The 57,671-nt window shown below is 73.9% G+C and carries 47 protein-coding genes and 2 pseudogenes (1 of these 49 cut by a window edge); 27 read left to right on the top strand and 22 right to left on the bottom strand.

Annotated features, from left to right (window positions below; all coding sequences use genetic code 11):
- The first annotated feature begins 17 nt into the window (after positions 1-17).
- Positions 18-347: a DUF6204 family protein gene (locus ABD223_RS16755; RefSeq protein ID WP_344037168.1), complete on the top strand. Its 330-nt coding sequence runs from the start codon at positions 18-20 to the stop codon at positions 345-347.
- Positions 348-626: 279 nt separating this feature from the next.
- On the top strand, positions 627-2,153 hold the full coding sequence (locus ABD223_RS16750; protein ID WP_344037167.1) for a non-reducing end alpha-L-arabinofuranosidase family hydrolase: 1,527 nt from the start codon (positions 627-629) through the stop codon (positions 2,151-2,153).
- A 44-nt stretch (positions 2,154-2,197) separates the two neighbouring features.
- Here ABD223_RS16750 and ABD223_RS16745 read toward each other — a convergent pair whose 3' ends face one another.
- Both ABD223_RS16745 and ABD223_RS43540 read right to left on the bottom strand, forming a co-directional pair.
- Positions 2,198-2,404, bottom strand: a complete 207-nt coding sequence (locus tag ABD223_RS16745) for a hypothetical protein (protein ID WP_344037166.1) — start codon at positions 2,402-2,404, stop codon at positions 2,198-2,200.
- Between the two features lie 28 nt (positions 2,405-2,432).
- Positions 2,433-2,591: pseudogene (locus tag ABD223_RS43540) on the bottom strand (zinc-binding dehydrogenase); the annotation flags it as partial.
- A 258-nt stretch (positions 2,592-2,849) separates the two neighbouring features.
- Here ABD223_RS43540 and ABD223_RS16735 point away from each other — a divergent pair.
- Positions 2,850-3,047 (top strand): annotated as a pseudogene (locus ABD223_RS16735) (response regulator transcription factor); the annotation flags it as partial.
- 39 nt (positions 3,048-3,086) lie between these two features.
- Here ABD223_RS16735 and ABD223_RS16730 read toward each other — a convergent pair.
- Complete coding sequence (locus ABD223_RS16730) at positions 3,087-4,397, bottom strand: serine hydrolase domain-containing protein (RefSeq protein WP_344037165.1); 1,311 nt, start codon at positions 4,395-4,397, stop codon at positions 3,087-3,089.
- A gap of 191 nt (positions 4,398-4,588) precedes the next feature.
- Here ABD223_RS16730 and ABD223_RS16725 point away from each other — a divergent pair, with 191 nt between their 5' ends.
- The 3 genes from ABD223_RS16725 (at position 4,589) to ABD223_RS16715 (ending at position 9,366) form a co-directional block, all read left to right on the top strand.
- A complete protein-coding gene (locus ABD223_RS16725; protein ID WP_344037164.1) occupies positions 4,589-5,758 on the top strand; it encodes a cellulose-binding domain-containing protein in 1,170 nt (389 codons plus the stop codon).
- A 215-nt stretch (positions 5,759-5,973) separates the two neighbouring features.
- The gene (locus ABD223_RS16720; protein ID WP_344037163.1) at positions 5,974-8,697 is read left to right on the top strand and encodes an AfsR/SARP family transcriptional regulator; all 2,724 of its coding nucleotides are present in this window, start codon (positions 5,974-5,976) and stop codon (positions 8,695-8,697) included.
- A 63-nt stretch (positions 8,698-8,760) separates the two neighbouring features.
- A complete protein-coding gene (locus ABD223_RS16715; RefSeq protein ID WP_344037162.1) occupies positions 8,761-9,366 on the top strand; it encodes a sigma-70 family RNA polymerase sigma factor in 606 nt (201 codons plus the stop codon).
- Here the strand turns inward: ABD223_RS16715 and ABD223_RS16710 are convergent.
- Positions 9,353-11,290 (bottom strand): S8 family peptidase, encoded by a 1,938-nt coding sequence (locus ABD223_RS16710; protein WP_344037161.1) that lies wholly within the window; start codon positions 11,288-11,290, stop codon positions 9,353-9,355. The two genes, ABD223_RS16715 and ABD223_RS16710, sit on opposite strands and share 14 nt — an antisense overlap.
- Before the next feature lie 507 nt (positions 11,291-11,797).
- Here ABD223_RS16710 and ABD223_RS16705 point away from each other — a divergent pair.
- Positions 11,798-12,652, top strand: a complete 855-nt coding sequence (locus ABD223_RS16705) for a lamin tail domain-containing protein (protein ID WP_344037160.1) — start codon at positions 11,798-11,800, stop codon at positions 12,650-12,652.
- Positions 12,653-12,800: 148 nt separating this feature from the next.
- Here ABD223_RS16705 and ABD223_RS16700 read toward each other — a convergent pair whose 3' ends face one another.
- Complete coding sequence (locus ABD223_RS16700) at positions 12,801-15,062, bottom strand: ATP-binding cassette domain-containing protein (protein ID WP_344037159.1); 2,262 nt, start codon at positions 15,060-15,062, stop codon at positions 12,801-12,803.
- 89 nt (positions 15,063-15,151) lie between these two features.
- Here ABD223_RS16700 and ABD223_RS16695 point away from each other — a divergent pair, with 89 nt between their 5' ends.
- From ABD223_RS16695 to ABD223_RS16685, 3 genes are read left to right on the top strand one after another with little or no spacing between them, the layout of a single operon-like run.
- Positions 15,152-15,964: a TetR/AcrR family transcriptional regulator gene (locus ABD223_RS16695; RefSeq protein ID WP_344037158.1), complete on the top strand. Its 813-nt coding sequence runs from the start codon at positions 15,152-15,154 to the stop codon at positions 15,962-15,964.
- 10 nt (positions 15,965-15,974) lie between these two features.
- Positions 15,975-16,754 (top strand): putative protein N(5)-glutamine methyltransferase, encoded by a 780-nt coding sequence (locus ABD223_RS16690; RefSeq protein ID WP_344037157.1) that lies wholly within the window; start codon positions 15,975-15,977, stop codon positions 16,752-16,754.
- A 57-nt stretch (positions 16,755-16,811) separates the two neighbouring features.
- Positions 16,812-19,055 (top strand): tetratricopeptide repeat protein, encoded by a 2,244-nt coding sequence (locus ABD223_RS16685; protein ID WP_344037156.1) that lies wholly within the window; start codon positions 16,812-16,814, stop codon positions 19,053-19,055.
- Between the two features lie 28 nt (positions 19,056-19,083).
- Here the strand turns inward: ABD223_RS16685 and ABD223_RS16680 are convergent, their stop codons facing one another.
- The gene (locus tag ABD223_RS16680) at positions 19,084-20,052 is read right to left on the bottom strand and encodes a GNAT family N-acetyltransferase (RefSeq protein WP_344037155.1); all 969 of its coding nucleotides are present in this window, start codon (positions 20,050-20,052) and stop codon (positions 19,084-19,086) included.
- A 68-nt stretch (positions 20,053-20,120) separates the two neighbouring features.
- On the opposite strand from ABD223_RS16680, the gene ABD223_RS16675 reads away from it, so the two are divergent.
- The 5 genes from ABD223_RS16675 (at position 20,121) to ABD223_RS16655 (ending at position 27,399) form a co-directional block, all read left to right on the top strand.
- Positions 20,121-20,729 (top strand): PadR family transcriptional regulator, encoded by a 609-nt coding sequence (locus ABD223_RS16675; protein ID WP_344037154.1) that lies wholly within the window; start codon positions 20,121-20,123, stop codon positions 20,727-20,729.
- 8 nt (positions 20,730-20,737) lie between these two features.
- Entirely contained in the window at positions 20,738-23,560 is a 2,823-nt protein-coding gene (locus ABD223_RS16670; protein WP_380647616.1) for a DEAD/DEAH box helicase, read from the top strand.
- A complete protein-coding gene (locus ABD223_RS16665; RefSeq protein ID WP_344037153.1) occupies positions 23,557-24,666 on the top strand; it encodes an SWIM zinc finger family protein in 1,110 nt (369 codons plus the stop codon). Before ABD223_RS16670 ends, ABD223_RS16665 begins: the two co-directional genes overlap by 4 nt.
- Before the next feature lie 373 nt (positions 24,667-25,039).
- The gene (locus ABD223_RS16660; protein ID WP_344037152.1) at positions 25,040-25,438 is read left to right on the top strand and encodes a hypothetical protein; all 399 of its coding nucleotides are present in this window, start codon (positions 25,040-25,042) and stop codon (positions 25,436-25,438) included.
- A gap of 506 nt (positions 25,439-25,944) precedes the next feature.
- A complete protein-coding gene (locus tag ABD223_RS16655) occupies positions 25,945-27,399 on the top strand; it encodes a TetR/AcrR family transcriptional regulator (RefSeq protein ID WP_344037151.1) in 1,455 nt (484 codons plus the stop codon).
- Here ABD223_RS16655 and ABD223_RS16650 read toward each other — a convergent pair.
- Positions 27,392-27,604: a DUF5703 family protein gene (locus tag ABD223_RS16650; protein WP_344037276.1), complete on the bottom strand. Its 213-nt coding sequence runs from the start codon at positions 27,602-27,604 to the stop codon at positions 27,392-27,394. The two genes, ABD223_RS16655 and ABD223_RS16650, sit on opposite strands and share 8 nt — an antisense overlap.
- Positions 27,604-28,593, bottom strand: a complete 990-nt coding sequence (locus tag ABD223_RS16645; protein WP_344037150.1) for a YncE family protein — start codon at positions 28,591-28,593, stop codon at positions 27,604-27,606. The genes ABD223_RS16650 and ABD223_RS16645 overlap by 1 nt, the downstream gene beginning before the upstream one ends.
- A 179-nt stretch (positions 28,594-28,772) precedes the next feature.
- Between ABD223_RS16645 and ABD223_RS16640 the strand changes: the two genes are divergently transcribed.
- Positions 28,773-29,840, top strand: coding sequence for a M48 family metalloprotease (locus ABD223_RS16640; protein ID WP_344037149.1), 1,068 nt, complete (start codon positions 28,773-28,775; stop codon positions 29,838-29,840).
- 23 nt (positions 29,841-29,863) lie between these two features.
- Here the strand turns inward: ABD223_RS16640 and ABD223_RS16635 are convergent, their stop codons facing one another.
- Positions 29,864-30,829, bottom strand: a complete 966-nt coding sequence (locus ABD223_RS16635; RefSeq protein ID WP_344037148.1) for an aldo/keto reductase — start codon at positions 30,827-30,829, stop codon at positions 29,864-29,866.
- Between the two features lie 117 nt (positions 30,830-30,946).
- Here ABD223_RS16635 and ABD223_RS16630 point away from each other — a divergent pair, with 117 nt between their 5' ends.
- The 4 genes from ABD223_RS16630 to ABD223_RS16615 all read left to right on the top strand — a co-directional run bounded on the left by ABD223_RS16630 (position 30,947) and on the right by ABD223_RS16615 (position 34,347).
- The gene (locus ABD223_RS16630; RefSeq protein ID WP_344037147.1) at positions 30,947-31,996 is read left to right on the top strand and encodes an LLM class F420-dependent oxidoreductase; all 1,050 of its coding nucleotides are present in this window, start codon (positions 30,947-30,949) and stop codon (positions 31,994-31,996) included.
- Positions 31,993-32,817 carry an undecaprenyl-diphosphate phosphatase gene (locus tag ABD223_RS16625; RefSeq protein WP_344037146.1) on the top strand — a complete coding sequence of 275 codons (825 nt, stop codon included), beginning with the start codon at positions 31,993-31,995 and terminating at the stop codon, positions 32,815-32,817. The genes ABD223_RS16630 and ABD223_RS16625 overlap by 4 nt, the downstream gene beginning before the upstream one ends.
- 9 nt (positions 32,818-32,826) lie before the next feature.
- The gene (locus ABD223_RS16620; protein ID WP_344037145.1) at positions 32,827-33,522 is read left to right on the top strand and encodes a histidine phosphatase family protein; all 696 of its coding nucleotides are present in this window, start codon (positions 32,827-32,829) and stop codon (positions 33,520-33,522) included.
- A gap of 483 nt (positions 33,523-34,005) precedes the next feature.
- Entirely contained in the window at positions 34,006-34,347 is a 342-nt protein-coding gene (locus tag ABD223_RS16615) for an ArsR/SmtB family transcription factor (RefSeq protein WP_344037144.1), read from the top strand.
- Between the two features lie 55 nt (positions 34,348-34,402).
- Here ABD223_RS16615 and ABD223_RS16610 read toward each other — a convergent pair whose 3' ends face one another.
- Both ABD223_RS16610 and ABD223_RS16605 read right to left on the bottom strand, forming a co-directional pair.
- Positions 34,403-35,119, bottom strand: coding sequence for an MBL fold metallo-hydrolase (locus ABD223_RS16610; RefSeq protein WP_344037143.1), 717 nt, complete (start codon positions 35,117-35,119; stop codon positions 34,403-34,405).
- Positions 35,116-36,090 (bottom strand): hypothetical protein, encoded by a 975-nt coding sequence (locus ABD223_RS16605; RefSeq protein WP_344037142.1) that lies wholly within the window; start codon positions 36,088-36,090, stop codon positions 35,116-35,118. The genes ABD223_RS16610 and ABD223_RS16605 overlap by 4 nt, the downstream gene beginning before the upstream one ends.
- A gap of 159 nt (positions 36,091-36,249) precedes the next feature.
- Here ABD223_RS16605 and ABD223_RS16600 point away from each other — a divergent pair, with 159 nt between their 5' ends.
- From ABD223_RS16600 to ABD223_RS16580, 5 genes are all read left to right on the top strand, one after another.
- Positions 36,250-36,666 (top strand): VOC family protein, encoded by a 417-nt coding sequence (locus tag ABD223_RS16600; protein WP_344037141.1) that lies wholly within the window; start codon positions 36,250-36,252, stop codon positions 36,664-36,666.
- 137 nt (positions 36,667-36,803) lie between these two features.
- Positions 36,804-37,562: an isocitrate lyase/PEP mutase family protein gene (locus ABD223_RS16595; RefSeq protein ID WP_344037140.1), complete on the top strand. Its 759-nt coding sequence runs from the start codon at positions 36,804-36,806 to the stop codon at positions 37,560-37,562.
- A gap of 63 nt (positions 37,563-37,625) precedes the next feature.
- Positions 37,626-41,528: an ATP-dependent RNA helicase HrpA gene (gene hrpA / locus ABD223_RS16590; RefSeq protein WP_344037139.1), complete on the top strand. Its 3,903-nt coding sequence runs from the start codon at positions 37,626-37,628 to the stop codon at positions 41,526-41,528.
- A 128-nt stretch (positions 41,529-41,656) separates the two neighbouring features.
- Positions 41,657-43,909, top strand: coding sequence for an ATP-binding protein (locus ABD223_RS16585; RefSeq protein ID WP_344037138.1), 2,253 nt, complete (start codon positions 41,657-41,659; stop codon positions 43,907-43,909).
- A gap of 266 nt (positions 43,910-44,175) precedes the next feature.
- Complete coding sequence (locus ABD223_RS16580) at positions 44,176-45,516, top strand: glycosyltransferase 87 family protein (RefSeq protein ID WP_344037137.1); 1,341 nt, start codon at positions 44,176-44,178, stop codon at positions 45,514-45,516.
- 22 nt (positions 45,517-45,538) lie between these two features.
- Here ABD223_RS16580 and ABD223_RS16575 read toward each other — a convergent pair whose 3' ends face one another.
- Together ABD223_RS16575 and ABD223_RS16570 are read right to left on the bottom strand one after the other, a co-directional pair.
- Positions 45,539-46,024 (bottom strand): MarR family winged helix-turn-helix transcriptional regulator, encoded by a 486-nt coding sequence (locus ABD223_RS16575; protein WP_344037136.1) that lies wholly within the window; start codon positions 46,022-46,024, stop codon positions 45,539-45,541.
- Between the two features lie 37 nt (positions 46,025-46,061).
- Entirely contained in the window at positions 46,062-46,877 is an 816-nt protein-coding gene (locus tag ABD223_RS16570; protein ID WP_344037135.1) for a CPBP family intramembrane glutamic endopeptidase, read from the bottom strand.
- A 212-nt stretch (positions 46,878-47,089) separates the two neighbouring features.
- Between ABD223_RS16570 and ABD223_RS16565 the strand changes: the two genes are divergently transcribed.
- Positions 47,090-47,401: a hypothetical protein gene (locus tag ABD223_RS16565; protein ID WP_344037134.1), complete on the top strand. Its 312-nt coding sequence runs from the start codon at positions 47,090-47,092 to the stop codon at positions 47,399-47,401.
- A 151-nt stretch (positions 47,402-47,552) separates the two neighbouring features.
- Here the strand turns inward: ABD223_RS16565 and ABD223_RS16560 are convergent, their stop codons facing one another.
- The 4 genes from ABD223_RS16560 to ABD223_RS16545 form a co-directional block, all read right to left on the bottom strand.
- The gene (locus ABD223_RS16560) at positions 47,553-48,536 is read right to left on the bottom strand and encodes a protein phosphatase 2C domain-containing protein (protein ID WP_344037133.1); all 984 of its coding nucleotides are present in this window, start codon (positions 48,534-48,536) and stop codon (positions 47,553-47,555) included.
- A gap of 91 nt (positions 48,537-48,627) precedes the next feature.
- Complete coding sequence (locus ABD223_RS16555) at positions 48,628-51,015, bottom strand: serine/threonine-protein kinase (RefSeq protein ID WP_344037132.1); 2,388 nt, start codon at positions 51,013-51,015, stop codon at positions 48,628-48,630.
- A gap of 1 nt (position 51,016) precedes the next feature.
- Entirely contained in the window at positions 51,017-51,979 is a 963-nt protein-coding gene (locus tag ABD223_RS16550; protein WP_344037131.1) for a transporter substrate-binding domain-containing protein, read from the bottom strand.
- Positions 51,976-53,259, bottom strand: a complete 1,284-nt coding sequence (locus ABD223_RS16545; protein WP_344037130.1) for a hypothetical protein — start codon at positions 53,257-53,259, stop codon at positions 51,976-51,978. The genes ABD223_RS16550 and ABD223_RS16545 overlap by 4 nt, the downstream gene beginning before the upstream one ends.
- 217 nt (positions 53,260-53,476) lie before the next feature.
- On the opposite strand from ABD223_RS16545, the gene ABD223_RS16540 reads away from it, so the two are divergent.
- Positions 53,477-54,403, top strand: a complete 927-nt coding sequence (locus tag ABD223_RS16540; RefSeq protein ID WP_344037275.1) for an NADP-dependent oxidoreductase — start codon at positions 53,477-53,479, stop codon at positions 54,401-54,403.
- 7 nt (positions 54,404-54,410) lie between these two features.
- Here the strand turns inward: ABD223_RS16540 and ybiA are convergent, their stop codons facing one another.
- The 5 genes from ybiA to ABD223_RS16515 form a co-directional block, all read right to left on the bottom strand.
- Entirely contained in the window at positions 54,411-54,914 is a 504-nt protein-coding gene (ybiA, locus tag ABD223_RS16535; RefSeq protein WP_344037129.1) for a riboflavin biosynthesis intermediates N-glycosidase, read from the bottom strand.
- A 69-nt stretch (positions 54,915-54,983) separates the two neighbouring features.
- A complete protein-coding gene (locus ABD223_RS16530) occupies positions 54,984-55,955 on the bottom strand; it encodes an NAD(P)-dependent alcohol dehydrogenase (protein WP_344037128.1) in 972 nt (323 codons plus the stop codon).
- Between the two features lie 15 nt (positions 55,956-55,970).
- The gene (locus ABD223_RS16525; protein WP_344037127.1) at positions 55,971-56,918 is read right to left on the bottom strand and encodes a permease prefix domain 1-containing protein; all 948 of its coding nucleotides are present in this window, start codon (positions 56,916-56,918) and stop codon (positions 55,971-55,973) included.
- Positions 56,915-57,250, bottom strand: a complete 336-nt coding sequence (locus ABD223_RS16520; RefSeq protein WP_344037126.1) for a PadR family transcriptional regulator — start codon at positions 57,248-57,250, stop codon at positions 56,915-56,917. The genes ABD223_RS16525 and ABD223_RS16520 overlap by 4 nt, the downstream gene beginning before the upstream one ends.
- A gap of 93 nt (positions 57,251-57,343) precedes the next feature.
- Positions 57,344-57,671 carry the 3' portion of a hypothetical protein gene (locus tag ABD223_RS16515; protein ID WP_344037125.1) on the bottom strand. It continues 314 nt past the right edge of the window, so the window shows 328 of its 642 coding nt (coding positions 315-642); its start codon lies beyond the right edge, outside the window; its stop codon occupies positions 57,344-57,346.

Genomic DNA, 57,671 nt, shown 5'->3' with positions numbered 1-57,671 from the left:
CGAGCGAGGGGCGGCACGTGGTGGAGCACACCTACCGGGTCATGGTGCGCGGCAGGTTCACCGACCTCGACGACGCCGGGCGCGGCCGGCTGCTGGCCGAGGTCGAGCGGCACGGGCTGCTCACCAACGGCTTCTCCGAGCGGGGCGCGCTGTCCTACGACAGGTCGCTGGACTTCTTCAGCTTCCGCGTGCAGCTGCGCGCGGAGGTGGAGGAGACCGACCGGGCCGTGTGCGATCGCGCGCTGGCGCTGGCGTCCCGCGCGGTCGAGGAGTTCGGCGTGGACTTCCGCGACATGCGCGCCTCCGCCACGGACATGGACCTGGTCAAGGTCCGCCGGGCTCGGTAATCGCCGTCGAACGGCCGCATTCGCGTCCGAGCTAAAGAATTCGCGCCCCTTTTTAGCAATCCACAATGCGCGCGCTCGACCACCCGCGCACCCGTGCGAAACTTTTTCGTCACGTCTTGACCGCCCAGGCGTCATCGGTCACAGTCAGGTGGACGCGGCAAGCGTCGCAGCGGCAATGCCGCGCCCCAATGCACCTCATTTGCCCGCGGTAACGGCAAGCGTGAATTGTTAGCGCTAACATAAAAATCGGATCATCACCTCGACGAAGAGGAGACGCCCATGGCCGGGTCTGGCCACCACCCGCCCACCGCCGTCCCACGAGCCCGCGGTCGCCGCGTGGCCGCTGTCATCGCTGCCGTCACCACGCTGCTCGCCGGGCTGGTGGTGGCGCTCGGCGCGGCGCCCGCGTCGGCGGCGACGGTCGACACGAACGCGTGGTACGTGCTGGTCAACCGCAACAGCGGCAAGGCCTTGGACGTCTACAACCTCGCCACCAACGACGGCGCCCGCATCACCCAGTGGGCCCGCAACGACGGCAACCAGCAGCAGTGGCAGTTCGTCGACTCCGGCGGCGGCTACTACCGGCTCAAGTCGCGCCACTCCGGCAAGGTCCTCGACGTCCACAACCTCTCCACCGCCGACGGCGGCGCGATCGTCCAGTGGACCGACAACAACACCACCAACCAGCAGTTCCGCCTCGCCGACTCCGACGGCGGCCACGTGCGGCTGATCAACCGCAACAGCAACAAGGCCGTCGAGGTCCAGGGCGCGTCCACCGCCGACGGCGGCAACGTCGTGCAGTACAGCGACTGGGGCGGCGCCAACCAGCAGTGGCAGCTCGTCCGCATCGGCGGCGGCAACCCCACCACCACGACGACGACCACCTCGCAGGGCGGCGGGTGCTCGCTCCCGTCGACGTACCGCTGGTCCTCGACGGGCTCGCTGGCGAACCCGAGGTCGGGGTGGGTGTCGCTCAAGGACTTCACCCACGTCATGCACAACGGCAGGCACCTGGTCTACGCCACCACGCACGACACGGGCACGTCCTGGGGCTCGATGAACTTCGGGCTCTTCACCAACTGGTCCGACATGGCCTCGGCGCCCCAGCAGGCCATGAACTCCGGCACCGTCGCACCCACGCTGCTCTACTTCGCCCCGAAGAACATCTGGGTGCTCGCCTACCAGTGGGGCGGGACCGCGTTCACCTACCGGACGTCGAGCGACCCCACCAACCCGAACGGGTGGTCGTCGCCGCAGGTGCTCTCCACGGCGAGCATCACCGGCTCCGGCACGGGACCCATCGACCAGACGCTCATCGGCGACGGCCAGAACATGTACCTGTTCTTCGCCGGTGACAACGGCAAGATCTACCGCCAGGTCATGCCCCTCGGGAACTTCCCCGGCAGCTTCGGCTCCTCCTACACGACCATCATGAGCGACACGACGAACAACCTGTTCGAGGCGCCCGAGGTCTACAAGGTCCAGGGCCAGAACCAGTACCTGATGATCGTCGAGGCGATCGGCGCCAACGGGCGCTACTTCCGCTCGTTCACGTCCAGCAGCCTGAGCGGTTCGTGGACCCCGCAGGCCGCCACCGAGGGCAACCCCTTCGCGGGCAAGGCCAACAGCGGCGCCACCTGGACCAACGACATCAGCCACGGCGACCTGATCCGCACCAACCCCGACCAGACCAAGACCATCGACCCCTGCAACCTCCAGTTGCTGTACCAGGGCCGCAACCCCAGCTCCGGCGGCGACTACGGCAAGCTGCCCTACCGGCCGGGTCTGCTGACGCTGCAACGCTGATCACCTGATCAGGGTCCACTCCCGACCGGGCGGGCGCCTCACCCTCACCAGGTGAGGCGCCCGCCCGGCGCCGTGAGGAACCGGCGGTGCTCCAGGCCGGGACCGCGGCGGGTGAGGAGCAGGACGAGGGCGAGCGCGATCGCCATGGCGACCACGTAGCCGACCTCGAACACGAGGGGGTCGGCCGCGTGCTCGGGCGTGACCAGCGGCGTCCACCGGTCCGACGAGGCTGCCGCCGTCGGACGTGCCACCGCCGGGCAGGACGAGGGTCCCGGTGGGGGTCAGCACGCGCCGGCAGTCGGTCAACGACCGGTTGCCGACCAGGTCCAGCACGACGTGGTGGCGCCGACCGCCGCGGGAGAAGTCGTCGCGGGTGTAGTGGACGACGTGGTCGGCGCCGATCGACCTGACCAGGTCGACGTTCCCGGCGCCGCACACACCGGTCACGTCCGCGCCGAACGCCTTGGCGAGCTGGACTGCGAAGGTGCCCGCACCACCGGGCGCCCCGTTGACCAGGACCTGCTGTCCGGGCCGCGTCGCGCAGGCACGTGAGGGCGGTCGTGGCGGCCGCCTGCTCGAAGGTCGGGTTGGCCGGTTTCGGCTCGACCAGGTCGGCCGGGGCGCTTCGAGTTGGACGAGCACATCGGCGAGGCCCTGCGCGCCGCCGCCGGTTTCCCGGTGGAGAACACCGCGCCCGCCGAACTCGCCAACCGGGAACGGCAGGTGGTCGCGCCGGCCGGCACCGGCCTGTCCAACGACGGGATCGCCGCCCGCCTGGTGGTGAGCCCCGCCACGGCCAGGACCCACGTGTCGCGCGCGATGGTCGAGCTCGGCGCCAGGGACCGCGCGCAGCTCGTGGTGTTCGCCTACGAGGCCGGCCTGGTCCGCCCCGGCCGGCTGCCCTGGTCGGTCACGCCCGGCATCGCCGGGCCGTCAGGTGATCCGGTGGGCGGCGGCGCCGTTGTGCAGGAAGCGGGCCCGGCCGTGGTCGTCGGAGCCGACCAGGGAGAAGACCCGGTGGCCGTCGGGCTCCGGTTGGGCGGTGATGATCGAGCTGCCGTCGAGACCGACGACCTCGACGCGCTTCCCGGGTCCGCCGAGGAAGGACTCGGCGATGTCGTTGCGCGCGCGGTAGGTGAGGAACGCGCGGTCGTGCCCGGTGGTGAGGGTGATGTCGTAGAGGGTGGAGCGGTAGGTGCCGCACATGCGGTCCGCGTCGATCGCGGTCGGGTTCGGGGGCGGCACGGGCAGCGGTGCGGTCTCGACGCCGGCCAGCTCCCCGAGGGCCGTGCCGAGGATCTCGTGGGCCAGCGGCTCACCGCCCGTGCTGTTGGTCAGCACGGCCACCGCCACGCCCGCCGAGGGCGCGACGCGGAGGAACGCCTTCTGCCCCTTGGCGACACCGGTGTGGCCGACGACGCCGTCCCGGTGGAGCATCCAGCCCAGTCCCCAGCCGGTGACGCCGCCGCCGAAGTCCGGGACGGGCTCGACCTGGGGTTCGCGCAGCGCCGCCAGCGCGGGGTCGGCGAGGTGCCGGCGGACGAACTCCAGCAGGTCGCGCGCGCTGGTGGCGAGGTGCGAGCCGCTGGGCGCGGAGTAGTAGGACACCGCCCAGTCCTTCACCGGGACGACCTCTCCGCCGGTCCGGACGTGGCCGACCGCGGCGCGGTGCAGGATCGCCTCGTAGGGGTCGGTGGCGACCGTGCGCAGGCCCAGTGGCGCCACCAGGCGTTCGCGGAGCACGTCGTGGAAGGGCTTGCCGCGCAACACCTCCACCAGCCTGCCCAGCACCACGTACCCGCTGTTGGAGTAGGAGAGGATCGTGCCGGGCGGCAGGAGGTGGTCCGCCTCGGCGAGGGTGGCGACGAACCTCTCGATCGCGTCGTCGTTGCGACCGGTGTCGGTGAAGTGGTTGCCGTCGACACCGCCGGTGTGGGTGAGCAGGTGGCGGGCGGTCAGGGACCCGGTGGCGGCCGGGTCGCCGAGCCGGAAGCCGGGCAGGTGGTCGCGAACAGGGCGGTCGAGGTCCAGCACGCCGTCGTCGACCAGCTGCTGGACCAGCGTGGCCGTCCAGACCTTGGTGATGGAGCCGATCTTGAACACCGAGTCGGTCGTGGCCTCGACCCGCGTGCGCAGGCTCAGCACACCGGCGGCCTCGTCCCGGATCTCCCCGTCGGCCAGCACGGCGACCTGGGCGCCCGGCACCTCGTACTTGGTGATCAGCTCGCCCAGGTCCCACCCCATGCCGCCAGGCTAGCGGCCCGCCTCCACCGATCCGGAGCAGTCGGCGATCGTCAACTACGCACGGCCGTCACCAGGGCGGGACGCCTTCGCGGGAACGGCCGTTGCGGCGGTCGGAGTATTCCGCTGCGGTGACGGGATCGTTACAGTCAGCTTCTGGGAACGCTCCCAGAAACGACAACGAAGGGGTTGTTGTGCGAAATCTGCTGGCGGCGGTCGCCGCTGTCGTCTCCGTGGCCGGGTTGGTGGTGATCGGCGGGAACAGCTCCGCGGGAGCGGCCCCCGCCTGCGCCGTGGACTACAAGCTCAACCAGTGGTCCACCGGTTTCACCGCCAACGTGACCGTGACCAACCAGTCCGCTCCGGTCAGCTCGTGGCAACTCGCCTGGACCTTCCCGGGCAACCAGGCCGTCACCTCCGGGTGGAGCGCCGACGTGAAGCAATCCGGCAACAAGGTCACCGTGACCAACATGCCCTGGAACGGGTCGCTGGGCACGGGCGCCAGCGCCCAGTTCGGCTTCCAGGCCACCTACAGCGGCACGAACCAGGCGCCGACCGACTTCTCGTTCAACGGCGTCTCGTGCAACGAGGACGTGCCCACGAGCACCACCACCACGAGCAGCACCACGTCGACGACCACCACGACCACCACGACCACCACGACCACCACCTCGGACCAGCAGCCGGTCGGCTGCGGCACGGCGACCCTGTGCGACGGTTTCGAGGAGCAGACCGGCTCGACCCCGTCGGGCAAGTGGACCGTGGGCGCGGCCAACTGCACCGGCCAGGGCCGGGTCAGCATCGACAACGGCACCGCCCGCAGCGGCTCGAAGTCGGTGCGCGTCGACGGCGCCTCCGGCTACTGCAACCACATCTTCTTCGGCACCCCGCTGACCGGCTCCGGCACCGTGCACGGCCGGTTCTACGTCCGGCACACCACGAACCTGCCGATGGCGCACGTGACGTTCATGGCCATGAAGGACACCGCCGACAACGGCAAGGACCTGCGCATGGGCGGCCAGAACTCGGCGTTGCAGTGGAACCGCGAGTCCGACGACGCGACGCTGCCCGCGCAGAGCCCGCAGGGCGTGGCGCTGAGCAAGCCGCTGCCCACCGGCCAGTGGAACTGCGTCCAGTTCTCCGTCGACCCGGCCGGCAGGCTGTCGACCTCGCTCAACGGCACGTCCGTCACGGGCCTCCAGGTGGACGGCACGCCGACGCAGGACATCGACGACCAGTGGCTGCGGAAGGCCTGGCGGCCGACCCTGACGGACCTGCGCCTGGGCTGGGAGAGCTACGGCGACGGCGCGGACACCCTCTGGTACGACGACGTCGCCGTCGGCTCCTCGCCGATCACCTGCTGAGACAGGAGCGGGTCTTTCCCCTGTCGAAGGCCTGTCGGCAGGGGGAAGACCCGCTCCCGAGGCCCGCGCCCTCGGTACGATGTGGGGTCGACCGAAGTCAGCCCGGACGTCCCGCGCCCGGGACCCCGCCCACCTGATCGAGGGATGCCCTGATCGGCAAGGATCTCCGCCTGACCCTCCTGGGGCCGCTGCGCGCGTGGGTCGACGGCCGCGAGGTGCCGCTCGGACCGCCCCAGCAGCAAGCCGTGCTGGCGCTGCTGCTCGTGGCCGGTGGCCGGGCCGTGCCGATGGCCGACATCGTGGACGCGCTGTGGCCGGACAACCCGCCGCCCAGCGCGGCCAACGTCGTGCACCGGTACGTCGGCGCGCTGCGCCGGGTCATCGAACCGGACCTGCCGCGCCGCGCCACCGGCGGCTGGCTGCTCCCGGCCCCGGGCGGCTACCAGCCCGTGGTCGACGCCGGCAGCCTGGACCTGCTGCGGTTCCGCGAGCTGGTGCGCCGGGCGGGGGAGCAGGGCCCGCGCGACGGGCTCGCGTCGCTGCTCGACGCGCTGGACCTGTGGCAAGGGCCGGTGGCCGCGGGTGTCGTGGAGGAGATCCGGTCGGGCGCGCGGTTCGTGGCGGTCGAGCACGAGCGCGTGGCCGCGGTGCGGCTGGCGGTGCGGCTCGCGTTCGAGTGCGGCGAACCGGGCGCGGTGCTGCCCGCGCTCAGGCTGGTCGCGCACGGGCACCCGCTCGACGAGGCGCTGCACGCGGACCTGATGCTGGCGCTGGCCGCCACCGGGGCGCAGGCCGAGGCGATCGAGGTCTACGAGTCCTCGCGCGCCAGGCTCGCCGACGAGCTGGGGCTCGACCCCGGTGAGGCGCTGCGGGCGGCGCACCGGTCGGTGCTCGCCCCGGCGGGCGCGCCGCCCGCCGCGCCCGTGGTCCGGCCGGCCCAGCTGCCGCGCGCGCTCGACGCGTTCGTCGGCCGGGAGGACGAGGTCGAGGCGCTGTCGGAGGCCGCGGCCGAGGGCGCCGGGCTGCTCGTGGTCACCGGCATGGCGGGCGTCGGCAAGACGACCCTGGCGGTGCACCTGGCCCACCAGCTCGCCCAGCACCACCCCGACGGCCTGCTCTACGCCAACCTGCGCGGTTTCCACCCCGCCGGGCAGGCGGTGGCGCCGGCCGTGCAGCTGCACGACTTCCTGCACGCGCTGGGCGTGCGGCCCGCCGACGTGCCCGACGGGGAGCAGGCGCGGGCGGCGCTGTTCCGCAGCCTGCTCGCCGGCCGCCGCGCGCTGGTGCTGCTGGACAACGCCCGCGACGCCGAGCAGGTCCGGCCGCTGCTGCCCGGCCCGGGGTGCCTGACCGTGGTGACCAGCCGGGACGACCTGGCCGGCCTGGTCGCCACGGACAACGCCTTCGCGGTGCGGCTGGACGTCCTGGACGAGGACGCGGCGCGGGAGGTGCTGGTCCGCAGGCTGGGCAAGCGGCGGGTCGGGGCCGAGACCCGCGTCGTGGACGCGATCCTGACCGCGTGCGCGCGGTTGCCGCTGGCGCTGGCCGTGGTGGCCGCCCGCGCCGCCACCCGCCCCACCTTCACGCTCGCCGCGCTGGCCGAGGACCTGGTGGAGACCCGCGACGGCCTGGACGCGCTGTCCACCGGCGACGCCGCGCTGGACGTGCGGGCGGTGTTCTCCTGGTCCTACGACGCGCTGAGCCCGGCCGCGGCCGGGCTGTTCCGGCGGCTCGCGCTGACACCCGGCGACGACGTCGGCGCCGCGGCGGTGGCCGCGCTGCTCGGCGAACCCGCGGCGCGCACCCGGCGCGTGCTCGCCGAGCTGTGCGCCGCCCACCTGCTCACCGAGCACGCGCCCGGCCGCTACGCCCTGCACGACCTGCTGCGCCTCTACGCCGCCGAGCTGGCGCACGAGCACGACACCCTGGAAGAGCGCGACGCCGCCGTGCGGGCCGTGCTGGAGCACTACCTGCACACGGCGTGCGCGGCGGCCCTCGCGCTCTCGCCGGATCGGGTGCCGATCCCGCTGGACCCGCCCGCGGAGGCGGTGCGGCCGCTGCGGTTCGCCGACGGCGAGCGGGCGGCGGCGTGGTTCACCGCGGAGCACCAGGTCCTCCTGGCGGCCCAGGCGCGGGCGGCCGCGACCGGCAGGCACGACGTCGCCTGGCGGTTGGCCTGGGCGATGGCGCACCACCTGGACCGCACCGGCCACTGGCACGACCTGAGGGCCACCAGCGAGGCGGCCGTCGCGTCGGCCCGCCTCGTCGGCGACCGGCTCGGCGAGGGCCACGGGCTGGTGGGCCTGTCCCGGGCCGAAGCCGACCTGGGGCGCATCGCCGAGGCGTGCGGGCACAGCGAACGGGCGCTGGTGGCGCTCGACGGCGTGGCGGAACCGCGGCTGCTCGCCGAGTTGCGCCGCGGCATCAGCTGGCTCCACGAGTCCGCGGGCGACTACGACGCGGCCCTGCTGCACGCCCAGGAAGCCCTGCGCCTGCAACGCCTCGGCGGCGACCCGACCATGCTCGCCCGCGCGCTCAACGCCGTGGGCTGGTGCCTGGGGCTGGTCGGCCGGCACGAGGAGTCCCTGGCCCACTGCCTGGAGGGGCTGGCGCTGACCCGGCCCGACGACGGCTACGGCATGGCGGACCTGCGGGACAGCATCGCGAACGCGCTGTTCCACCTCGGCAGGCTCGACGAGGCGGCCGAGCAGTACCGCCGGGCCCTGGCCAGCTACGAGGAGCTGGGCATCCGCTTCGCGGTGGCCGACACGGGGGAGCGGCTGGGCGACGTCGAGGCGGTGGCCGGCCGCGCCGAGCGGGCCGTCGAGCAGTGGCGGGCGTCCCTGACCGCGTTCGAGGAGCTGGGCCTGCCCAGGGCCGACCGGCTCCGGGCCAAGCTGGCCGACCTCCTGGGCGGTAGTGACCCCCCGCCGCGTTGACGTTCACAAGTCGTGCACTTCGCCCTCCTAGCGTTGCGGCAGTCCGGGCCGAAGGAGAACGCGATGGCGACGAACGTGGCGGCAGACCGGTTCACGAGCTCGGTGTTCGAGGAGTACGGGCAGGCGGTGCTGGCCTACGCCAGGAGGTTGACCGGCGACCACCACGCCGCGGAGGACGTGGTGCAGGAGGCGATGATCCGGACGTGGCGGCACGCGGAGAAGCTGCTCGCCGAGGGCGGTTCCGTCCGCCGGTGGCTGATGACGGTGGTGCGCAACATCGTCTACGACCAGGTCCGGGCCCGCCAGGGGCGGCCGGTGGAGGTCGAGGACGTGCGCTCGACCGCCGCGGTGACGGGCGACCACGCCGACCGCGTGGTGGCGGACCTCGTCCTGGTCGAGGCGCTGCGGGGCCTGCCTGAGGAGCTGCGCAGCGTGGTGCTGCACGTGCACCTGCGGGGCGACTCGGTCGCCGAGACCGCGGCGGAGCTGGACATCCCGCCCGGCACCGTCAAGTCGCGCACCCACCGGGCGATGAGCGTGCTGCGGCGCAGGCTGCCGCCGGCGGTCGGCGCGGGTCGGTGGTCCCCGGCGGGCGCCGGGTCCGGTGGACGCCGGGTCCGCGGGCAGGACGCCCGCGGACCCGGCGCGGACCTGATCAGGCCGCGTTGACCGAGATGTCGTCCAGCACGAACGAGGTCTGGTAGGACCAGTCCTCCGTGCCGGTGAAGCTCAGCGTCACGCTCTGCCCGGCGAACGCGCCCAGGTTGAACGTGCGCACCGCGTAGCCGGACGGGTCGAGGTTGGAGTAGGTGGCCAGGGTGGTGCCGTTCGCCTGGACGGTGAAGGTGTCGAACACCGCGGGCTCGTACTCCGAGGTGCTGATCTTCAGCCACAGCGACAGCGTGGTGTTGGCGCACCCGGCCGGGACGGTGACGGTCTGGGACAGCGTCTCGGAGTCGGCGTAGCCGTAGCCGCTGAGCCACGCCGAGCGCGCGCCGGAGCGCGGCGCCCCGGCCCCGGTCCACGTGCCGATCGACCAGGTGGCGTTGGACCACCCGGTGGTGCCGCTCTCGAAGCCGCCGTTGGCGACCTTCTCACCGGGCGCGGAGCACGAGCCGCCCGCCGGGGTGATCGTCCAGGTGAACGCGACCGAGGAGGCCTTGCCCGCCGAGTCGGTCACGGTCGCGTTGACGGTGTAGGCGCCCGCGGTGGTCGGGGTGCCGGAGATCAGGCCGGTGGCCGGTGCGAGGGACAGGCCGGGCGGCAGGCCGGTGGCCGACCACGTGTAGGGCGGCGTGCCGCCGGTGGCCTTCAGCTGGAGGCTGGTGGCCGTGCCGACGCCGCCCGTCTGGTTGCCGGGCGGGGTGATCGCCGGCGCGCCGGGGCCGGGACCGCCGCCGGTGTTGACGAACAGCAGCCGGTTGGGCGAGCCGGTTCCCGGCGAGGTGATCTTGTTCGGGGTGGAGTTGGTGAGCATCGCGCTCTGGACCTGCGCGGGCGTCAACGACGGCGTGGCGCCCAGCAGCAGCGCCGCGCCGCCCGCGACGTGCGGTGAGGCCATCGACGTGCCGCTGATCGTGTTGGTGGCGCTGTCGTTGGTGTGCCAGGCCGAGGTGATGTTCTGGCCGGGCGCGAAGATGTCGGTGCAGGTGCCCCAGTTGGAGAACGAGGCGCGGGCGTCGGTGTTGGTCGACGCGTTCACGGTGATCGCCTCGGCCACCCGCGCCGGGGTGAAGTTGCACGCGTCGGCGTTGGAGTTGCCCGACGCGAGGGCGTAGGTGACGCCGTCGGCGATGGAGTTGCGCACCGCGTTCTCGGTGGCGGCGTCGCTGCCCTGGGCGCCGAGGCTCATGTTGGCCACGGCCGGGCCGGAGGTGTGGTGGCCGGTGACCCAGTCGATGCCCGCGGCGACACCGGCGAACGAACCGGAGCCGGCGCAGTTGAGCACCTTCACCGCGACCAGCGTGACGCCCTTGGCCACGCCGTGGGCGCTGCCGCCGACCGTGCCCGCGACGTGCGTGCCGTGGCCGTTGCAGTCGGTGTTGTTGCCGTCCCCGGTGGTGTTGGTGCCCCAGGACGCCCGGCCGCCGAAGTCCTGGTGGGAGGTCCGGATGCCGGTGTCGATGATGTAGGCGGTGACGCCCGCGCCATCGTTGGGGTAGGTGTAGCCGGAGTCCAGCGGCAGGTCGCGCTGGTCGCTGCGGTCCAGCCCCCACGACGGGGGGTTGGGCTGGGTGGCGGTCGCCCGGACCGTGGCGTTCTGCTGGACGTAGGCCACGGTCGGCTCGGCGGCCAGCCGGCGCGCGGCGCGCTCGGACAGCGTGCCCGCGAAGCCCTTGAGGGCGTGCCGGTAGGTGAACTCGACCTTCGCGTCGTACTTCGCGCTGAGGTCGGCGGTGAGCGCCTCGGCGCTCTGGGCGGACAGCTCGTCGTAGACGACGATGTAGCTGTCCTGGATGGCGGTCGGGTTGCCGGCGCCGAGGACTTGCCCCTCGGCGAAGGCCGGACCGGCGGTGGTGGTCAGCGCCAGCGCGGTGGCGCCGGCGGTGCACAACGCGAGCAGGGCTCGTCTTGATCCGCGAACGTCTCCCATTGCAGGGTTCTCCCTCGTGCGGGGTCTCCGACAGACCCGATGCGGCTCGGGTGGGCCGGGGGAGCGGAGTTTCACGAACACGTACGCGCGGACGTGATCGTCGACGTTAGAGGACCCCCGGACAGGTCGACAATCGGCCGCCAGGGCTAACGACCTGCGGAAACCCGCATCGGAGGGCAATGCGTGTCGCTGTTCTCCATCACTTCAGTGTTGCCTGAACGCAACAGGTACGGTGTGGGCCGACAGGCGAACCGGCGCGGCCGTCCCACTCACGGCCGACGAACGGGCGCACCGCGTGCGGCGTAGGGGAACTCCATTGCGACTCGATGGGACGAGTACGCAGTTCTGCGGCGATTGGGCTGTCCGGGGGCCCGTCCTCACCCGGACGCGAGCGCTCCGCGATGGTCGCCGCAGACTCATCCGGGCGGTTCCCGCTATCGGCGGTGAACGCGCTCGCCCAGCCGGTGTATCAACGGTCACCCCCCTGTCGCTGAATGATCTTCACCCATGAGCAGCGCGACGACATCCGGCACCTGGCCGAGCATGAGCACCACCCCGCCGAACCTCGCCGGCCTGGGCACCGACCACGTCACCTGGGGCGTCCCGGTCGGTGGCGGCAAGAGCGGCTACCTCTTCCGCGGCGGCACGGTGGACGTGCGGCTGGACGGGACGGAGTTCACCCTCGGCACCTTCACCCACGAGAACTTCCCGATCCAGGCGATGCCGGCGCCGCAGTTCGACGTCGACCTCCAGGTGGCGGTCGTGTTCGACGACGGCACCGAGGCTGCTTTCAGCTTTCGGTTCCACCACAACGAGACCCCCAACGCCGGCCCCAACCCCGAGGACGAGGTCGACCTGCCCTCGTTCGTCTCGCCGCAGACCGTGACCGTCGACGGTGAGGAGTACGCCGTCGTCATCAGCGGCTTCAAGCAGGGCGGGCAGGTCGTCCGCAAGTTCATCAGCGCCGAGAACGGCGCCAACAGCGCCGACGTGGTCGCCATCTTCGCCAAGGCCGGCCGCCCCGAGATCGCGATCACCCAGGTCCGGCACAAGGGGGAGGTCAAGGGCAGCCAGGCCGACGAGTTCGTCGAGATCGTCAACCGGGGCAGCGCGCCCGGCAACATCTCGAACTGGGTGCTCGGCGCGGACGACGCGGGGCAGGACTTCACCTTCCCGCCCGGCACGGTCCTCCAGCCGGGGCAGCGCATCCGGGTCTACACCAACCAGGTGCACCCGCAGTGGGGCGGGTTCTCCTACGGGAAGGGCCGCCCGATCTGGAACGACCAGGGCGACACCGCGAAGCTCCGCGACACCGGCGGCACGACGATCTCGACGCTCGGCTACGGCAAGGCCGCCCCGTAGGCCGCGACCGGTGAAGATGTTCATCGGTATCTATAGCTTCAGTGTCAACCAAAATTAACGTCCAAGGCTAAACAGCAGCGCAAAAACCGACCAGGAGCAGGACCGTCCTTGTGGGACACCCGGGCGAGAGGGGTGTCCCACAAGGCTTTCAGCGGCCGACGTACTCGCGCAGGTGTCGGGCGGTGAGCGTGTCGGCGCTGTCGACGAGCTGGGCGGGGGTGCCGGTGAACACGACGCGGCCGCCGTCGTGGCCGGCGCCGGGGCCGAGGTCGATGATCCAGTCGGCGTGGGCCATGACGGCCTGGTGGTGTTCGATGACGATGACGGTGTTGCCGGCGTCGACGAGGCGGTCGAGCAGGGCGAGGAGCTTGTCGACGTCGGCGAGGTGGAGTCCGGTGGTGGGTTCGTCGAGGACGTAGGTGGAGGCCTTCTCGGCCATGTGGATGGCGAGCTTGAGGCGTTGGCGCTCGCCGCCGGAGAGGGTGGTCAGGGGTTGGCCGAGGGCGAGGTAGCCGAGGCCGACGTCGACGAGGCGGTCGAGGATGGCCTTGGCCTGCTTCTCGGTGAAGAAGTCGCGGGCTTCGGTGATGGACATGCCGAGGACGTCGCTGATGTTGTGGCCCCGGAGTTGGTAGGCGAGGACCTGGGGCGTGTAGCGCTTGCCCTCGCACTTCTCGCAGGTGGTGGCGACGCCGGCCATCATGGCGAGGTCGGTGTAGACGAGGCCGATGCCCTTGCAGTGGGGGCAGGCGCCTTCGGAGTTGGCGCTGAAGAGGGCGGGTTTGACGCCGTTGGCCTTGGCGAAGGCGGTGCGGATGGGGTCGAGCAGGCCGGTGTAGGTGGCGGGGTTGGAGCGTCGTGAGCCGCGGATGGGGGATTGGTCGACGGTGACGACGTCGTCGCGGGTGGCGAGGGAGCCGTGGATGAGGGAGCTCTTGCCGGAGCCGGCGACGCCGGTGACGACGGTGAGGACGCCGAGGGGGATGTCGACGTCGACGTCGTGGAGGTTGTGGAGGTTGGCGCCGGTGATGGGGAGGTGGTCGGTGGGGGTGCGGGGGTGGTCGCGGAGTCGGGCGCGGTGGTCGAGGTGGCGGCCGGTGAGGGTGTCGGAGTTGCGGAGGTCGGTGACGGAGCCGGTGAAGGTGATGGTGCCGCCGTTGGCGCCGGCGCCGGGGCCGAGGTCGATGACGTGGTCGGCGATGTGGATGGTTTCGGGTTTGTGCTCGACGACGAGGACGGTGTTGCCCTTGTCGCGGAGTTGGAGGAGGAGGTCGTTCATGCGTTGGATGTCGTGGGGGTGGAGGCCGGTGGTGGGTTCGTCGAAGACGTAGGTGACGTCGGTGAGGGCGCTGCCGAGGTGGCGGACCATCTTGACGCGTTGGGCCTCGCCGCCGGAGAGGGTGGAGGAGGTGCGGTCGAGGCTGAGGTAGCCGAGGCCGATGTCGACGAGGGAGTCGAGGAGTTCGCGGAGGGTGGTGAGGACGGGGGCGACTTCGGGGTCGGTGATGTGGTGGGTCCAGGTGGCGAGGTCGCTGATCTGGAGGGCGGAGCAGTCGGCGATGGTGAGGTCGTTGATCTTGCAGTTGAGTGCGGCCTGGTTGAGTCGGGCGCCGTGGCAGTCGGGGCAGGTGGTGTAGGTGACGGCGCGGTCGACGAATTTGCGGACGTGGGGTTGCATGGAGTCGCGGTCTTTGGAGAGGTAGAGGCGTTGGACCTTGACCAGGAGGCCTTCGTAGGTGATGTTGGTCTTGCCGATCTTGACCTTGGTGGTGTCGCGGTGGAGGAGGGCGTCCCATTCTTGGTCGGTGTAGTCGGCGAGGGGTTTGTCGGGGTCGTAGAAGCCGGAGTTGATGTAGGTCTGGACGTACCAGTTGTCGACGGTGAAGCCGGGGACGGTGATGGCGCCCTGGTTGAGGCTCTTGGTGCGGTCGACGAGTTGGTCGATGTCGGTGGTGGTGGTGCGGCCGAGGCCTTCGCAGCGGGGGCACATGCCTTCGGGGAGGTTGAAGCTGAAGGCGCCGGAGGTGCCGACGTGGGGTTGGCCGAGGCGGCTGAAGAGGATGCGGAGCATGGTGTGGGCGTCGGTGGCGGTGCCGACGGTGGAGCGTGAGTTGGCGCCCATGCGTTCTTGGTCGACGATGATGGCGGCGCTGAGGTTGCGGAGGTCGTCGACGTCGGGGCGGCCGAGGTTGGGCATGAAGGATTGGATGAACGCGGTGTAGGTCTCGTTGATGAGGCGTTGGGATTCGGCGGCGATGGTGCCGAAGACCAGGGAGGACTTGCCGGAGCCGGAGACGCCGGTGAAGACGGTGAGTCGGCGTTTGGGGATGTCGGTGGAGATGTTCTTGAGGTTGTTCTCGCGTGCGCCGCGGACTTGGATGACGTCGTGGCTGTCGGCGAGCGTGCCCATGCCTGTTTCCCCCTGGTTTGTTTATGGCGTAAGGTTACTGTGTCGCACAGTGACTGGGGCACGGTACTTTACGCCGTAAGGAGTGGCAAGTGGCGGTGTTCGCGGGGCAGGGTGACGCCCGTCGGTCGATGCGGCTGCTGTGGCGTGACCGGGCTCCGGGCGCCGGGGCGGCCGGACGAGCGGTGGGGTCGGGGCGGCGGCCGGGGTTGGACGTGGACGCGGTGGTGGACGCGGCGATCGCGCTGGCCGACGAGGACGGCATGGCGGCGGTGTCGATGCGGGCGGTGGGGCAGCGGTTGGGTCGCACGGCGATGGCGTTGTACACGTACGTGGCGGACAAGGCCGAGTTGGTGGACCTGATGTGCGACAAGGTGCTGGGTGAGCTGCCGGTCGACTACCCGCTGGACTCGGGGTGGCGGGTGGCGTTGACCGCGTGGGCGCGGGACAGCCGGGAGTTCTACCTGCGTCACCCGTGGGTGTTGCAGGTGTCGCAGGCGCGGCCGGTGTTGGGGCCCAACGAGTTCACCACGGTGGAGACGCTGGTCCGGGTCCTGCGGGCGACGGGTTTGGAGGCGTCGGTGCTGCGTGGTGTGCTGGGGGCGTTGGTGCAGTTCGTGCGGGGTGCGGCGGCGGTGATCGCGGACGCCAGGAGCGCGGCGCGCGAGACCGGGTTGGGTGACGACGAGTGGTGGTACTCGCGGTCGTCGCTGCTGGAGGAGGTGTCGCCGGACTTCGCCGACCGGTTCCCGCTGTCGACGTGGTTCGGGCAGGAGCCGCCGCCGCCGGTGCCGGGCAACGAGTGCGCGCCCTACCTGGAGCGTGACGCGGTGCGGAACTTCGAGGTCGGTCTGGCGGTGCTGCTCGACGGTGTCGAGGCCACCGTCGCCCGGGGAGGTGCCTGAGGTGGGGCGCGTGACGCTCTTGGACGAGGTCGCGGGGAGGTTGCGGGCGGCCGGGTGCGTGTTCGCCGAGGACGAGGCCCGGTTGCTGCTGGACGACTCCCGCGACCTCGCGCACCTGGAGGCCATGGTGGGCAGCCGGGTCGGCGGGTTGCCGCTGGAGCAGGTGCTGGGGTGGGCGGAGTTCTGCGGGTTGCGCGTGGTCGTGGAACCGGGGGTGTTCGTGCCGCGCCGCCGCACCGGGCACCTCGTGGACCGGGCCGTGGCTGGGTTGGGGCCCGGTGCGGTGGTGGTGGACCTGTGCTGCGGCAGCGGGGCGGTCGGGGCCGCCGTGGCGCACCGCGTGCCGGGGGTGGAGGTGCACGCGGCCGACGTGGACCCGGCCGCGGTGCGCTGCGCCCGCCGCAACCTGCCCCCGGGTCGCGTGCACGGGGGCGACCTGTACGCGGCGCTGCCCGCGCGGTTGCGCGGCCGGGTTGACCTGCTCGTGGTCAACGCGCCGTACGTGCCCACCGACGAGATCGCCCACATGCCGCCGGAGGCGCGTGACCACGAGAACCGCGTCGCGCTCGACGGCGGGGCCGACGGGTTGGACGTGCAGCGCCGCGTCGTGGCCGGCGCGGGGGAGTGGCTGGCGCCCGGTGGGCGGCTGCTGATCGAGACCGGGGCGCACCAGGCGGCCGCCACCGCCGCGGCGTTCCGGGCCGCCGGTCTGGACGCCGTGGTGACCGGCGACGAGGAGTTGGCGGCGACGGTCGTCGGGGGGACGTGGCCGGGCGCGGCCCGGGGTTGAGCGCCGGGCGCGGCCCGGGGTTGGTCGCGCACCCCTCGTCGGCGGTAGAACAGGGGGGTGAACAGGTTCGAGGGCACGGCGCTGGGGCCGGTCGTGCAGGCCCGGCGCATCGACCGGGTCGTGCTGGGCGCCGACGTGCCCCCGCCGTCGGCGTTGGCCGGTCTGCCGCCGGTCGAGGCCGCGTTCACCGGCCGCGCGGCCGAACTGGCGGACCTGGCGGGTTTCCTGGACCCGGGTGTCGAGCCGCCCGCGGCGGTCGGCGTGCTGGTGGGTCCGCCGGGCATCGGCAAGACGGCGCTGGCGCTGCGCGCCGCGCACGCCGCCGTGGCCGCCGGGTGGTTCCCGGGTGGTGTGCTGTTCCAGGACCTGCGGGGTTTCGCGCGGGCGGACCCGCTGGAGCCGGAGGCCGCGCTGGAGGTGCACCTGCGCGCGTTGGGCGTGGCCGGGCAGCACCTGCCGCCCGACCTCGCGGGCCGCGCGGCCCTGCACCGCTCGCTGCTGGCCGAACGCCCCGGCCGGGTGCTGCTGGTGCTGGACGACGCCGGGACCGCCGCCGGGGTGGCGCCGCTGCTGCCCGGCGACCGGCGGCACCGGGTGCTGGTCACCAGCCGCGACGCGCTCGGCGACCTCGCCCCGGCGCGGCGGTGGGAGCTGGGCGTGCTCAGCGGGGACGAGTCGGTCACCCTCGTCGCCCGGCTGCTCGACGTCGCCCGCGACGGTGACGACCGGGTGGCCGGCGCGGGTCGCGCGGCCGACGAGCTGGCCGCGTTGTGCGGGCACCTGCCGCAGGCGCTGGCCATCGCGGGCGGCCTGCTGGCCTGCGATCCCGGCCGGCCGGTGGCCGAGCTGGTGCGCGCGCTGGCCGACCGCGGCGAGCGGCTGGCCGAGCTGGAGACCGGGGCGCGGTCGGTCCGGGCCGCGCTCGACCTGTCCTACGAGCGGTTACCGGCGCCGGCCGCGCGCCTGTTCCGGCTGCTCGCGGCCAACCCCGGACCGACGATCGCCGCCGGGGCCGCCGCCGCGCTGGCCGAGGTGCCCGAGCGCGCGGCGCGGCGCTGCCTGGCCGTGCTGCGGCAGGCGCACCTGGTCGAACCGGCCGAGCCCCGCGGGTGGTTCCGCTTCCACGACCTGATCCGGCTCTACGCCGAGGACCGGCTGCGCGACCAGCCCGACCCCACCGCCCTGCGGCGGCTGCTCGCCCACCACAACCGGATGCTGCTCAACCTGGTCGTCCACACCTTCCCGGACAAGCTGATCACGGTGGAGCCGGGTCCCTCGTCCGGGGGGTTCGCGCCGCTGCCCGAGATGCTCGCGTGGTTCGACGCCGAGCGGCCGAACCTGGTGGCCGCCTTCCGGGAGGCCGCCGCGCGGGGCCTGCACGCGGACGTGGCCCACAACGCCACCATGCTCGGCGTCCACCTCCAGATGCGCGGCGGCTGGGACGAGGCGCTGGCCGCCCACCGGATGGCGGTCGAGGCGGGACGGGCGGTCGGCGACCCCGTCGCGACCGGCTACTCCCTGGCCTACCTGGGCAAGGCGCACTCCGCCATGCGCGACTTCGACCGCGCCGACCACGTCCTGCGCGAAGCGCTCGACGGGTTCCGGCGCGGCGGCGACCGGGGCGCGGCCGACTGGGTCTCGGTCGAGCTGGAGTCCAACCGGCTCCAGGCCCGCCAGGCCGACCCCGGCAGCCGCGTCGGTTCGGGGGCGCCCCCGCCGCGACCGGCGGCCGGGGCTGCCGAGCACGACGTCGTGACGACCGCCATGAACGCCCTCCATGCCCTGAGCAACACCGCGACCGAACTGTTCCGCCAGGGCAGGTACGACGACGCGCTGGCCCGGTTCGAGGAGGTGCTCGAAGTCAGCCGCGAGGTCGGCTTCCGCCCGGGCGAGGCGTCGACGCTGACCAACATCGGCAACTGCCACTACCACCGGGCCGACCTCGGCCGGGCCGTCGACTGCTACACCGCGTCGGCCGAGGTGGCCCGTGAAGTGGGCAACCTGCACGGCGAGGCGCTCACCCGCACCAGCCTCGGCAACTGCTATGACGTCGCGGGCCTGCCCGACGAGGCCGTCGCCCAGTTCGAGCGGGCCCTGGAGGCGTTCCGCGCCCTGGGCGACCGGCACGCCGAGGGCACGACCCTGTTCTACCTCGGTCGCACCCTCGCCGACCGGGACGGACCGGACGACCGCCCCCGAGCCCGCGACCACCTCCGGCGCTGCCTGGAACTGCTGGCGCCGTGGCCCGACTACGAGATCGCCGCCTGGGCGCGGGAACGGCTCGCCGACCTGGACCCCTGAGCACCCGAACCCGCGCGGCCACCCGGGGCTACGAGCCGGTCACCCCGTCGCTCAGCTCGCGCGCCACGTCCAGGTGACCGGTGTGGCGGGCGTACTCCTGCACCAGGTGGAACAGGATCCACGCCAGCGTCGGCGCGGGCACCTCCTCCAGGTCCCACCGCACCGCCCGGTCCGACAGGCGCGCCCCGGCGGCGATGGCCCGCGACCGGTCGCACTGCTCGCGGTAGAAGGCCTTGACGCCCTCGGTGGTGTCGCCGTCCTCGACCACCCACTCGGCGCGCTCCACCGCCGGGTTGCCGCGCGGGTGGGCGATCTCCTCGCCGCGGAAGCTCCACCGCAGCCACCGCAGCTCCACGTGCGCCAGGTGCTTGACCATCGCCAACGGGGCCCAGCCGGTCGGCAACCTGCTGGTGCGCAGCTCCTCCTCCGACATCCCGTCCACCTTGCGCAGCACCGCGTCGCGGTAGAAGTCCAGGTAGGCGTGCAGGAGTTCGGCGGGGTCGGCGATGTCCGTGGGCGGCTCGACCGGCACCGCGACGCGCGCCGAGACCCGCTCGCCCTCCACCTCCAGGACCGCGCCGGCCCCTTTCAGGACGCGCAGCGCGGCGACGTTGCCCGTGGTGGTGTCGGCGACGAGGACGCGCACGTTGCGGCACGGCGCCTCCTCGACCAGCCGCCGCAGGACCTCCCGCCCCACCCCGCGGCCCCGGACGGCGCGGGCCAGCCACACACCGGTCTCGCCACCGGAGGTCAGGCGCGCCATGCCGACCGTGCGGCCACCGTCCACGACCTCGTAGGCGTCGCGCAGGAAACCCCGGTAGAAGGCGCGGAACTCGTCGGGGCGGTCGACCGACCAGCCCGGCGGCATCACGTCGGCCGGGTCGGCGTCGACGACCGCCAGGGCCAGCAGCCGCTCCAGGCCTTCCTCGTCCAACCGCCGCAGCACGATCACGACACCAACTCCTCCTCCGCCGGGGTCCGGGCCGGTGAGCGTCACGGGCCCCATCCTGGGCGATCTACCCTGGTCCGCGAAACCGGAATACCCCAACACCCGGGACGGGGATCATGTCGGCGACACGGCTGCTGGTGCTCGGCGTGGTGCGCGGCCACGGGCTCGCCCACGGGTACCTGGTCGGCACCGACCTGCTGTCCTGGGGCGCGGGGGAGTGGGCCAACGTCAAGTGGGGCTCGATCTACCACGCCCTCAAGCAGCTCACCCGGGACGGCTGCCTCGCCGACCGCACCACCCCGCCCGGCCGCACCGAGTACGAGATCACCGCCAAGGGCGAGACCGAGTACCGCAGGCTGCTGCGCGACGCCCTGCGCCGCCCGGAGACCCGCCCCGACACGCTCGCCGCCGGGCTGGCCCTGCTGCCCTCCCTCACCCGCGACGACGCCCTCGCGCTGCTCGGCGAACGCCTCGCCGCCCTGGAAACCCGCCGCGACACCGCCCGCGACCAGGCCGACGCGTGGCGCGACCCGCCCCACGTGCGCGAGCTGTACGGCCTGTGGGAGCACACCGCCGCGGGCGGCGCGGACTGGACCAGGGGCCTGATGGGCCGCCTCCGCGGCGGCGCCTACCCCATGGCCGGCGACCCGAACTCGCCCGGCGAACCCGGCAGCTGGGCTAAGCTCAAACTTGAACAACCCACCGGGCGCGAGGGGGAACGCTGAACACCGGGTTGGAGCGGTACCCGGCGGTCTTCGAACCGGCCGACCCGCCACGCACGTCCACCATCGCCTTCTACGCCCCACCGGACCACGAGGACGACGGGAGCCACGCGGCCTCACCGGACCACGAGGACGTCGGGGACCGCGGGGCCCGGTCGGGCCACCCCGGCGCCGACCGGCTCACCGTCGCCGCCCCCGACGGCGGCCGCCGCACCGTGCCCGCCCTGCGCCTGCCCCTGACCGAAGCGATCCCGCTGCTCACCCGCGCCCGCCGCGCCGCCGGCGACCCGGCCCGACCCGACGTCCACCCGGCCACCGCCTTCTGGGGCGCCGCCGTCGTCCTGGCCCTCCAGCTCGTCGCCCGCGGCCGGGTGCGGCCCGCCCTCACCGACACCGACTTCGACGCCTGGCGGCTCACCCCCCTGGACCCCGCCGACCACGCCCGCGTCCGCGACCTGGCCGCCGCCATGCCACCGCACGCCCGCGCCGTCCCCCTCGCCGGCCGCGACCCCCTGGAACTGCCCGACGCCGAACCGCTCCTGCGGGCCTTCCTCGACGCCGTCGCCGACACCATGCCCCGCGGCGCGGCCGCGGCCACCGCCGCCGGCGCGCCCGCCTTCGCCGCCACCGCCCCACAACACGTCCCCCACCTGCGCGAATGGGCCCACCAGGGCGTGCGGGTGTCGGTGCGCATCGAGGGCCCGGACCCGTTCCAGGCCGTCCTCCAGGTCCACCACCTCGCCGACCCCACCCTGGTCCTCGACGCCGCCGAGCTGTGGCCGGGCGCGGGCCGCGCCACCCGCGCCGACGCCACCGTCGCCCTGCGCCGCGCCGCCCGCGCCTGGTCGCCCCTGGAACGGCTGCTCGACCAACCCGTCCCCGACCGCGCCACCCTCGCCGACACCGACGTCGAGCAGCTGCTCACCACCGGCGCCGTCCGCCTCGCCTCCGCGGGCGTGGACGTGCACTGGCCCACCGACCTCGTGCGCGACCTCACCGCCAAGGTCGTCCTCGGCGACGACACCGGCGACCGGCCCACCTTCTTCGGCCCCGACCAGCTCACCGCCGTCAACTGGCAGCTCGCCCTCGGCGGCGACCCGCTGACCCCCGACGAACTCGACCGGCTCGCCGAAGCCACCCGCCCCGTGGTGCGGCTGCGCGACCGCTGGACCCTCGTCGACCCCGAACTGGCCCGCCGCGCCCGCGAACGCGCCCTCAAACCCCTCACCGCCGTCCAAGCCCTCGGCGCGGCCCTCACCGGCACCGCCGAGATCGACGGCGCCGAGGTCGAGGTCACCGCCACCGGCCCGCTCGACCGGCTCCGGCAACGCCTCGCGCGGCCCGACGCCGAACCCGCCGACCCGCCACCCGGCCTGCGCGCCGACCTGCGCGACTACCAGCTGCGCGGCCTGCGCTGGCTCGACCGCATGACCTCGCTCGGCCTGGGCGCGTGCCTGGCCGACGACATGGGCCTGGGCAAGACCATCACCCTCATCGCCCTGCACCTGCACCGCAACACCACCCGGAACCCCGAAACCCCCGACACCGACGGCACGGCGGGCCCCACCCTCGTGGTGTGCCCGGCGTCCCTGCTGGGCAACTGGCAGCGCGAGATCGAGCGCTTCGCCCCCGGCACCCCCGTGCACCGCTACCACGGCGCAGGCCGCACCCTGCCGAACCGGGACACCGACACCCCGGGCGGCAGCACCACCGCCGGTTTCGTCCTCACCACCTACGGCACCATGCGCCTGGACGCCGACCGCCTCGCCGAAGCCCACTGGGGACTGGTCGTCGCCGACGAGGCCCAGCACGTCAAGAACCCCGCCTCCGACACCGCCAAGGCCCTGCGCCGCATCCCCGCCCGCGCCCGCGTCGCCCTGACCGGCACCCCGGTGGAGAACTCCCTGACCGAGCTGTGGGCGATCCTCGACTGGACCACCTCCGGCCTGCTCGGCGACCTGCCCCGCTTCAAGGCGCGCTGGGCCAGACCCGTCGAGGTCGACCACGACCACGCCACCGCCGAGCGCTTCGCCCGCCTCGTGCGCCCCTTCCTGCTGCGCCGCCGCAAGACCGACCCCGGCATCGCCCCCGAACTGCCCGCCAAGACCGAGACCGACCGGCCCGTCGCCCTCACCCGCGAACAGGCCGCCCTCTACGAGGCCGTCGTGCGCGAGCTGATGGAGGAGATCCGCAACGCCGACGGCATCACCCGCCGCGGCCGCGTCGTCAAGCTCCTCACCGCCCTCAAACAGGTCTGCAACCACCCCGCCCAGTACCTCAAGGAACCGCGGCCGGAGCTCGCGGGCCGGTCGGGCAAGCTGGAACTGCTCGACGAGCTGCTCGACACCATCCTCGCCGAGGACGGCGCCGTGCTCGTGTTCACCCAGTACGTCGCCATGGCCCGCCTGCTGCGCCGCCACCTCACCGACCGGGGCGTCACCACCGCCCTGCTGCACGGCGGCACCCCCGTGCCCGAGCGCGAAACCCTGGTCCACCGCTTCCAGGACGGCCAGGTCCCCGTGTTCCTGCTCTCGCTCAAAGCCGCGGGCACCGGCCTGAACCTCACCCGCGCCGACCACGTCGTGCACTACGACCGCTGGTGGAACCCCGCCGTGGAGGACCAGGCCACCGACCGCGCCCACCGCATCGGCCAGACCCGGCCCGTGCAGGTCCACCGGCTCATCGCCGAGGGCACCGTCGAGGACCGCATCGCCGCCATGCTGCGCGCCAAGCGCGACCTCGCCGACTCCGTCCTCGCCCGCGGCGACGCCGCCCTCACCGAGCTGACCGACGACGAACTGGCCGGCCTCGTCGAACTCCGGAGCGGCACGTGACCGACCGCGTCAAGGGCTTCCCCGCCTTCCCCAAGGGCGCCCGCCGCACCCTCACCTGGTGGGGCCGCGCCTGGCTCCAGGCCCTGGAGGACACCTCGCTCGACAACGGGCCCCTGCGCCAGGGCCGCAAGTACGCCCAGGCCGGGCTCGTCGGCACCATCACCGCCAGCCCCGGCCGCCTGCACGCCGCCGTCCACGACGGCGACGAGGTCCACCACACCGGCGTGCTGCTCACCCCGCTCACCGACGCCGAGTGGGACCGCTTCCTCGCCCACCTCTCCCGCAAGGCCGGGCACCTCGCCGCCCTGCTCGACCACGAGATGCCCCGCGAACTCGTCGACGCCGCCGCCGACGCGGGCGTGCCCCTGCTGCCCGGCATCGGCGACCTCGACCCCGAGTGCACCTGCGACGCCTGGGAACTGCCCTGCCGCCACGCCGCCGCCCTGTGCCACCAGGCGGCCTGGCTGCTCGACGCCGACCCGTGGGTGCTGCTCCTGCTGCGCGGCCGAGCCCAGGACGAGGTCGTCACCGGCGCCCGCCCCACCGCCGGCGTGCCCGCCACCACCGCCTACGCCCGGCCTGTGCCCGACCTGCCGCCCGCCTGCCCGAACCCCTCGCCCGACGCGCTCGACCCGCTGCCCGAGTTCGACCCGGTCGCTGGCCTCGACGTCGCGGTGCTGCGGCTGCTGGTCGCCGACGCCGCCGCCAAGGCCCGCGCCCTGCTCGCCACCGGCGACTGGCCCGCCGACGACGACCGCCAGGACCACGTCCGCCTCGCCGCAGCCCACCCCGAACTGCGCGACCGGCTCCACGCCGACCCCCGCGCCGTCCACGCCTGGCGGCAGGGCGGCCGCACCGCCCTGCGGGTCCTCGACCAGCCCTGGACCCCGCCCGAAGCCGACACCAACCGCGCCCGCGCCACCTGGCGCGGCCGGGAACTGCCCGAACCGGTCGTGCGGCGCAACCGCTGGACCGTGCGCGACCGCCAACTCCGCTACGGCCCCGACGGCCGCTGGTACCCCTACCGGCGGCGCCCGGACGGCCGCTGGTGGCCCACCGGCGCCCCGCACCACGACCCCGCCACCGCCCTCACCGACCCCGACTGACCCGGCCCGGACAGGCGTGGCGGACCGGTGTCCCGGACCGGTCGCCGTGCGGGCCGCGAGCACACCGGCTTTCGACCCGCACCTGCTCATCGAAGGCGATCGGCCCGCTCGCCGGCTTCCCGGACGTCACCTTCTGGAAGCCTGAGCGACCCCACAGCCGGTCGTGGTCACGCCGTCGGGGGTAACCGGCAGACAGTCGGTGTCACGCCACGTGATCAACACCCCGGAGCCGCCCCACGCCCGCCGTCCACCACCACCGCCCTGGTACCGAACGTGGTCAGCCGATCCGGCGCACTCGGGCCGGACCTGGATTCCGGACGCGACACTGGATCCACGCTTCCGGCAACACCACGAGGCATCGGGGAGATTCGCGATGAAGAACACCAGGGCGGCCACCGCCGCCGCGTCGGTCCTGCTCACCCTCGGCACGCTCATCGCGGGGGCCGCGCCCGCGAACGCGACGACGGCACCGGGCGATCCTGCGGTGATGGCCTGCTACGACACGCAGAAATCCTTCTCCAAACCGGCCGGTGGTCAGGTCTGGCCCACCAGCGGTTGGCTCACCACCACGTCCGCGTGCACCGACATCAACATCAGGTTGAACACGTCCGCGGAGGTCAGGGTCTGCTTCAAGGCCACCAACGCCTGCAACAGCACCAAGTGGGCCGAAACCGGCAAGTGGACGGTGGTCGCGACCAAGGTCAAGGACAACACCCAGTTCTACTTCGGCATCTGGAACATCAACGCGGTCTCGGGCCACGCCGCGTACTGAGCGCGCGCGGCGACGGTCCTCACGGGATGATCGCGGCGACTGCGACTGCGACTGCGACTGCGCGCCCGTCGTCCGGGAGCGCGGCGCCCGTCCCGAACCACCACAGCTGTGGTACCACACCTGTGGTGCCGGGCCGCCCGCACGACCTCGCCGGCACTGGGGGTTGCCGCGTGCGTCGTGCGGGCGGGGAGGGCGCGGGTCGACCGAGGTTCCGAGCCATCGGTCCAGACGCGCCCCGACCGCACGGCGCGAGGTGCCGAAGCCGTGCGGTGGACGAGGTTCCCAGGCCCCGCCGCGGGACCCCCAGGCCCTCCCCGGTGGATGGGCCCCGCGTGATGTCAGGGAGTCTCTCGGCAGCGGCGGTGAGAGGTCAACATCCACCGCGGCCCGACACCGCACACCGAGGTGAGTGAACGCGCCCCGGAACGGTGAGCATCCAATACCGTGGTGCGCCCGCGGCGGGTATGCGCCCGTCGGGGCGAGGGACAGGGGGGTCCATGGTTCCGGTGCGTGAAAGACTTCTCGACGCCGGTGTCGAGCTGCTGTTCGAGGACGGCGCCAAGGTCCTCGGGCGCGGCCTCAACGTCGCCGAGATCGCCGCCCGCGCCGAGGTCAGCGAGAAGACCTTCTTCGCCACCTTCGGCGACAAGGGCCGCTACATCGAGGCGCTGCTGCTGCGGTTCACCCACAGCTCCCACCACGCCTACCACCTGACCGAGGTCATCGACCGGGCCTTCCTGGACTCCCGCGGCGACCCGCGCCGGATGCTGCGCGCGGTCTGCGACCGGGACTACCGGCAGGTCCGCAGCGACCCCGCCACCCTCATGCGGCTGGCCACCCTCGTGCTCGGCGGCGGCCACCCCGGCGTGGTCAAGAGCCTGCGCCAGAGCTACAACGGCTACGAGCGGGCCGGTGTCCGCGCCTACCAGCCCGTGCTGACCCGGTGGAACGCCTCGCTGCGCGCGCCCTTCACCCCCGAACACCTCGCCATCGCCCTCACCGCCCTGGTCGAGGGCCTGGCGCTGCGCCACCTCGCCGATCCCGGCGCCGTGCCCGACAGCCTGTTCGGCGACACCGTCGTCGCCCTCGTCGGCGCCCTGCTCGACCCCGAGCAGGGCCACGGGCACGTCGACGACGTCATGGCGCCCCTGGCCGACGAACTCGTCCGCGCCCACCGCGCCGACAACCTCGACGACCTGCCCGAACACCCCCGCAACGCGGTCATCGCCGCCGCACGCCAGGAGTTCGCCGGTCGCGGCTACTACGCCACCACCCCCGCCCACATCGCCTCCCGCGCCGGGGTGTCGACCGCCGTGCTCACCCAGCTGTTCCCGGTCAAGGCGGGGATCGTCGCCGGCGCGCTGCGCGGCCCCTACGCCGAACTGCGGTCCCTGGTCGACGACGACCTCGCCCTCGGCGTGCCGCCCACCACCATGCTGCGCCGCCACCTCGAACAGCTCGCCGCGTTCACCCTGCGCCACCGCGAGTTCACCGAGGCCCTGCTCATGGCCGCCGCCCACGACCCCGCCCGCGGCGGCGCCGACCCCGTCCGCGAGATCGACCTGCCGGCCCTGCTCATCCCGGCCCTGCGCGCCGGCATCGCCGCCGGGCACTTCCACGGCGACCACGACCCCCGCGACCTCGCCGAAATCCTCGCCCACGCGCTGCTGCTGCGCTGCCTGACCCACCCCGGCGGCGCCGCGGCCGACCACGCCGCCGCGGTCGGGGCACTGGTCCTGCACGGCCTGCTCGCCCGCCCGGGCGAGCCCGTCGAGCAGTGCCCACGCGGAGGAGCCCCACGCGGAGGAGTCCCGGACCGGGCAAGACCGGACGGGGGAAGACCGAACGGGGCAAGACCGCGCGAAGCGGTGATCGAGGGCGGCGGTCAGCGCCACGCGACCGCCAACCGGGGCGCGTGGGGGAGTGAGGTCCCGACAGGGGACCCCGAGCGGACTAGGTGATCACGCCCGGCAGCGCCGTCGCCGTGCGCTTGCGGCGCAACCAGATCTTGCGCGACCCGTCGCCGAACATCAGCGTCCGCGACAGCTCCCAGCCCGAGAACTCCGCGTGGATCGTCAACTGCGTGGTCGCGGTACGAAGCGAGACCCCGGCCGGCAGCCGCAGCGGCCGGTACTCCCAGTCCCCGTCGACCACCTCTTCGTCCATCACCCGATCACCTGCATCCCTTGTCCGCTCCCGGACGCCACGAACACGCGCCCGCTGCCCGGGTCGACCGCCACCGAGTCGGGCTGGCCGACCGTGGCGTGCCGGTGCCGCTCCACCGGCTCCCCGCCCGACACGTCGAAGCCCACCACCTCGTTGCGCTCGGTCAACGTCACCCACAACAGGTCCCGGCCGGCGTCGTAGGCCATCCCGTAGGGCGCGCCCGGCAGCGGGTAGCGCAGCCGCATCAGCACCGGGTTCGCGGAGAACGCCATCAGCTCGCCACCACGGGTGTCCACGACGAAGACCCGCCCGAACCGGTCGGCCACCGCGTTGGTCGCGCCCTCGCCCGCGCGCAGGCCCGCGCCGGGCCGGTCGGCCGAGGGGTCCAGGTCGAACACCGCGCTGCGCGGCCGGTCCAGCACCACCGCCCGGTCGCCCACCGCCACCAGGCGGTCGGGGCTGGAGATGCCGGTCACCGCGTGGTCGCCCGCCACGACCTGCCCGGCCTCCCGCTGCGCCACCAGGGTCCGACCGCCCACCGACACCACGTCCACCGGTCCGCCGGGCACCTCCCGCGAGGACGAGGAGCCGTCCGGGCGGACCGTCACCACGGCGCCCGCCGGCACCACCGCCTCCACCGCGCCGCCCGCGGCCACCAGCCGCTCCGCGGGCCCCGGCAGCGCCACGACCAGCGGCTCCGACGACGGGGCGCCCGACGACAGCGCGTCCAGCGGGAAGCCCACCACCGACGGCGGGTCGGTCACCGCGACCGCCACCCGGCCGCCGGCGACCACCACCGACGAGGCCCGCCCCACCGGCGCCACGACGCCCGGCAGGTCCGAGGACTGGGCGGGCGAGACCGCCGGGCGCGCCGGTTCCAGCGTGGCCGCCACCTGCAACGGGTCGCCCGGGTTCTCCTCGGTCGCGCACCCGGGGACCACCGCTCCGGTGAGCACCCCCGCAACCACCACCGCGGCCAGTCGGCGCAACGTCGGACCTCCAAGCTGTAACCCGTTCGCCCCATGCCCTCCCAGCATCCATCACCAGACCACCATCCTCACGCGGGGGGCGGGTGTTGTCGTTGGTCCGGCAAGGTGATAGTCGGCCGCCACCCGTACCCCGCGGGCGGGGGCGACGACTATCCAAGGTGACACCGGGAGGCGTCGCCATGACGGTCGGACAACTGCGGAGCGCGCACCTGGGGCTGCTGCGCGACCGGCGCGTGGTCGACCACCTGGACCCGCCGCTGCGGCCCGAGCCCGCGCCCGAGCGCTACCACACGTGGACCCTGGTCGCGGCCGAACCGGCGCCGACCAGGCTCGCCCGGCTGCTCGACGCCCGCGTCCGGCCCGGCCCCTACCTGCCCGGCCACCTCCACCAGCAGCAGCGCACCCTCGACGCCCTGCAACCGGAGCTGCTGCACCTGGCCAGTGCCGCCGGCAACCCCCTGACCACCCCCGTGCTGGCCGGCGTGTTCCCCACCGGCACCCTCGACGGCATCGGCGTGCCGGACCCCGACCTGGGCGTGCTGATCCTGGTCAACACCGCACTGCTGGACCTGCTCGACGGGGTGCTCAAGACCATGACCGCGGCGCTGCCCCACTACGGCACCCCACCGCTGCTCAACGGCGACCAGGCCGCCTACGTCCTCGCCGAGGCCCTCAACGCCTACCTCTACGGCCACGGCGCGGCCCGGCCGCGGCGGCTGCCGGAGCTGTCCGGGCAGCGGCTGGCGCTGGTCACGCTCATGGTCCGCCGCGCCACCCAGTTCGTGCTGGCCCACGAGGTCGCCCACCTCCAGGCCGGGCACCTGGTCCACGCCCGCCGCCACACCGCCCTCGACACGCCGGTCGGCGCCCTCGACGCCCGCGCGTTCGGCTGGCCCCGCGAGCACGAGGCCGACCGCATCGCCGCCGGCCTGATGCTGCACACCCTCGACGGGCTCGGGCCCCGCGAACTCGACGTCCACGAACCCTGCCTGGTCGCCGCGCTGCTGCTGGTGCTGTTCCTCCACGAGATCACCGACCGGCTCGCCGACGAACTGGGCCTGGCCGTGCCGTTCGCCGACCTGCACCCGCCGCCCGTGCGGCGCATCCAGAGCCTGGTGGAGCACCTCGCCGGCCGCGTCCGCACGTCCCGCGCCCTCGACCTGGCCGCCGACGTGGCCACCTGGCTGGAGGACCAGCTCGCCGAGGTCCGCACGTGGTTCCGGCTGGTCGACCGGGCTTCGGCCTGACGACCGGCCCGGGACCCCGGTCCTCACCCCATCGGTCGTTCGGGGTAGCCGAAGTCGACGGCGCTCACGTCGTCCAGCGCCGACCTGATCGCCGGCGGCAGCGTCAGGCCCTCCACCGCCAGCGACCCCAGCAGCTGACCGGTGTCCCGCGCGCCCACCACCGGCGCCACCACGCCCGACCGGTCCCGCACCCACGCCAGCGCCACGCACAGCGCGCTCGTGCCCAACCCGTCCGCCGCCGTGGACACCGCCTGCACGATCCGCGCCGCCCGCTCCGTGCGGTGCTGCTCCACGTACCCGGCGAAGTGCGCCGAGGCGCCCCGGGAGTCCGGTGGCGTGCCGTTGCGGTACTTGCCCGTCAGCACGCCCCGCCCCAGCGGCGCCCACGGCAGCAGCCCGACACCGTGGTGCAGCGCCGCCGGCACCACCTCCCGCTCCACGCCCCGCTCCAGCAGCGAGTACTCGACCTGGGTGGACACCAGCGGCGCGTGCCCCGGCAGCGCCGCCGCCGTGCCCAGCTGCCAGCCCGAGTAGTTCGACACCCCCGCGTAGCGCACCTTGCCCGAGGCCACCGCGGCGTCCAGCGCCGACAGCGTCTCCTCCAGCGGCACGTTCGGGTCCCAGGCGTGCAGCTGCCACAGGTCGATGTGCTCCACGCCGAGCCTGCGCAGCGACCCGTCCAGCGCGTGCAGCAGCGCGCCCCGCGACGCGCCGCCGCCGAACGGGCCGTCGTTGCGCCGGGCCACCGCCTTGGTCGCGATCACCAGCTCGTCCCGCGGCACCACCTCGCCCAGCAGGCCGCCCAGGATCCGCTCGCTCTCGCCCTCCACGTACACGTCCGCGGTGTCCACCAGCGTGCCGCCCGCCTCGGTGAACGCCAGCAGCTGCGTCGCCGCCTCGTCCGCGTCGGTGTCCCGGCCCCAGGTCATCGTGCCCAGGGCCAACCGGGACACCCGCAGACCGCTGCGGCCCAGGTATCGCTGTTCCACGTCGGGGAGCCTAAGGGCTGATCCACTTCACCGGAGGCCGCGGCACGCGACCCGTCAAGGGGTATTCCCGCCGGGCCCGCCCTGGCGGCCCGGGTTACCGGCCGGTACGGTCCGCGTGTGCGACTGGGACTGAACCTCGGGTACTGGGGCGCGGGCAACGACGCCGCGAACCTCGAACTGGCCAGGGAAGCCGACCGACTGGGCTACTCGGTGGTGTGGGCCGCCGAGGCCTACGGCTCCGACGTGCCCACCGTGCTGTCGTGGGTGGCCGCGCAGACCGAGCGGATCGACGTCGGCAGCGCCGTCATGCAGATCCCCGCGCGCACCCCCGCCATGGCCGCGATGACCGCCGCCACCCTCGACACCCTCTCCGGCGGGCGCTTCCGCCTGGGCCTGGGCGTCTCCGGGCCCCAGGTCTCCGAGGGCTGGCACGGGGTGCGCTTCGACAAGCCGCTGGGCCGCACCCGCGAGTACGTCGACATCGTGCGCGCCGCCCTGCGCCGCGAACGCCTGCGCTACGACGGCGAGCACTACCGGCTGCCCCTGCCCGACGGCCCCGGCAAGGCGCTGACCCTCACCGTGCACCCCGTGCGCGAGCACATCCCCGTCTACCTGGCCGCCATCGGCCCGAAGAACGTCGAGCTGGCCGGCGAGATCGCCGACGGCTGGTTGGCGATCTTCTTCTCGCCCGAGCACTCCGGCGAGTCCCTCGCCGCGCTCAAGGCGGGCCGGGAGAAGGCGGGCAAGACCCTCGACGGGTTCGACGTCGTGCCCACCGTGCCGCTGTTCGTCGGCGACGACTGGCGCGCCTGCGCCGACCACGTCCGCGCCTACGCGGCCCTTTACGTCGGCGGCATGGGCAGCCGCAAGAAGAACTTCTACAACGACCTCGCCGTGCGCATGGGCTTCGCCGCCGAGGCGGCCGAAGTGCAGGACAAGTACCTCGCCCGCGACTACGAGGGCGCCATGGCCGCGCTGCCCGTCGACTTCCTCGACGCGGTCTCGCTGCTGGGCCCCAAGGAGCGCATAGCAGACCGCATGCGCGCCTACGCGCAGGCGGGGGTCACCACTCTCACCCTCTCACCCATGCTGCAAGATCTTGAGCAGGGGATCGCCGCGCTGCGAACGGCGACCGAAGCTCTGGATCTGGCGGGAGTGGGTAGTTGAGCTGGCTGCAAGCCATCGTTCTGGGACTGGTCCAAGGTCTCACCGAATTCCTACCCATTTCGTCGTCCGGGCACATCCGGATCGTCTCGACGCTGTTCTTCGGCAACGACGCGGGCGCGTCGTTCACCGCGGTCATCCAGCTGGGCACCGAACTGGCCGTGCTGATCTACTTCGCCAAGGACATCGGCAACTTCATCGCCGCCTGGTTCCGCGGCCTGTTCAGCAAGGCCGCCCGCGCCACCGACGACTACCGGATGGCCTGGTACGTCATCATCGGGTCCATCCCGATCAGCGTGCTGGGCTTCCTGTTCAAGGACGAGATCCGGTCCTCGCTGCGCAACCTGTGGATCACCGCGACCATGCTGATCGTGTTCGGCCTGCTGCTGGGCCTGGCCGACCAGTTCGCCAAGCACATCCGCACGCGGCTGGAGCTCAAGGACTCGATCGGCATGGGCCTGGCCCAGGCGCTGGCCCTGATCCCCGGCGTGTCCCGCTCCGGCGGGACCCTGACCGCGGGCCTGTTCCTGGGCCTGGACCGGGCCTCCGCCGCGCGCTACTCGTTCCTGCTGGCCCTGCCCGCGGTGTTCGGCGCGGGCATCTTCAGCATCCCCGACGTCCTGGAGCGCTCCGAGCCCAACGCCGCCAGCGTGCCGCAGATGGTCGTGGCCACGATCGTGTCGTTCGTCGTCGGCTACGCCACCATCGCCTGGCTGCTGCGCTACGTCTCCAAGCACAGCTACTCGGTGTTCGTGTGGTACCGGCTGCTGCTGGGCATGGTCCTGATGGGCCTGCTGTCGATGGGCCTCATCAACCCGACATAGGGTGGCCCGGTGGCTACCGTGATCTTGTTGCGGCACGCCCGGTCCACGGCCAACGGATCGGGCGTGCTCGCCGGACGCCAACCCGGCGTGATGCTGTCGGAACAGGGCGAGCACCAGGCGGACGGGCTCGTCGCCCGCTTCGCCGGCCTGCCCCTGGACGCGGTGGTCAGCTCACCGCTGGAGCGCTGCCGCCAGACCCTCGCGCCGCTGCTGCTCGACCGCGGCGTCGAGCCCGTGGTCGAGCAGCAGCTGGCCGAGGTCGACTACGGCGACTGGACCGGCCGGGCCATCAAGGACCTCTACGCCGAACCCCTGTGGGCGGTCGTGCAGCAGCACCCGTCCGCCGCGGTGTTCCCCGGTGGGGAGGGCCTGGCGGCCGTGCAGGCCCGGGCCGTGGCGGCGATCAGGGCCCACGACGCCCGCGTCACCGCCGAGCACGGCCCCCGCGCCGTGTGGGTGGCGTGCAGCCACGGGGACGTCATCAAGGCGGTGCTGGCCGACGCCCTGGGCGTGCACCTGGACGGCTTCCAGCGCATCGTGGTCGACCCCGCCTCGGTGTCGGTGGTCCAGTACACCGAGACCCGGCCGTTCGTGCTGCGCGTGAACGACAACGGCGGCGACCTGAGCGTTCTCGCGCCGCCGCCGGAGGAGAAGGGGGAGGCGCCGTCCTCCGACGCGGTGGTCGGCGGCAACAGCGGCCCCTGAGGCGGTGCGCCCGGGACGGTGAGACTGGAGCGGTGCGTGGCCCCGGACAGTGCAGGGTAGTCCGGGGCCACGGTGCGCTCGGCCGGGCGGCGGGAGCGGCCTCGTGGTGACGATCGTATTGGCGTTAATGCCCAGGTAAATGCCTTCTTGTCGGACGACCTCGCGGGGGCGGGGGAGCGGCCACGCAGCTCAGGCACCTGCCGCCGGCCGGAAAACCGGCTAAAACCGCAGCTCAAACCACGTGGAAACACCGTGGCAACAAATGGTGGCAAGCGGTCGGGCAGCGCAGTCCGCTGAGCCGGACGGCTCACGCCGGAAGATCCACTCGTGTTAACAGTTAATGACGCACCGTGCGCTCTTGGTCACAGGCCGACGCCATGCCGGTCGATCACTCGACCGTGGACGAGATTCACTCTAACGAGTGTAAAGACTTCAGTGTTGACTAAAAATCATTCTCGACCGCGGGAACTACGATGCTCACCCGTGCGCGCCCTACAACACCCGGACGTGGCGAACATCCCGCTCTCGGCGGTGCTCAACGCGCTCGCCGACCCGGTCCGGCTGCGGATCGTCGCCGAGCTCGCGCGCTCGGGCGGGATCGCGTGCCAGCAGTTCGACGTGCCGGTGAGCATGTCGACGCTCTCGCACCACCTGAAGGTGCTCCGCGAGGCCGGCGTGCTGCGCGTGACGCCGCAGGGCAGCTACCGCACCCACGAGCTGCGGCAGGAGGAGATGGAGCGCCGGTTCCCCGGCGTGCTGGAGTCGATCACGCGCGCGGCGGGGGCGCGTGAGGTCCTGGGTGGGTCGCGCCGGCCGTCCACGTAGAGGCGGAACGGCCGGCCGGGGGAGTGCGCGGGGCGTCGGCCGGGTGCGGGGTTGTTCAGCGGATCGTCACCGTGTCGCCTGGTCGGGCGACGGGGGCGGTGGCGCGTTCGGCGGCTTCGGCGTGGGTCAGGGTGTGGCCGACGTGGGTGAGCAGGAGGCGGTCGGCGCCCCGGGCGGCCGTGGCGGCGTCCTCGGGGGCGCAGTGGTGCGGGCCCTCGCCGTCGGCCTCGCAGAGGAACAGGTCGGCGCCGTCGGCGAGGGCGCGCAGGGCGGGGCAGGGGCCGGTGTCGCCGGAGTAGGCGAAGACGGCGTCGTCGTGGGTGGCGCGCAGGCCGAAGGCGGGCAGCCCGTGGTGGACGGCGTGGCTGGTGAGGGTGAGGTCGCCGACCTCGGCGCGGTGGCCGTCGTGCAGTTCGTGGACGTGGAACGCGGTGCTCGCCGGGTTGGGCGTCGCGCCGGCGAGGAAGGTCTCCAGGCGGTCGGCGAGGCCGGGTGGGCCGAACAGGGGGACGGGTCCGCGGGGGTGTTGGTCGGCGAAGAGCAGGGCGTAGTAGTAGGGCAGCAGGTCGGCGGTGTGGTCGGCGTGGGTGTGGGAGATCCAGACGGCGTCGAGCCGGTCGGGTCGGTGGTGGTGCTGGAGGGCGGCGAGGGTGCCTGGGCCCGCGTCGACCCAGACGGTGGTGCGGTCGGTGCGCAGCAGGTAGCCGGAGCAGGGGTTGCCGGGGCGCGGGTACGGGGTGGCGGTGCCGAGCACGGTCAGGCCGAAGGTCACGCCGCAGTGTGGCGCAGCACGTGCACGCCGGCGGCGGTTTTCAGGTAGGCCCAGGTGGTGGCGCCGGTGGTGGTCAGGCCGACGTGGGAGGCGGAGGTGCCGGCCAGCTGGTCGGGCAGGGGGACGGGCGCCCAGTGCTCGCCGGTCCAGCGGTGGAAGGCGGGGCGGGTCTCGAAGCTGCCGCGGCCGGCGCGGACGCCCCAGGTCCAGCCGGCGGCCACGCCGTGCACGCTGAGGCGGTCGGGGTCCTCGGGGGAGGGGACCTCGTGCCAGGTGGCGCCGTTCCACCGGTGCAGGCGCAGTTCGTGGGTGTCGCGGGCGTGGGCGAGCCAGAGGTCGTGGGGCGCGGCGGCGGCGAGGCGGGCGACGTGGCCGCGTTCGAGGTGGGGGTCGGGCAGGTCGTGCCAGGTGCGGCCGTCCCAGCGGACCAGCACGGGGTACTCGTAGCTGGCGGCGCCGACGCCGGCGAGGCCGCCGCCTCCCGCCCAGAGCTCGCCGTGGCCGGTGTGGGTGATGGTCCGGAGGTGCTCGCGGGCGGAGGAGAGGACCGGTCGCAGGTGCCAGGTGGCGCCGTTCCAGTGGAGGCCGTCGCGGCCGGCGCCGACGACGTGCACGTCGTCGGGCGCGGTGGCGGCGACGGCTTTGGCCCAGGTCATGGGTGGGGTGGTGAGGGTGTGCCAGGTGGTGCCGTCGTAGTGCAGGACCAGGGGGTGGCCGCTGCTGTTGCCGACGGCCCAGACGTCGTCGGGCGCGGTGGCGGCGACGCCGGACAGGCTGGCGGGTGCGGGCAGGTCGGGCAGCGGTTCCTCGTGCCAGGTGTCGCCGGTCCAGCGCAGGACCAGCGGGCTGGACGGTCGGCTGGTGAACACGCCGGTGGTGCCGACCAGCCACGCGTGGTCCTCGCCCGCGGTCGCCAGGTCGGCCAGTGCGGTGCTGGGCGGCAGCGCGGGCACCGGCACGGGTCGGAACAAGCCAACTCCCTATCGATGGGTCCCCCGACGCATCGCGTGGTCCAGCAGATCGGCACGTGCGCGGGTGCGCCAGCCGCCGAACGGCGGGTTGTGGTTGCGCTGCGGCGCCGGTGGGGGTGGAGGGCGGTGGTTGTCCGCTATTGGCGCGAGGCTGTCGGCATGATCAGTTTGCACGCCTATTTCGGTTACCGGGACGCGGTCGCGGCCCTGACCTGGTTGGGGGACGCGTTCGGGTTCGAGACGACGATGAACTTCCCGGACGGGGACGGGGGTGTCGCGCACGCCGAGCTGCGCCTGGGTGACGTGGCGGTGATCGTGTTCAGCGATCGCGAGGGGTATGAGCGGCCGCCGCGCAGGGGTGAGACCGGTGGGTTCGGCGTCTACCTGGCGTTGCCGGACGAGGCGGCGGTGGACGCGGTGTACGCGCGGGCGGTCGGGGTGGGTGCGGTGCCGGTGTGGGAGCCGGGTGGCACGGAGTGGGGCAACTACCGGTTCCGGGTGTTGGACCCGGAGGGTTTCGAGTGGACGTTCGGCATCCACCGGCCGGGGGAGCCGGTGGCGGGGGACTGGTCCTAGGGCACGCCCCGCGGGGTCGGTCGGAGGTATCGCCGGCCGACCCCGCGCGATGCCGCGTCCGGTGGTGAAGCCGGCCGGGTCGCGAAGCGGTGACCGCTGCCGTGACCGCGGACCGGCCGGTGGGGGAAGATCGACCCGTGACCGATCAGAACGGCGCCCGGCTGCTGCGCGGGCTGCACGTGCCCGGTGATCCCGTGGTGCTGCCCAACGTGTGGGACGCGGCGTCCGCGCGCGTCCTGGCCGAGGCGGGTTACCCCGCCGTGGCCACCGCCAGCGCCGCCGTGTCGGCGACCCTGGGCTACGGGGACGGCCACGGCATGCCGGTGGACGAGGCGTTCGCGGCGATCAGGCGCGTCGCCGCCGCCGTGGACGTGCCGGTGACCGCCGACGTGGAGCGCGGCTACGGCCTGCCGCCCGCCCTGGTCGCCGAACGGCTGGCCGAGGCGGGCGCGGTCGGCTGCAACCTGGAGGACTCCGACCCGGCGACCGGGCGGTTGGTCGACCTGGCCGAGCAGGTCGACTTCCTGGCGGCCGTGCGCGCCGCGGACCCCGACCTGGTGGTCAACGCGCGGGTGGACGTGTTCGTCCGGGGCGCCGGGAACCCCGACGAGGAGGCCTTCGACGACGCGGTGCGGCGCGGTCGGGCCTACCTGGAGGCGGGTGCGGACTGCGTCTACCCGATCACCATGCCCGCCGGGCGCCTGGCGGCGTTCGTGCGCGAGGTCGGCGGACCGGTCAACCACCTGCACGTGCCCGGTTCGCCGACCCCGGCCGAGGCGGCCGCGCTGGGCGTGGCGCGGGTCAGCTTCGGCCCGGGTCTCCAGCGGCTGCTGATGGCCCGGCTGGGCGAGCTGGTCGCGGACCTGCGCGCCGGCCGCGGTCCCTACGCCGGGTGAGCGGCGGGGGTCGGCGGTTAATCCGTCGGCCCTCGTCCGGCAACCCGGATATCCTTGACCCAAATGAGTACCACCTCGCATGCTGACCTGCGTAAACGCCTGTCCGACCTGATGACGCGGGACCAGCGGCGGCTGGCGCGCCGCCTCGACGGCGCCCGCAAGGTCCGCGACGACCAGGCCCGGGCGGCCGTCCACGCCGAGATCGAGGCCGAGGTCGAGGCCGCCGAGCTGCGGGTCGCGCTGCGCCGCGAAGCCGTGCCCAAGATCACCTATCCGGGTGAGTTGCCGGTCAGCGCGCGCAAGGACGACATCGCGGCGCTCATCCGCGAGCACCAGGTCGTGATCGTCGCCGGCGAGACGGGTTCGGGCAAGACCACGCAGCTGCCCAAGATCTGCCTGGAGCTGGGTCGCGGCGTGCTGGGCCAGATCGGGCACACCCAGCCGCGGCGGCTGGCCGCCCGCACGGTCGCCGAGCGCGTCGCGCAGGAGCTGAACACGCCGCTGGGCAGCGCGGTGGGCTACAAGGTCCGGTTCACCGACCAGTCCGGTGACGAGACCCTGGTCAAGCTGATGACCGACGGCATCCTGCTCGCCGAGCTCCAGACCGACCGGATGCTGTCGCGCTACGACACGATCATCATCGACGAGGCCCACGAGCGCAGCCTCAACGTGGACTTCCTGCTGGGCTACCTCAAGCAGCTGCTGCCCCGCCGCCCCGACCTCAAGGTCGTCATCACCTCGGCCACCATCGACCCCGAGCGGTTCTCCCGCCACTTCGGCGACGCCCCGATCATCGAGGTCTCCGGCCGCACCTACCCCGTCGAGGTCCGCTACCGCCCGGTGGTCGACCCCGACGACCCGAACGCCGACCCGGACCGCGACCAGACGCAGGCCATCTGCGACGCGGTGCGCGAGCTCCAGGCCGAGGGGCCCGGCGACGTGCTGGTGTTCCTGTCCGGCGAGCGCGAGATCCGCGACACCGCGGACGCCCTGGCCGCGCTGGAGCTGAGGAACACCGAGGTCCTGCCGCTGTACGCGCGGCTGTCCTTCGGCGAGCAGCACCGGGTGTTCCAGCCGCACACCGGGCGCCGGGTGGTGCTGGCCACCAACGTCGCCGAGACCTCGCTGACCGTGCCCGGCATCAAGTACGTCGTCGACCCCGGCACCGCCCGGATCTCCCGCTACAGCCACCGGCTCAAGGTGCAGCGGCTGCCCATCGAACCGATCTCCCAGGCCTCGGCCAACCAGCGCAAGGGGCGCTGCGGCCGCGTGTCCGCGGGCATCTGCGTCCGCCTCTACGGCGAGGACGACTTCGACGCGCGCCCGGAGTTCACCGACCCGGAGATCCTGCGCACCAACCTCGCCTCGGTGATCCTCCAGATGACCTCGATCGGGCTGGGCGACATCGCCGCGTTCCCGTTCATCGACCCGCCCGAGTCCCGCAACATCGCCGACGGCGTGCAGCTGCTCCAGGAGCTGGGCGCGATCGTGCCCGCCGAGCAGAGGCTCACGCCGCTGGGCCGCAAGCTCGCCCAGCTGCCCGTCGACCCGCGCCTGGCGCGCATGGTCGTCGAGGCCGACGCCAACGGCTGCGTCCGCGAGGTCATGGTCATCGCCGCCGCGCTGTCCATCCAGGACCCGCGCGAGCGGCCCAGCGACAAGCAGCAGGCCGCCGACGAGCAGCACGGCCGGTTCGCCGACCCCGACTCGGACTTCGTCGCCTACCTCAACCTGTGGCAGTACCTGCGGGAGAAGCAGAAGGAGCTGTCGAGCAACCAGTTCCGCAAGCTGTGCCGGGCGGAGTTCCTCAACTACCTGCGCGTGCGCGAGTGGCAGGACGTCTACCAGCAGTTGCGGCAGGTCGCCAAGACCCTCGGCGTGCACGTCAACGACCAGCCCGCCGACCCGCGGAACATCCACCTCTCGCTGCTGTCGGGCCTGCTGTCCCACATCGGGCTCAAGGACGTGCCCAAGCGCGAGCCGGGCAAGCGGGCCGCCACCGAGTACCTCGGCGCGCGCAACGCCAAGTTCGCGATCTTCCCCGGGTCCGCGCTGTTCCGCAAACCACCCCAGTGGGTCATGGCCGCCGAGCTGGTGGAGACCTCCCGCCTGTGGGGCCGGATCGTGGCGAAGATCGAGCCCGAGTGGGCCGAGAAGCTGGGTGAGCACCTGGTCAAGCGCACCTACAGCGAACCGCACTGGGACGCGCGGCGCGGCGCGGTCGTGGCCCTGGAGAAGGTCACCCTCTACGGCGTGCCCGTCGTGACCTCGCGCAAGGTCAACTACGGGCGCATCGACCCCGGCCTGTCCCGCGAGCTGTTCATCCGCCACGCCCTGGTGCAGGGGGAGTGGACCACCCACCACGAGTTCGCCCGCCGCAACCGCGAGCTGCTGGCCGAGGTCGAGGAGCTGGAGAACCGCGCCCGCCGCCGCGACATCGTGGTCGACGACGAGGTCGTCTTCGACTTCTACGACCAGCGCGTGCCCGCCGACGTCGTCTCCGCCCGGCACTTCGACAGCTGGTGGAAGAAGACCCGCCGCGACCGGCCCGACCTGCTCACCTTCGACAAGGCGATGCTGGTCAACGACCGCGTCGGCATCACCCCCGAGGCCTACCCGGACCAGCTGCGCCGCGGTGGGCTGAGCCTGCCCCTGACCTACCGGTTCGAGCCGGGCGCCGCGGTCGACGGCGTCACCGTCGCCCTGCCGCTGCCCGCGCTGACCGCCCTGCCCGACGACGCGCTGTCCTGGCAGGTGCCCGGGATGCGCACCGAGCTGGTCGTGTCGTTGATCCGGTCGCTGCCCAAGCCGGTGCGCCGCAACTTCGTGCCCGTGCCCGACGTCGCCGCCGCGGCCCTGCACGGCATCGACCCCGACGAGCCGGTGCTGCCCGCCCTGGAGCGCGAGCTGCGCCGGCTCACCGGCGTGGTCGTGCACCGCGACGACTGGCAGCTCGACCAGGTGCCCGAGCACCTCAAGCTCACCTTCCGCGTCCTGGACGAGGACGGCCGCGAACTGGCCACCGGCAAGGACCTGGCCGCGCTCAAGGCCAGGCTGCGCGGGCAGCTGCGGGAGTCCCTGGCCGCCGCGGCGAGCAACCTCGCCCGCACCGGCGTGACCCGTTGGGACATCGGCGACCTGCCGCGCACCGTGCAGCGCCGCCAGTCCGGCATCGTGGTCACCGCCTACCCGGCGCTGGTCGACAAGGGCGACTCGGTGGCCGTGGAGATCCTCGACACGCCGGGGCGGCAGCGGCAGGCCATGTGGCGCGGCACCCGTCGGCTGCTGCTGCTCACCGTGCCCTCGCCGGTCAAGGCGCTCCAGCGCGGGCTGAACAACGCCGAGAAGCTCGCCCTGACCCGCAACCCGCACGGCGGCGTCGCCCCGCTGCTGGCCGACTGCATCTCCGCGGCGGCGGACGAGCTGCTGCGCGGGCACGGCGGCCCGGTGTGGGACGAGCAGGACTTCGGCAAGCTCGTCGAGCACGTCCGCCGCGGCCTCGGCGAGACCACCTTCGACGTGGTCCACCAGGTGCGGCGCGTGCTGGAGGCCGCCCAGGACGTGGAGCTGCGCGTCGGCGCGGTGCGCGGCGCGGTGTTCGACGAGTCCTTGGCCGACGTCCGCGCGCAGCTCGCGGGCCTGGTGCACCCCGGTTTCGTCACCGAGGCGGGCGCCCGCAGGCTCGCCGACGTGCACCGCTACCTCCAGGGCATCGCCCGCAGGCTGGAGAAGCTGCCGCACAACCTCGACCGCGACCGCGAGTGGATGGACCGCGTCCACGACGTCCACGCCGAGTACCGGGAGCTGCGCGCCTCCCTGCCCGCCGACGAGCCGCACGAGGAGCTGGACGAGGTGCGGTGGATGATCGAGGAGCTGAGGCTGAGCTACTTCGCCCAGACCGTCGGCACCCGCTACACCGTCTCCGACAAGCGGATCTACAAGGCTTTGGACGCCGTACCGCGCTGACCGGGCACGCGCTGACCGGGCCGGACGACCCCGGCTCCGGCGGTCGGCGTTGTCGATCACCCGATCGGTGGTGTCGGACGACTCCGGCCTCCTTCCACGGCGTTCGGCCGGGTGGGACGCTGGTCGTCATGGCGGGGGAACCGGAAGTCCACCCGGAAGTCCACAACGAGGTCGGCGGCCAGGTCGCCGCCGGGCGGGTGGTGCAGGCCCGCACCATCACCGGCGGGGTCCGCGAGACGGCCCAGCACGCCCGGGTGTCCGGTGACGCGGACATCCGCCAGTCGGGCCGGGACCAGTACAACATCGGCGGGGACGTGCACGTGCACCCGTCACGGCCCGCGGTGGTGCCGCGGCAGTTGCCGCCGGCGCCGCGGTGGTTCACCGGCCGGGCCGATGAGCTCGCGGCGTTGACCGCCGCCCTGGACGAGGCGGCCGGGTCGGACGGGCCGGTGGTGATCTCGTCCATCGGCGGGGCAGGCGGGATCGGCAAGACCTGGCTGGCCCTGTGCTGGGCCCACCGCCACGCCGACCGCTTCCCCGACGGGCAGCTGTTCGTGGACCTGCGCGGCTTCGCCCCCGGCGGCACGCCCATGACCCGGACCGAGGCGGTGCGGGGGTTCCTGGACGCCCTCGGGGTGGAGCCGCGGTCGATCCCCGTGGACCCGGAGGCCCAGGTGGGGCGCTACCGCAGCCTGGTCGCCGGCAAGCGCCTGCTGGTCGTGCTGGACAACGCCCGCGACGCCTCCCAGGTCACCGGGCTGCTGCCGGGCAGCCCGACCTGCGCGGTGCTGATCACCAGCCGGGACCGCATGGAAGGGCTGGCCATCGCCCACGGTGCGCGCCAACTCACCGTGGGCGTGCTGGACGAGGCCGACACCCGCGTGCTGCTGGCCCGCCGCCTCGGCCAGGCGCGGGTCGACGCCGAACCGGAGGCGGTCGCCGAACTGCTGGGCTGGTGCGCGGGCCTGCCGTTGGCGTCGAGCGTCGTCGCCGGCCGCGCCGCCACCCGACCGGACTTCCCGCTGGCGGCGCTCGCCGCGGAGTTGCGGGACGCCGCGACCCGGCTGGGCGCGTTGGACACCGGGGATCCCCGCACCGCGGTGGAGGTGGTGCTGTCCTGGTCCTGCGCCGTGCTCACCGACCAGCAGGCGTCGGTGTTCGGGCTGCTCGGGTCGGCCCCCGGCCCGGACATCGGCCTGGAGGCCGCGGCCTGCCTCGCCGACCTGCCCGTCCCGCACGCGAGGGCGGTGCTGCGGGCGCTGGGCCGCGTGTCCCTGGTGGACGAGCACACCCCCGGCCGGTACCGGATGCACGACCTCACCCGCCTGTTCGCCACCGGCGAAGCCCACCGCGACCTGCCCTCGCGGGACCGGGAAGCGGCGCTGCGCAGGCTGGTCGGCTTCTACCTGCACACCGCGCACGCCGCCGACGAACTGCTGAACCCGCACGGCGAGGACCGGATCGAGCTCGGGCAGCCCGAGGCCGGCTGCCACCCCCGCCCGCTGGCCGACGACGCCGCGGCCTCGGCGTGGTTCGACGCCGAGCACCTCAACGTGATCGCGGCCCAACAACTCGCCGTCGAACGGGGCTGGGACGACGCGGTGTGGCAGCTGGCCTGGACCCTGAACCTCTTCCACGTGCTGCGGGGCCACCAGCTCGACAACATCGCCTCCTGGCGGAGGGCCCTGGCCGCAGCCGACCGCCGGGCCGACGCGGCGGCCCGGGCCAGGGCGCGGGCGCTGCTCGGCTACGCGTGCGCCGTGGGGGGACTGCACACCGAGGCCCTGGACCACCTCCCGCGAGCCCTCGCCCTCGTCGAGCAGGGCGGGGACCTCCGCAAGCAGGCCCACGTCCACTTCGCTTTCGCGGTCGCCCGGGGGAAGCGGGGTGACGACCGGCGGGCGCTGGAGCACGCCCTCCGCGCCTTGGACCTGTACCAGGTCGTCCAGGACCCGGTGGGCGCGGCCGAGGCGCTCCAGCAGGCGGGCTCGTGCGCCACCCGGCTGGGCCACCACGACCAGGCCCGGCGGCACCTGGAGGCCGCCTTGGCCCTGTGCCACCACATCCACCCGATCGGGGCGGCCATGGCCTTGGACGGCCTGGGGCACCTCGCCCACCGCACCGGCCGCCACGACGAGGCCGTGGACCACTACCGGCGAGCCCTCACCCTGTACCGGGAGACCGGCGGCACCTACGAGAGCGCCAACACCCTGGACCGGCTCGGCCACGCCCACGTCGCCCTGGACCGGCACGACCTGGCGCGCCGCCCGTGGGAGCAGGCCCTGCACCTGTACCGAGCCCAGCTCCGCGACGCCGACGCCGACCGCGTCCGGCGGCAGCTGGACGCCCTCGACGAGCCCTCGGGCGCCACCGGGCGCTGACGAGGCGGCGCCCGATCGGCCGCCGAAGGAATTCCACGCGGTCCCGGGGCGACGTGAAAGTGAAAAACATTCCTGAGTGGCTCGCAATTATCGCCAATTCCTACCGGGCCTGCACCGCAACAATGCGCTTCTCACCCTTTAGTGGACCAATGTCGCTGGTCAGGGCAGCCGATGCGGGGTAAAGACCTTTTCGATACAGTGCGCGACACCGAAGAGTTCAGGCACTTCTCGTGGCCAGCCTTCGAGTCCCCTTCGAGGAGGCGTCAATGCGCGAGGACGAACGAGCACGAGACACCGGCGCCCCCGGACGACTGCCGCCACCCGCCCCGGAACCGGCCGCGTCCCGGCCCGCCCGGTTCGCGGGCGGACCGGGCGGCGCGCGCCGGTTCGTCCCCCTCGCCGCCGTCGCGGCCGTGGCGCTCGCCCTCGCCGCGCAGGCCGTGCTGATCTTCGGCGTCGTCGTCCCCTACTGGATGATCGACTTCGCGGTCTACCGGGGCGCGGCCCAGGCCCTCCTGCACGACGTGCGGCTCTACGAGCTGGGCGTCGACACGGCCTTCTTCCCCGGCATGATGTACACCTACACGCCCTTCTTCGCCGTCATGATGGTCCCGGCGGCGCTGGTGCCGGCCGCGGTCGCCCAGTTCGCCTGGACCACCGCCGGCTACCTCGCGCTGGCCGCGTCGATCTGGCTGGTGCTGCGCATCACCGGCGTGACCACGACCCGGCAGCGCACCACCGCGCTGGTGACGGCGGGCTTGATCTGCGCGGCGATGCTCGGTCCCGTGCAGTTCAACGTCCTGCTCGGGCAGGTCAACCTGTTCCTGGTGGTGCTGGTCCTGCTCGACTTCCTGCCCTCCCTGCCCGAGCGCTACCGCGGCATCGCCACCGGCATCGCCGCGGGTATCAAGCTCACACCCCTGTTCTTCGTCGCCTACCTCTTCTTCACCGGCCGCCGCCGCGCCGCCTTCCAGGCCCTGGGCTCCTTCGCCGCCACCGCCCTGGTCGGGTTCGCCCTCCTGCCCACCGACTCGCGCGCCTACTGGTTCCACGGCGTCTTCTTCGACTCCGCGCGCGCCGTGCCCACCGACGTGATGGTCAACCACTCGCTGCCCGGGTTCTTCGCGCGCCTGGTCGGCGAGCGGACCGCCCCGGACTGGTCGCTGCTGCTGGCCGCGGCGGCCACGGCGGCGTGCCTGGCCGCCGCGGTGTGGGCGCACCGCCGCGGCCACGACGTCGTCGGGCTGCTCGTGATCGCCTTCGCCGCGCAGCTCGTCTCGCCGGTCACCTGGGTGCACCACTGCGTGTGGGTGGTGCCGGCCCTGGTCTGGCTGGCCACCGTCGCGTGGCGGCAGGCCACCCCCCTGCCGCGGGTGCTGCTGGGCCTGGTGGTCTTGTGGTACCTCGCGCCGGTGTGGTCGCTGGGGCACCGGATCTTCGACGGGGTCCCGTTCCAGCACACGCCGACGGGCAACCTCCTCGTCACCCTCACCGGCACCCTCGTGCCCGCCGTGGTCGCGATCGCCCTGCTGCCGGTGTGGCTGCGCAGGCTGCGCCCGCCGGAGCGGGCCGAGGTCGCGCGGCCCGAGGTCGCGTCCGCCGGCTGAGCCGGATCAGCGGCAGCTCCCGTCATTCGCACACCTCCAGCAGCGTCCGCAGCGCGTCGGCGACCACCAGCCTGGTCCGGTCGTCCAAGGGCTCCAGCAGCCGCGCGTAGTGGGCCACGTGCTCGCCCAGCATCCCGTCCACCAGCTCCCGGCCCCGCAGGGTCAGCTTGATCCGCACCGCCCGCCGGTCGGCCGCGTCGGGCACCCGCTCCACCAAACCCTTGGCCGCCATCCGGTCGATGCGGTTGGTGATCGCGCCTGCCGTGACCAGCGACGCCGACAGGAACGCGCCCGCGGTCATGCCGTGCGTCGCCCCGGCCCGCCGCAGCGTGGTCAGCACGTCGAACTCGCCGGGCTCCAGCCCGTAGTGCGCCAGGAACTCCCGCAACTCCCGCTCCAGCAGCCGCGACAGGCGCGTCACCCGCGACAGCACCGCCATCGGCGAGGTGTCCACGTCCGGTCGCTGCACCGACCACTGGGCCAGCACCAGGTCAACCGCATCGGCCATCAACCCCTCCAAGGAGTCTCCAGATCTGCTCCGGTGCTCACCGGAACAGCACGCCGAGCAGGATCGGCGCCGAGTTGACCGCGCCGTGCACCACCAGCAGCGGCCACATCAGCCGGTAGCGGCTCCACAGGCAGCCCAGGAACAACCCGAGCACCCCCTGGTTGACCACCGCCGACGCCAGGTCCACCGGCAGGTCGCCGGTGCCCTGGATGGCGACGTGCCACACCGCCCACAACAGCGACGACAGCACGATCGCGGGCCACGCGCCCAGCGCGAACTCCCACCGGGTCTGCAACCAGCGCCGGTAGAACAGCTCCTCCAGCACCGCGTTGGCGAAGAACCCCACGACCAGCGCCGCCACCAGCGCCGCCGCGTCGAGCCCCGGATCACCCGCCGGCGGCGCGAGCGGCGTGCCGTGGGCGACCACCAGCCACCCGGCCACCGGCGCCAGCGGGACCCAGCGGCGGTCGGGCCGGGCGGGCGACCACCGGGCACGCCACAGCAGCGCCACCGGCACCGCGGCCAGCAGCGCGACCTTCACCACCGCGTAGCCCAGGTCACCGTCCACCAGCGGCAGCACCAGCGCGAACGCCACCGCGGCCGCGGTGAGCACCGCCAACTCCGCGCGCAGCCGCCGCGGCGGCTCGCCGAGGGGCGCCGCGTCGAACGGCACCAGCCGCACCAGGGCGATCCCCACCAGCACCGGGACCCACCGGAACCACAGCGGGACCGTGCCGTCGTGGTCGGCCGAGTACCGCACGCCGGTGCGCCCGGTCAGCACCAGGTACAGCGCCGCACCCGCGATCACCGCCGATCCCGCGACGAGAACGGCGGTCCCCCCTCTGATCCGCACCCGACCACCGTAGGGGCGTGATCGACTCGCGCGTCGGCGTTACGCGGAAAACCCCCGCGACGGCGCACACGGCACTGGGCTGGTCGGCGGCCCGTTCACAGACCCGGTCGTGTGGGAGCGTTCGCTCGGTAGGGGTGTTCGACCTCTCGGCGTCGGTCCCGGCGTGGTGCTGTGGGTGGGCAAGACCTGGTCCACCCACGAGGAGGAACGACATGCGAGGACTGATTCTCGGGACCGTGCTGCTGGCCGCCGGCGCCGTGACGGGCGCGGTGAGCGGCACTGCCGCCGCGACGGTCGAGGCGCCCGCCACCGCGCGGACCGCGCTGCACACCGACTTCCGTTGCGAGCGGGTCGAGGATCACATGGACAACATCGCGGCCTATGGCTGCCAACCCGCGCCCGAGGAGGAGATCACCGAGACGTTCGTCGTGCGGGACTACGGCGACGAGGTCTACGAGTGCCGGCACGGCGTCCCCCACAGCGACGACGGCCTGCTCGGCGAGTGGTGCGAGCAGATCAGCTGACCGCTTGAGCGCGGATCGGGTCGGGGGTTCCGATCCCCCCCGACCCGATCCGCGTGCGGCCGGGATCGGAACCCGGGTGTCCCCCAACGCCCGCCCGGGACCCTCGGGTGATCGTCCGGAGTGGACCTCCCGGAACACCTCGACGGCGGGCTCAAGACCCGTGCCCACCCCGCAGTTGGACGACGACCACCGTGATGTTGTCGTGCCCGCCGGCCTCCAGCGCGACCTCGACCAGCCCCCGCGCCACCTCCGCCGGCGGCACACCGCGCGGCAGGGCCGCCACCAGGTCCTCCGGCTCCGGCAGGTAGTTCCACAAGCCGTCGCTGCACAGCACCAGCAGCCCCGGCGTCTCCACCTTGAACGTCACCGCCTGCGGCTCCACCGCGCCCGCGTCGGCGCCCAGCCAGCGCGACAACACGTGCGCCCGCCGGTCGGTCAGCGCCTCCTCCTCGGTCAGCACGCCCTCCGCGACCAGCTGCGCCGCCCACGTGTCGTCCACGGTCAGCCGCGCCGCGCCGGACCCGGCCACCAGGTAGGCGCGGCTGTCGCCGACCCAGCCCACGGTGGCCGCCTCGTCGGTGACCACCGCCGAGACGAACGTGCACGACGGCGCGACCTCCACCGCCCCGGGCCGCGCCAACCCGGCCACCGCCGCGTTCGCCGCCGCCACCGCGTCCCCGGTGGACGCCTCCCCGTCCGAACCCGACTGCAACCCGGTCAGCAGCACGTCCGCCGCCGTGTCCGCGGCGACCTGCGAGGCCTGGTCGGCCCGCTCCGACGACGCCACCCCGTCGCACACCACCACCGCGACCCCGCGACCCCGGACCCGCCCGAACGCCATCGAGTCCTCGTTGCGCCGCCGCCGATTGCCCCGGTCGCTCACCCCGGCCACGCCGGGCAGCGCGAACTCCACCCGGTCCCGCGCCGCGCCGCGCACCCGGCCGCACCGCGCGCACGACCCGTCCGCGCCGAACTCCGCGCCACCGCACGCGCACCGCGCCGGCGCGGTCCCGGACCCGCCCACGGGCGTCCGCTGCACGCGCAGGTTGCGGCCGCACTCCTCGCAGAAGCGGTCCTGCGGCGTGACCGGAGCCGCGCACTCCGGGCACGAGTCCCTCGGGGAGTCCATCGTCATCGCGCCATCCTGCGATCCACCGTTCCGGGTGTCACCGCCGCGGGTGACACCCCGATCATCATCCCGGGTGACACCCTCCCGGGGGCCGCCCTCACACCAACGTCCTGGGCCGCACCGCGTTCGCCCGGTCCACCAGGGCGATCCGCTCCTCGGCGGTGTCCGCCAACCGGGCCAGCTGCCGGTAGCAGCGCTCCAGGCCCAGCCGCAGCCCCACCTCGTCCAGCTCGCACCCCAGCAGCCTCCCACCCGGCCCCGACCCGCCACCCGGCAGCAGGCCCAGCGCCACGTCCAGCAGCTCCGCGGTCAGCACCGCCCGCCGGGCCACGTCCAGGTCCACCGACTCCAGCCTCGCACCCGCCGCGACCACGTCCGGCAGCGCGCCCGACGCCTGCACCCGCACCGCCGCCACCTGCGCGGCCACGTGGTGGATCGAGGTGTCCGGCACCGCGTGCAGCACCCCCACCGCCGCCTCCCGGTCGCCGCGCCCCGCCAGCACCCGCGCCAACCCGAACGCCGCCGACACGTACGAGTGGTCCGTGCGCCACACGACCCGGTACCCCTCGGCCGCCGCACCCGGCTCACCGGCCAGCTCCGCGCACACCGCCGCCGCCAGCTTCGGCGCGGCCTCGCCCGGCAGCACGTCGCACACCCGCTCGAACTCCGCCCGCGCCGCGCCCGGCCCGCCGGCCACCAGCGCGATCACCCCGCGGTACCAGCCGGGCCGCCAGTCGCCGGGCTCGGGCGCCTCGGGGTCGTCGGGGTCGAACAGCGACGGGCCCGGCGCCGAGGCCAGCTCGTCCAGCTCCACCGCCGCCTCGGCCGGCCGACCGGCCTCCACCAGCGCCCGCACCACCTGCAACCGCACCTCGGCCGTGCGCACCGGAGCCGCGCGCAGCGCGGTCACCGTCTGGTCCGGGCCGCCGCCGGCCGCCGTGGCGAGGAACCCCGCCGCCGGGTCGGCCGGGTCCACCTGCGGCACCGGCAGCCCCGACGCCACCGCCCGCGCGTCCGGCGCCTCGCCCGTCCCGGTCACCTCGGCGCCGAACGCCCGCCGCTCCGGCGTGAACTGCCGCGACAACCCCGGCCGCGGCACGTCGTCCTGCTGCGCCAACACCTCCCGCAGCACCCCGGTCAGCTGCTCGGCCATCTCCTCGGCGGTGGCGAAGCGCTGGTCGGGGTCCCGGTGCGTGGCGCGGGACAGGAACCGGCGCAGCGAATCGTGCCCGCGCAGCAGCGGCTGGTCGTCCGGCGGGGGCAGCGAATCCCTGAAGTCGCGGCGGAAGTCGAACTGGAAGGTCATCACCGCCAGCGCCCGACCCACCGTGTACAGGTCGGAGGCCACCGAGGGCCCTGCCGAGCCGATCTCGGGCGCCTGGTAGCCGATGGTGCCGTAGATGGGGGAGTGGTGGTCGTCCGCGCGCCGCACCGCGCCCAGGTCGATCAGCTTCAGCTGCTCCTCGGTTTGGATCACGTTGTCCGGTTTGAAGTCGCAGTACAGCAGGCCCACGTCGTGCAGGTAGCCCAGCGCGGGCAGCACCTCCAGCGCGTAGGCGATGGCCTGCGCGGGCGGCAGCGACCCGTGCCCGTCGCCGCGGGCGCGCAGCTCCGTGATCATGTCCTTGACCGAGGTGCCGCCGACGTACTCCATGACGATGTAGTCGACCAGGTCCCCGGTCCGCCGGTCGGCGTGCCGCACGAAGTTGTGGATCTTGACGATGTTCGGGTGCTCCACCTCGGCCAGGAACCGCCGCTCGGCGATGGCCGCGGCCATCGCGTCGGCGTCGCCGGAGTCCAGCAGGCCCTTGAGCACCACCCACCGGTCGCTGACCGCGTGGTCGGCGGCCAGGTAGATCCAGCCGAGGCCGCCGTGCGCCAGGCAGCCCAGCACCTCGTACTGGCCGTGCAGCACCTCGCCGGGCTCCAGTTTCGGGGTGAAGGAGTAGCGGTGCCCGCAGTGGGCGCAGAACCCCTCCACCCGACCCTGCCGCCCCTCCCGGCTGCGCCCGACCTCCTTGCCGCAGCCGGAGCAGAACCGCTTGGCCTCGGGCACCTCCGGATCGGTCAGCACGGCGGTCTTCGGGTCCCGGTAGGGCACCCGCGGCACCTCCACCAGCCCCGCGCCCAACCGGCCGCGCCCCGACGAGCGGGTCGAGGCCGACGCCCGCCGCGCCCGGCCGCCCGACGGCGCCGACCACTGGGCGGTGCCCGGACCGGTGCCGGGGCCCGTGTGGGGCCCGGTCGCCGGGCCGGAACCGGGGCGGGTCGCGGGCCCGGTGCCGCTGACCGCACCGGGCACACCCGGCGCCGCACCGGGCCCGCTCGGGACGGCCGCGCCGCTGCCGGACCTGCCCGCGGCACCGGCCTCGGCTCCCGCGCCCGCTGCCGCACCGGTCTCCGCACCACCTCCGGTCGGGGCCCCCGCACCGCCGGGGGACGCCCCCTCCGGGAACGCCCCGCTGCCCGCGCCGCCGCCGCCCACGTCAGTCCCGGTACACCGCGACGGGCGGGGCCGGCGGCTCGCCGAGCCAGCGCCGGTGGATCGACGCCCACGTGCCGTCCGCGCGCAGCCGCTCCAGCAGCGCGTTGGTGAACCGCACGAAGTCCTCGTCGGCCTTGGGGAAGGCCATCCCGTACGGCTCCGCGGTGAACTGCGGGCCGACCACCTTCGTGTAGGGGTCCTGCGCGGCGAACCCGGCCAGGATCGTGTCGTCGGTGGAGATCGCGTCGACCTGGCCCTGCTGGAGCATCACCAGGCAGTCCGTCCAGTTCCGCACCGACACCGGGATCGGCCCGGACGACGCCGCGGCCACGTTGGCCAGCGAGCTGGACCCCTTGGTCGCGCACACCCGCTTGCCGCCGAGCGAGTCGATGCCGGTCGCTTCCGAGTCCACCGGCACCAGCACCCGCTGCCCGGCCTGGTAGTACACGGTGGAGAAGTTCACCTGCTCCCAGCGCTCGCAGGTCGCGGTCATGGTGCGCACCACGACGTCCACCTCCCGCTCCCGCAACGCCGGGATGCGCTGGTCGGAGGTCAGCACCGTGAACCGGATCGCGCCGGGGTCGCCGAGGACCGCCCGCGCGACCTCGCGGGCCAGGTCCACGTCGAAGCCCTCCAGCTCGCCGGAGAACGGGTTGCGGAACCCCATCAGGTAGGTGTTCTGGTCCACGCCCGCGATCAGCCTGCCCCGCTGCCGGACGCGCTCCATGGTGGACCCGGCGGGCAGCCGGTCGGGCGGCGGCAGCGGACCCGAGGGGCGCAGGCTGGCGGTCGGGTCGCACGACGCGGGCGGCGCGGTCGCGGCGCCGGGCCGCCCGGTCAGCTCCGAGGCGTCCGCCGGCCGCGGCGCCACCGGCGGTGAACCCCCGATCGGCGGCGCGGCGCTGGGCACCGGCGCGCACGCCACCAGCAACGACGCGAGCACGACCACCACCGGCCACCTCATCGGTACTCCTTGAGCCGCTGCCACAGCCCGAACGTGGCAGCGACCGCCGAGAGCAGCGCGAGCACCACCACCGCGGGCACCGCCCCGCCCAGCGCGCCCCGCGCCCGGCCCATCGTCCCGGTCAACCGCGACCGCGACGCCCCGATGGCGTCCACCAGGCTGTCGTCGAGGGCGTCGAACGCCGTGGCCGCGCCGCCCTCGTCGTACCCGAGCGCCAGGGCCACCGCGATGGTGTGGTCGCCCCGCTCGTCGGCCTCGCGCACCTGCCGGTGCACCTCCTGCCACCGCGCGTGGTGCTCCAGCGCCGACGCCACCGACGACGCGTCGCTCCACCCGTCCGCCCGCGCCAACAGGTCGGTCAGCTGCCCGGCCCGCTCGACGAAGTCGTTCTCGTAGTCCGTGCCGCTGCCACGCGCCACCAGGGTCAACGTCTCGTCGCCGCGCGCGGTCAGGGTGGTGATCCGCGCCCGGGCCAGCACGTCGACCAGCGCGGCCTCCTCCTTGGCCGTCGTCGAGCGGTAGACCACCAGCAGGCTGGCCGCGAGCACCCACAGCAGCGAGAGCGCGGTCAGCGCGGTGGCCACCACCAGACCGGGGTTGAGCACCCGGTTGGTGCGCCGGGTCAGCCACCGCTGGGCGAGCACCAGCACCACCAGCGCGCCCACGCCCAGCAGCAGCTCGGGCCAGGGCAGCGACCCGGCGCCCTCCAGGTCGCGCACCACGTTCCCGGTCTCCACCCGGTACAGCTCCCGCGCCGCGGGCAGCAGTTCCGAGCGCATCAGGTCCGACGCCTGCCGCAGGTAGGCCGCCCCCACCGGGTGCCCCTGCCGGTTGTGGGTGCGCGCGGTCTCGACCAGCCCGGTGTAGACCGGCAGCCGCCCCGACAGCGCGGACAGCGCGGCGGTCAGCTCCGGGGAGCGGCTGCCGCCGGCGGTCGCGGCGGACAGCGCGGCCGCCGCCTCGGCCACGTCCTGCTCGTACCGCTGCCGCAGGGCCGCGGACTCCACGCCGCCGGACAGGAACGCGCCGGCCGCGGTGGCGTCCGCGTCGGCCATCGCCCGGTAGACCTCGTGGGCGGCGAACGCCAGCGGTTCGCTGCGGTCGGCCTGGGCCTCCAGGGCGGCGGCGCGGCGCTGGACGGACGTGGCGGTCAGGCCGCCGGCCAGCAGGGCCACCACGACCAGCAGGAGGGCGAGCAGGCTCAACCGGCCCGGCGTGCTGCGGGCCAGGCCGGTCACCCGGCGCACCGCGCGGCGGCGGGGTTGAGCTCCGACCGGCACGACCGCCCCCCTTCCCGAGGTGATCGGCGTCACTCCCCTCCGGCGTTAGCGTAGATCGGAAGCGCACGGGTGGGGGGCGTGATCGACCCGGCGCGGCGCGGCGCCCGTGGCGGGGCAGCGGACGATCACCGGTTCGTGGCCCGATCCTTCCGGGAGTTGGCCCGCGGACCGCTGGTACCCGCCCACGACGTCGGTGATGATCGACTCCATGACTTCGATGCGTGCCATCAACCAGAGCAGGTTCGGCGGACCGGAGGTGCTGACGGAGGTCGAGCTGCCCAAACCGCAGGCCGCGCCCACCGAGGTGCTGGTCGCGGTCCGCGCCGCGGGCGTCAACCCGGTCGACGCCAAGTGGCGGGCGGGCAGCGCCGTGTTCGGCGAGCCGCCGTTCGTCGTGGGCTGGGACGTCTCCGGCGTGGTCGAGGAGGTCGGCGTGGGCGTCACCACCCACCGGCCCGGCGACGAGGTGTTCGGCATGCCGCTGTTCCCCCGCCCGGCCGGCGCCTACGCCGAGTACGTCGTCGCGCCCTCCCGGCAGTTCGTCGCCAAGCCCGCCGCGCTGGACCACCCGCACGCCGCCGCGTTGCCGCTGGTGGGCCTCACCGCGTGGCAGAGCCTGGTCGAGACCGCCGACGTGCGGGAGGGGCAGCGGGTGCTCGTGCACGCCGCCGCGGGCGGTGTCGGGCACGTCGCGGTGCAGATCGCCAAGGCGCGCGGCGCGCACGTGATCGCCACCGCGAGCGCCGCCAAGCACGACTTCGTCCGGGACCTGGGCGCCGACGAGGTCGTCGACCACACCGCGGTGGACTTCGCCGAGGTGGTCCGGGACGTCGACGTCGCGTTCGACACCGTCGGCGGCGACATCGGCGTCCGCTCCGTGCCGACCGTCCGCGACGGCGGGCTCGTGGTCACCATCCTCGGCAACACCCAGCAGGACCTGGAGCGGGCCGCGGGCGACCGGGTGCGCGCCGCCGCCGTGCTGGTCGAACCCGACCGCCTCGGTCTGCTCGCCCTGGTCGACCTGGTCGACCGCGGCCTGCTGCGCGTCGAGCTGGACTCGGTGCTGCCGCTGGCCGAGGCCACCAAGGCGCACGAGCTGATCGAGTCCGGCCGCACCCGCGGCAAGATCGTGCTCACGGTGTGAGCACGGGTCACGCCCGCAGCCGCTCCCGCACCCTCATCAGGGCCTCGCCGAGCAGGTTCAGGCCCCGCCAGGAGGCCGGGTCCCGCGCCCGCTCGTCGTCGGCGGCCAGCCCGATGCCCCAGACGCGGTCCACCGGGCTGGCCTCCACCAGCACCCGGTCACCGGTCGAGAGCAGGTAGGTCCGCAGGTCGTCGTGCGCGCCGAACTTCGCCAGGTTCCCGCGCACGACGACGTCGACCCGGTTGGCCACCCAGGTGTCCTCGTCGAAGTCCCGCACCTGCCGGCCCAGCGACTTCGCCTCGCGGGGCGTGCGGGCCGCGAGCACCCGGCGGGCGGTGTGCTCGTCGCCGAACAGCAGCGCCTTGCCGGTCATCATGTAGTGCTCCGCCGTCGGGTACGTGCGGCCGTCCTCGGTGAACGGCGCCTCGTACCACTGGCTCAGGCACTGCTTGCCGACCGGCGCGCCCGGCTGCGCCTCGTGCCCCCAGAAGAACAGGTGGTCCGTCGCCATGACGCGGGACGATGCCACACCGGGGCCCGCGCGCAGAAGCGGATTCGGAGTCCGTGCCGACCCGGCCGCTCAGGCCGGGACCACGAGCACGACCTTGCCACGGGCGCGTTCGGCCTCGACCCGCCGGATGGCCTCGGCGGTCTCGGCCAGGGGGAGCGTCCACTCCACCGCGGGCACCAGCTCCCCGGTCGCCACGAGCCCCGCGAGGTGGGCGAGGTCGTCGGCGTCGGGCCGGGCCGTCAGCAGGCGCAGCCGCCGTCCCGCGAACGGCGACAGCGCGACCACGCCCAGCAGGCGCGGCAGGGGCCCGAGCACCCGGCCGCCGTTGCCGGTGGAGGAGACGTAGACCCCGGTCGGGGTCAGCAGCTCCCGCATCGCCGACAGCGGGTGGTCGCCGGCCAGGTCGACGACGACGTCGTAGCGGCCGGCGCCGGCGGTGACGTCCTCCCGGTGGCGGTCGACGACGTGCGCCGCGCCCAGGGACCGGGCCTGCTCGGCGTTGCGCGCGCCGCACACCGCGGTCACCTCCGCGCCGAGCAGCGCGGCCAGCCGCACGGCGAACGTGCCGACCCCGCCGGACGCCCCGTTGACCAGCACCGCGTGGTCGGCGCGGACGCCGCCGAGCCGCAGCGCCTGGAGGGCGGTGACCCCGGCCACCGGCAGCGTGGCGGCCTGTTCGAAGCCCACGCCGTCGGGGACGCGCGCCAGGCGGCCCTGCGGGGCCGCGACGAGCTCGGCGAAGCCGTGCTGGTCGACCTCGCCGAAGACCCGGTCGCCGACCGCGAACCGGGTGGCGCCCGACCCGACCGCCTCGACCACGCCGGCGACGGCGCGCCCCAGGATCGTCGCCTTCGGCCGGCGCAGCCCGAAGGCGACGCGGATCAGCCGGGGTTCGCCGCGCAGGGCGGCCCGGTCGCCGAAGTTGAGCGAGGCGGCCCGGACCCGGACCAGCACCTCGTCGGGCCCGACCTCCGGTTCCGGCACGTCGGTGTACCGGAGCACGTCCGGTGACCCGTAGCGGCTGTAGGTGACGGCTTTCATCGTTCCTCCGAGAGGTCAGCGGCGGGTGCGCGCGGCCGCCCCGCCGACCGCGTGCAGGACGGTCGTGGCGGCGAGCGCGCAGAGGCAGATCTCGATCGCCCGCACGAGCCCGCCGGACCAGCCGGCGGCGGCGACGAAGGCGGGGTTGAGCACGCGGTCGTTGGCGACCAGCCAGACCAGCGCGACCGCGCAGGTGACGTCGACCAGGGCGGCGGCGACCGCGACGGGCGAGCTCCACCGCGCGTAGTGCCTGGCGTAGACCAGGCCCAGGGCCACCACCAGCAGGGCGGTGAACAGGTGGACGAAGCGGGTGTCCCACAGCCACGGCGACAGCGGGCCGATCGGGTCGCCGTCGCCGTCGGTCACGGTGCTGGTCGTCGGCGACAGCAGGACCAGCGAGACGCCCAGGACCAGCGCCGCGGTCGAGGCGACCAGTTCGGCGTGCTTCGCGCGCCGGCCAGGCAGCTCGGGCAGCTGCTCCGGCGCCCAGCCCCGGGAGGGTGCGCGGCGCAGCGCCGGCACCCGCTCGATCAGGGCGAACACCGCGGTCGTCCAGAGCGCGATGTGCCCGCCGGTGGTGGCCGCCGCGCCCAGCGCGCCCAGGAGCACGTCCGCCACCGGCTCGCCCCGCCGGACCCCGACGAACCCGACCACCGCGGCCGCGATCGGCGTCACCGTCGCCAGCAGCACCGTCAGCAGCCGCCGGTAGTCGAGGTAGTAGGCGGGCCCGACCAGGTGCAGCGGCCGGTCGGCGTACCCGGCCGCCAGCCGCACCGGGTCGCCGAGCGCGTCGAGCGCCGCCCGTTCGGCCGCCGCGGGGTCGGCCCCGCCGTCGACGTGGGCGTCCACGGCGTCCGCGATGGAGGCCCGCAGCTCCCGTTCGACGTCGGGGCGGAGCCGGGTCGGCAGCCGGCGCAGCGTCGCGTCGACGTACCGCTCGGTCAGGTCGGCGGTGCTCGTCATGACTCCCCCCTCAGGGCGCGGAACGCGGTGTCCAGCCCGTCCCAGTCGCGGCTCAGGGCGTCCGCGAGCCGTTCGCCGTCCGGGCTGGTCCGGTAGAACTTCCGCGGCCGCGACTCGTCGGTGTTCCAGTCGCTGGTCAGCAGGCCCTGCTTCTCCAGCCGTCGCAGCAGCGGGTAGAGCGTGTTGGCGTCCACCGCGAACCCGCGGCGGTCGAGCAGGTCCAGCAGGGCGTAGCCGTAGTTGGGCTCCCTCAGCACGAGCAGGCAGGCCAGCACCGCGGTTCCTCGGCGCAGCTCCTGCAAGTGGGTGGAGAGCAGCTCGTCGTCGGGCACGTGTCACACTATACCGTGTGCCACACACTATAGTGCAAGAGGCAGGTCCCGTCGGTCCGTTCGGGTCGCGTCCGCGCCGCCCGGGCGCGGGACTCACGCCTCGGCGATGGCGATCAGCGTGTCCGTCTCACCCATCCGGGTCAGCCGCTCGTGCAGGGCGTCGGAGTACAGCCACTCCCTGATCGGCGCGCCCGGGTCCTCCGGCCACCACCACAGCGTCGGGTCCGGGAAGTCGCTCCACCGGTCCGCGAGCTTCGCCACCGCGGCATCCGCCTCGGGTCCGGTCAGCGCGTCGAGGTGGGCGAGCCAGGGCCGCAGGTCCCGGCCGGCGTGGGCGGCGCCCAGGACCAGGTCCTCCAGCTCGGCCGCCGGCGCGCCGGCGGCGACGGCGCGCCCCAGCACATCCCGCAACGCCGCGCGC

Origin of the sequence: Saccharothrix xinjiangensis (genome assembly GCF_039527585.1) — a bacterium.
Classification (GTDB): domain Bacteria; phylum Actinomycetota; class Actinomycetes; order Mycobacteriales; family Pseudonocardiaceae; genus Actinosynnema; species Actinosynnema xinjiangensis.
This window is presented reverse-complemented; position numbering and strand designations above follow the sequence as displayed.

Coding starts and splice junctions, on each gene's coding strand:
- ABD223_RS16750 (WP_344037167.1), top strand. CDS start 627: ATGGCCGGGTCTGGCCACCACCCGCCCACCGCCGTCCCACGAGCCCGC.
- ABD223_RS16730 (WP_344037165.1), bottom strand. CDS start 4,397: ATGGGGTGGGACCTGGGCGAGCTGATCACCAAGTACGAGGTGCCGGGC.
- ABD223_RS16715 (WP_344037162.1), top strand. CDS start 8,761: ATGGCGACGAACGTGGCGGCAGACCGGTTCACGAGCTCGGTGTTCGAG.
- ABD223_RS16710 (WP_344037161.1), bottom strand. CDS start 11,290: ATGGGAGACGTTCGCGGATCAAGACGAGCCCTGCTCGCGTTGTGCACC.
- ABD223_RS16705 (WP_344037160.1), top strand. CDS start 11,798: ATGAGCAGCGCGACGACATCCGGCACCTGGCCGAGCATGAGCACCACC.
- ABD223_RS16700 (WP_344037159.1), bottom strand. CDS start 15,062: ATGGGCACGCTCGCCGACAGCCACGACGTCATCCAAGTCCGCGGCGCA.
- ABD223_RS16675 (WP_344037154.1), top strand. CDS start 20,121: ATGTCGGCGACACGGCTGCTGGTGCTCGGCGTGGTGCGCGGCCACGGG.
- ABD223_RS16660 (WP_344037152.1), top strand. CDS start 25,040: ATGAAGAACACCAGGGCGGCCACCGCCGCCGCGTCGGTCCTGCTCACC.
- ABD223_RS16650 (WP_344037276.1), bottom strand. CDS start 27,604: ATGGACGAAGAGGTGGTCGACGGGGACTGGGAGTACCGGCCGCTGCGG.
- ABD223_RS16640 (WP_344037149.1), top strand. CDS start 28,773: ATGACGGTCGGACAACTGCGGAGCGCGCACCTGGGGCTGCTGCGCGAC.
- ABD223_RS16600 (WP_344037141.1), top strand. CDS start 36,250: ATGATCAGTTTGCACGCCTATTTCGGTTACCGGGACGCGGTCGCGGCC.
- hrpA (WP_344037139.1), top strand. CDS start 37,626: ATGAGTACCACCTCGCATGCTGACCTGCGTAAACGCCTGTCCGACCTG.
- ABD223_RS16585 (WP_344037138.1), top strand. CDS start 41,657: ATGGCGGGGGAACCGGAAGTCCACCCGGAAGTCCACAACGAGGTCGGC.
- ABD223_RS16580 (WP_344037137.1), top strand. CDS start 44,176: ATGCGCGAGGACGAACGAGCACGAGACACCGGCGCCCCCGGACGACTG.
- ABD223_RS16575 (WP_344037136.1), bottom strand. CDS start 46,024: ATGGCCGATGCGGTTGACCTGGTGCTGGCCCAGTGGTCGGTGCAGCGA.
- ABD223_RS16565 (WP_344037134.1), top strand. CDS start 47,090: ATGCGAGGACTGATTCTCGGGACCGTGCTGCTGGCCGCCGGCGCCGTG.
- ABD223_RS16560 (WP_344037133.1), bottom strand. CDS start 48,536: ATGACGATGGACTCCCCGAGGGACTCGTGCCCGGAGTGCGCGGCTCCG.
- ABD223_RS16550 (WP_344037131.1), bottom strand. CDS start 51,979: ATGAGGTGGCCGGTGGTGGTCGTGCTCGCGTCGTTGCTGGTGGCGTGC.
- ABD223_RS16540 (WP_344037275.1), top strand. CDS start 53,477: ATGCGTGCCATCAACCAGAGCAGGTTCGGCGGACCGGAGGTGCTGACG.
- ybiA (WP_344037129.1), bottom strand. CDS start 54,914: ATGGCGACGGACCACCTGTTCTTCTGGGGGCACGAGGCGCAGCCGGGC.
- ABD223_RS16530 (WP_344037128.1), bottom strand. CDS start 55,955: ATGAAAGCCGTCACCTACAGCCGCTACGGGTCACCGGACGTGCTCCGG.
- ABD223_RS16525 (WP_344037127.1), bottom strand. CDS start 56,918: ATGACGAGCACCGCCGACCTGACCGAGCGGTACGTCGACGCGACGCTG.